Raw genomic sequence first — 57,671 nt, 5'->3', positions numbered from 1 at the left:
TGGCAAGCGGTGAGCGGTTGACCCCGGAACGGTTCCAAATGGTCGGATCGTTCCTGGGAGGTAACACCCGCGTGGATTCGCTCCACTATCTGCTGGAGGATGCGTTCATCGACACCTTGAACGGGGAGCGACTCTCAGAAGTGTTCCTCGAGCAAGTACGAAGCCTTGTCAGCAGGGCTGCCAACCCCCTTTACGCTGTGCTGCATGAATCAATCTATGGCCAGGGCGAGGCAACCAACTGGGCGGCGTGGCGGGTCCTGGAGGATTATCCGGAGTTCGAGCCAGGCGCCGAACAGCCGCTGCTCACCGGGGAAATGGTTTATCCCTGGTATTTCGAACAGGACCCCTCCCTTGCACCCCTGCGCGACGTAGCGGAAATCCTTGCCGCCCGCAAAGACTGGAAGCCGCTGTACGACACCGCCGCCTTGGCCGCGAACCCGGTTCCCGTGGCTGCGGCAGTGTACAAGGATGACATCTACGTGGACCACGATTTGTCACTTGAAACCGCTGCGGCCGTTCGCGGGCTCCAGGCATGGGTTACGTCCGATTTCCACCACGACGGTATCGCGGAAGATGGTGAAGGCATCTTCAAACGGCTTTTGGGCATGGTCCGTGGCGCACGCTGACCGCTTGGCTGAGCTTCAGCGGCTGCTCACGCCCGGGCGGCGCCGAAGAGCCATGGCCAGAGTCAGGGCAAGGACTGCTGCAGCCACTAAGCTGGACGCCACGTTGAGGCCCTGGTAGCCAATCCACGCGAGGAGAAGGCCGGAGGTGGCGCCCCCGATTGCCCCCGCAGCGCCCATCAAGGTGTCCGAGACTCCTTGGACGGTGACCCGCTCATCCTGGCTGACGCTTTCAGCCAGCATTGTCGAACCAGCGATGGTGGCTGCGGACCAACCCAGGCCCAGAAGGATCAATCCTGCAGTGACAAGCGTGGGTTCGTGCTGCCCGAAGCCGGCGATGAACACGGCCACCAGCAGCAGGCCGTGCCCGATGGCAATGGTCTGCAGCCGGCCGGCCTTGTCCGTCAGCCATCCCCACACCGGCGACAAGGCGAACATGCCGGCAATATGAAGCGAAATGGTGACCCCGATAATCACCAGAGCATCCGTACTGTCGGTGGTTCCCCCGTGGTGGCCGGCATGGGATCCGTCCACCAGCTGCTGGAGGTGAAGAGGCGTCATGGACATGACCGCCACCATGACCCCGTGGGCGGCGATAACAGCGGCCAGTGCCAGAAGGGCCTGCGGGGAGGAACGAACGGCCCGTAGGCCGGACCTGACAGTGCCCCTGACGGGGATGCTCCCGGTACCGCCCGAATCGTTGGCGCTTGATGCCAGCCGCCGGGCAAGCAACAAGGGATCCGGCCTGAGCCCCAGGAACAGAAGCAGCGCCGCCAGCAAGAGCCCTGCCGCGGAAAAGACAAAGGGGCCTGCAATGGGCGGCAACCCCAGAGCCTGTCCCACCAAGGCACCTGGCTGGATGAGGTTCGGCCCGGCAACCGCTCCGATGGTGATGGCCCAGACCACTGTGGACAGGGACCTGCCGCGATGTTCGGGTTCGGCGAGGTCTACGGCAGCAAACCGCGCCTGGAGGTTTGCCGCAGTGCCCAGGCCCAGGAAGGCTGCCCCCAGTACCAGGACGGGGAATGACCTGGCCATCACGGCGACTATGAACAGGAGTGCCCCGATCATGGCAGCTACCAAGCCGGTGACCAGCCCCACCCGGCGTCCACGTGCTTCGGCCAGCCGCGCCAGCGGAAGGGCGGCAATGGCGGCCGCCAGGGTTAACACGGTAGTGATGGAACCTGCCCATGCCTCGGAGCCGGACAGATCAACAGCCAGCAGGGAGCCAATGGAAAGCGTCGCTCCATTGCCAACTCCGCTGAGGAGCTGGGACGCACTGAGCAGGAAAACACTACGGCGCTGAACCCGTTGTGGGTCCAGCGCCGTAGTTGGGGAGGTAGTCACCCCATGAGACTACAACTTTCGATGAAGTTACTCTGCTTCGCTCAAGCTCTTTCGTGCGTCTTCCTCAAGCCGGGCATCAATCTTGGCCTGGCGTGCTGCGGGGCTGAGAAGGCTGGCCACTACGGCCACGACGATGGTACCGACGATGACCGCCAGCGACACGTACGTAGGGATCTCCGGAGCCCACTCGATGTGGTGGCCGCCGTTGATGAAGGGAAGTTCGTTGACATGCATGGCGTGCAGGACAAGCTTGACGCCGATGAACGCCAGGATTACCGACAAGGCGTGCTTCAGATAGACCAAGCGGGTCATGAGTCCGCCCAACAGGAAGTAGAGCTGACGAAGGCCCATCAACGCGAAAATGTTGGCTGTGAAAACGATGAATGCACTTTGGGTCAGGCCGAAGATCGCGGGGATGGAGTCCACGGCGAACAAGAGGTCGGTCAGGCCGATGGTCACGAAGACGATCAGCATGGGGGTGAAGACCTTCTTGCCGTTGACAGTGGTCCGCAACTTGCCGCCGTCGAACTTCTCGGACATGGGAAGCACCCTGCGAAGGCGGGCAATCAAGGGGTTCTCGGCCCCTTCTTCCTCATCCTCACCGGAGTCCTTGGCTTGCTTCCAGGCGGTCCACAGAAGGAAAGCGCCGAAGATGTAGAACACCCAGCTGAACTGTTCGATCACCACGGCGCCCAGGGCGATGAAGATACCTCGGAGCACCAAGGCGATGATGATGCCCACCATCAGCACTTCCTGCTGGTACTTACGGGGCACAGCGAACCGGGCCATGATGATGATGAACACGAACAGGTTGTCGATGCTGAGGCTGTATTCAGTCACCCAGCCCGCAATGAACTGGCTTCCGTACTCGGGGCCCGTGAAGTAGAACATGGCTCCGGCGAACACCATGGCCAAGGCCACGTAGAAAGCGACCCACAGGCCGGCTTCCTTCATCGAGGGTTCGTGGGGGCGCTTGACGACCAACAGCAGGTCGACAGCGAGGATAATTCCGAGGACGACAAACGAGCCGACCTCGAACCAGACAGGGAGCTCCATTAAAGGGCCTTTCGCAGGGTACGGGAAAACGGTGTAAGTCTCTCCGGCCGCCTTGGAGCGTTTGATGCTCTGACATGGCGACCCGCTAGGCCCGGCGAGGCAACCATGCCTTGCGTGCTGACGAACCTAGCGCTTGGGATACTCCCCTACGTGGCTTAAACCTTACCCTAGGCGTGACCGGCGGACTGCATCTGGCGTAATTCGCGCTTCAACTCCTTGACTTCGTCACGGATCCTTGCTGCGACCTCGAACTGGAGTTCGGCGGCGGCACCATGCATTTGTTCCGTGAGCTGTTCGATGAGGCCCACCAAATCCTCCGCCGGCGCTGCTGCAAGGCCGTCCTGCCGGACAGTTGCGGCGCCCTTCGCGGACGTCTTACCGCGTTTGCCGCCCTTGGCCAGCCGGTTGTTGTTGAGCAGCTCCTGGGTATCTGCGTCTTCCTTGGCCAACTGGTCGGTGATGTCAGCGATTTTTTTGCGCAAGGGCTGCGGGTCGATGCCGTGCTCAGTGTTGTACTTGACCTGGATGGCGCGGCGCCGGTTGGTCTCATCAATCGCGTGCGCCATGGAGTCTGTGATCCGGTCGGCGTACATGTGGACCTGGCCTGACACGTTACGGGCGGCACGGCCGATGGTCTGGATCAGCGACGTGGAGGAACGCAGGAAGCCTTCCTTATCGGCGTCGAGGATACTCACCAAGGAGACCTCCGGAAGGTCAAGGCCTTCCCGGAGCAGGTTGATGCCCACCAGGACATCGAAGACACCCATGCGCAGTTCCCGGAGCAGCTCCACACGCCTCAAGGTGTCGACGTCCGAGTGCAGGTACTCCACCTTGATGCCGTGTCCCACAAGGTAATCGGTCAGGTCCTCGGCCATCCGCTTGGTCAAGGTGGTCACAAGAACGCGCTCGTTCTTCTCCGTGCGGATTCGGATCTCCCCCAGCAGGTCGTCGATCTGGCCCTTGGTGGGTTTGACCACCACCTCGGGGTCGATGAGGCCCGTGGGTCGGATAATCTGCTGCACATAGCCATCGGCCTTGCCGAGCTCGTACTTTCCGGGAGTGGCCGAGAGGTAGACCGTCTGGCCGATGCGCTCAAGGAATTCGTCCCATTTCAGGGGCCGGTTATCCATGGCAGAGGGCAACCGGAAGCCGAAGTCCACGAGGTTTCGCTTCCGGGACATGTCGCCTTCGTACATGGCGCCGATCTGCGGAATGGTCACGTGCGATTCATCGACCACCAGCAGGAAGTCATCCGGGAAGTAGTCCAGGAGGCAGTGAGGTGCCGTGCCGGGCTCGCGGCCGTCGATGTGCACCGAGTAGTTCTCGATGCCGTTGCAGAACCCCATCTGCTGCATCATTTCAAGGTCATAGGTGGTCCGCATGCGGAGTCGCTGGGCTTCCACCAGCTTGTTCTGGGCTTCGAGGACCTTCAGGCGGTCCGCCAGTTCGTCTTCAATCCGCTTGATGGCCCGCGCCATCCGTTCGGGACCGGCCACGTAGTGCGAGGCCGGGAAGACGTACATCTCTTCCTCCTCCCGGATGACCTCGCCAGTCAGCGGATGGAGCGTCTGGATGTTCTCGATCTCATCGCCGAAGAACTCAATCCTGATGGCGAGTTCCTCGTACATGGGAATGATTTCCACGGTATCGCCACGGACCCGGAAGGTTCCCCGGTGAAAGTCCATGTCGTTGCGGGCGTACTGCATGGAGACAAACTTCCGCAGGAGATGGTCGCGGTTCATTTCCGCTCCCTTCCGGAGTGTCACCATCCCGGCGATGTACTCTTCGGGCGTGCCCAAGCCGTAGATGCAGGAAACGGTTGCCACCACGATGACATCGCGGCGGGTCAGCAATGCGTTGGTGGCAGAGTGGCGCAGCCGTTCGACTTCCTCGTTGATGGACGAGTCCTTCTCGATGAAGGTGTCCGTCTGGGCCACATACGCTTCCGGCTGGTAGTAGTCGTAATACGAAACGAAGTACTCAACCGCGTTGTTCGGCAGGAGCTCCCGGAACTCGTTGGCCAGCTGCGCCGCCAGGGTCTTGTTCTGCACCATCACCAAGGTAGGCCGCTGGACCTGCTCGATGAGCCATGCCGTGGTGGCGCTCTTGCCCGTACCCGTGGCACCAAGGAGGACTACGTCCTTCTCACCGTTGTTGATGCGTTCGGTCAACTCTGCGATGGCGGATGGCTGGTCGCCTGCGGGCTTATACTCACTGACAACTTCAAAGGGTGCGACGACACGGTTGATTTCCTGGGCAAGGCTCATACATCAAATCTACCCCCGACCCCGGACAGCTACTGTCCGCGTTTGCGCTCAGCGGAAGATGAATACGACGGCGGTGCCCAGCCGGTGCGTTTGGCCCACTCCTCCATCTGCGGCCACGCCACGTCAGTGAACCACGGCTCTTTGGCTTCGGCATAGGCTGCACTGTCCTTGTCCCCCGCATGGGCCCCGGCCAAGCCGCGTTTGTGGGCCTCATACTCAGCGCGGGCTGCAGGGTCGGCGCGCAGCCAGTCCCGGAACAACAGGGCGTAATACCAGCCGGGCGATCCAGCCTTCCGAACGTGAAGATTCACAGCCCGGCCGGGATCGGCGTTGGCATGGAACCGCTTTTGCCAGGATTCCGGAGAAGGGTGGGAGGGCTTTGGAGTGTCCCCGCGAACGTGCTGCACTGCTGGGAATCCGGCTGCGCCAAGCAGGGGCGAGACCCGGTCGGCCGTCTCGAGATCGCGCACCGTCAGTTGAAGGTCGATGACATCCTTCGCGGCCAGGCCCGGCACAGAGGTTGAGCCGATATGGTCAACGGCCAGAATCGCATCCGGAGCGGCCAGGGCGACGCGGGCTGCCAGCCGTTCGGCCTGCCGTGCCCATTCCCCATTCGAGGCAACAAGGACGGGGCCATCGGTCCGGGGCGCGCGGACACCACGCTTGATGTTTTCCGCAAAAGGCACCAGACGCCGCTCCCACAGTGCATCAACCGCGGCAAGTAGATCCTCCCGACTGCCGGAATTGTCCAGGATGACGTCGGCTGCAGCTTGGCGCTCCGCCCTGGAGGCCTGCGCGGCCATGCGGGAACGCGCGTCCTCCGGCGTCATGCCTCGAAGCTCCACCATCCGTTGGACACGCAGCTCATCAGGCGCATCCACTACCAGCACCAGGTGGAAGGTGCTGCCTTGTCCGGTTTCCACCAGCAGAGGAATGTCCTGCACCACGATGTCACCCGCACCGGCGCTGTTCATGATGGCGGCCGCGGACTTGCGGACGAGCGGGTGGACGATGGCGTTCAGGATTTCGCGCTGAGCCGGTTCCCGGAACACGATGGAACCCAGCTCCGGCCGGTCGAGCCCGCCGTCGTGATCCAGGATGCCAGGACCGAAGGCTTCAACAACCTGTTCCAGCCCCGGTGTCCCGGGTTCCACTACTTGCCGGGCGATAACATCCGCGTCTATGAGCAGTGCCCCCAGCTCCCGGAGCCTGGATGCCACCAACGATTTGCCTGAGGCGATGCCGCCCGTCAGTCCGATTTTCAGCACCCCTCAACACTAGACTGAAGCGGTGGAAATTGAGGAAGAAAGCCGTGCGACCCGGTACACGACGCTCCGGGCAGGGCCCGACTTCCGCCACGAACTGGAAATCCGGCGGTCGCGTTTCATCACCGTGCTCCGCAGGGTGCCGGATGAGGATTCCGCCCGCGCGTTGGTGGCCGGGCTACGGCGCGAGTTCCACGACGCCCGCCACCACTGCTCGGCGTTCGTCATCGGACCGGACCGGATGATCCAGCGATCGAACGACGACGGCGAACCCTCCGGTACCGCGGGCATACCGATGCTCGAAGCCCTTATCAAACGTGAGTCGGCGCCCGGGGTGACCGACCTCAGCGACGTCGCTGCCGTCGTCGTACGCTATTTCGGCGGAATTCTGCTGGGGGCGGGCGGGCTGGTCCGTGCCTATTCGGAATCGGTCTCGACGGCCCTGGACCTGGCTCCCCTGGTTCAGCGACGGCGTCTGCGGCTCTGCGCCGTAGAGGTCGCCCATGCCGAAGCCGGGCGTTTGGAGAACGAACTCCGGAATGCCGGATATGTCATGGCTGAAACCGCGTATGAAGCACGGCATGCGGTCCTGCGCATAGCGCTGGAGGACTCAGCCACTGAGATCGGCGATGCCCACGCCCGGGTGGCGGCACTGACCGCAGGCAGCTCACTCCTCCGTCCCGAGGGTACCGAATGGATTGACGTTCCGGCTTAAGGATGCGCCAACAGATTGACCGCAAAACAGAAGGACCCCTGCCCGGAGGCAGGGGTCCTTCTTTGGCTATTCAGCACATCCCGTGAGGGCGGCGGAATTAGTTGCCGGTCAGCTTCTCGCGCAGTGCGGCGAGTGCTTCGTCGGACGCCAGGGTGCCAGCGTTGGACTCAGCAGCAGCCGGCTCCGAGGAGTAGCTGGTGGTGCCGGAATCGCTCTCACCGGACGTTGCAGCAGCAGCGTCGTCGGCAGCGTGCTGGGCAACCTGCTTCTTGTGGGCTTCCCAACGGGTCTGGGCGTCAGCGTACTGCTGCTCCCAAGCGGCGCGCTGGGTCTCGTAGCCTTCGAGCCATTCGTTCGACTCGGGGTCGAAGCCCTCAGGGTACTTGTAGTTGCCCTCTTCGTCGTACTCAGCGGCCATGCCGTACAGAGCGGGATCGAACTCGGTGCTGTCAGCGTCCACGCCCTCGTTGGCCTGCTTGAGGGAGAGGGAGATACGACGACGCTCGAGGTCGATGTCGATGACCTTGACGAACAGTTCGTCGCCAACGGAGACAACCTGCTCGGCGAGCTCCACGTGGCGGACAGCCAGCTCGGAGATGTGGACGAGGCCTTCGATGCCGTCTTCGACGCGAACGAACGCACCGAACGGAACCAGCTTGGTGACCTTACCCGGAACAACCTGGCCGAGGGCGTGGGTGCGGGCGAAGGTCTGCCACGGATCTTCCTGCGTAGCCTTGAGCGACAGGGAGACACGCTCGCGGTCCAGATCCACTTCGAGGACCTCGACGGTGACTTCCTGGCCAACCTCGACAACCTCGGACGGGTGGTCGATGTGCTTCCAGGACAGCTCGGAAACGTGAACGAGGCCGTCTACGCCGCCAAGGTCCACGAATGCACCGAAGTTGACGATGGAGGAAACAACGCCCGGACGAACCTGGCCCTTTTCCAGCTTGTTGAGGAACGTGGAGCGAACCTCGGACTGGGTCTGCTCGAGCCATGCACGGCGGGACAGAACAACGTTGTTGCGGTTCTTGTCGAGCTCGATGATCTTGGCTTCGATCTGCTGACCGATGTACGGAGCGAGGTCGCGGACGCGACGCATCTCGACGAGGGATGCGGGCAGGAAGCCGCGCAGGCCGATGTCCAGGATGAGGCCACCCTTGACAACCTCGATGACGGTACCGGTAACGACGCCGTCTTCTTCCTTGACCTTCTCGATGTCGCCCCAGGCACGCTCGTACTGAGCACGCTTCTTGGAGAGGATCAGACGGCCTTCTTTGTCTTCCTTGGTGAGAACCAAAGCTTCGACCTGATCGCCAACGGCGACAACGTCACCGGGATCAACATCGTGCTTGATGGAAAGCTCGCGGGAAGGGATGACACCTTCGGTCTTGTAACCGATGTCGAGCAGAACTTCGTCGCGGTCGACCTTGACGACGGTACCTTCGACGAGGTCTCCGTCGTTGAAGTACTTGATGGTGGCGTCGACAGCTGCGAGGAAGTCCTCAGCGGTACCGATGTCGTTAATGGCGACTACGGGGGTACCGGGCTTCTCGGTGGAGGTGATGGTCATGTAGTAGGGGCTCCGTTGTGGATAGTTAGTCGGTCAGGCAAACCGCTGCCGCCCGGGTCCGGACGGCAGAACACGGCAAAGCGCCGGGTCATCCTGATTTGTGGATTAGTACAAAATGGATGCATGCACGTAGTACACGCCCGTTTATTCTAGTCGTATTGGCAAAGCAGGGTCAAAAGCGGTGTCATGGCTTCAGGACATCCCCGAGCCGCGCGAAGGAAATACCCTTGTCCAGCAACCGCGGCAAGGCGCGCCCATAGCCTTCCGCTGTTGCTCCCGCCGGCTTATTGAAGTGCGAAATGACAATGTCTCCGGGCCCGACCCGGCCCACCTCGGTGGCGACGGTGGCCGCCGGAAAGGTAGCGCCGCCGTCGCCGTTGACAGTAAAGTTGACCGGCAGCATGCCGAGCCTGCGCGTCATGGCCGCCGTGACGTCGTCGTAAAAGGCCGTTCCCGGACGGAAGAACCGCGGGGACTTCCCGAAAGTGTCCTGCATGATTGCCTGGTTGCCCATGAGTTCGTCGTACGCCGCGGACGCTGTGGCCGTTCCGGTGATCCCATAGGCTGACTTGCCGCTGACCGACAACGGAAGGTGTGATGTCCCGTGGTTGGCCAGTTCGAACAGCGGGTCCGCTGCCAGCTCCGCGGAAAGTCCGGGATTGGCCTGGATCCAGCGGCTGTTGACGAAGAGTGTGGCGGGTACGTGGAGCTTGCGCAGGGTCCGCAGCAGTTCATGGTCGCACCCTGAACCCCCCGGCCCGCCGCACGCATCGAACGTCAAGGCCACTTGCTTGGCCGGAGAGTCGTTGACGACTCCGGTGACATGCAGTCCCCATTCCTTGGGCTGCCTGCCTGCAAACTCAGCAAGGATTTTTTGTTTGTCCGGCACCGCCGGGGTCTTCATGGTCGGCTGCGCGAGGGCGGCTGCAGCCTGTTCGCTCGACTTGGCAGAGACGGACGGAGGCGGCGTAGCGGGACCGGTTGGCCGCAATTGCTCCGTTGCCACATCCTTTTCAGGAGCGCCCGGCAAGGACCCGGTCCCGCTGTCTGCACATCCTGCCAGGACAGCAGTTGCCAAACCTGCCATTCCAAGCAGCACTGATCGCCGGCCAGCCAATGGCCGCCGCTTGGAATCCCCCATGGATGTCCTTACTGACGTCGTAACTATGTGGTTGTAGTGAAGTGGTACTGCCTAGAAGTGTGTCAGACAGTGAGCGGAACGTTCCACTGTGAACAACTGCTGGGCCAGGAACGCGGCACCCGGGGTGTTCTCGCGGATGCGGCCGGCGGCTGCCAACGTCACCGGCGATACCGCACCCAGGTAAATGGAGGCGAGGCCTGCGGCGTCCATGCTGAGGTCCGGCGTCTCACCCGAAGCATCCTTGACGACGGGGGCAGCACCGCCGTCGGATTCCAGAAGCCAGGTGCCGCCCGCCAAGCCCAAGGAGTCGGTGACCTCAATAACCAGGCGGCCGGCTGCAGGGAACTTCCGGGCCTCCAAAGCGGCCTGGGTATCCAGGATCCTGAGCCACAGCATGTCACGGACTTCGGATGCCTCAATGCACCTCTGGTCCTCGAGCGCCCATGCCAGCGGATCATCCACGGGGGCCTCGGCCCACGTGACTTCGTCGATGAGGTCGATGCTGCCCAGGAAGCGCCACAAGTCGCGGTAGCCGGCGTTGGTTGCGGCAACGAGGTCCACGATTTCCATGGTGTACGGCTTGTGGTCCCAGCCCTTGAAGCGGTAGGAAACGTAGCCATCCAATGTTCCGGAGGGGTCGTAATGCAAGGCGCAACGCACGGAGGCATCGGGCTTGCCGTCATGGCCGATTGAACCGGATGCCACCAAGCGGTAGTACTCCTGCCTGTCGACCGAACCCGGAGAAAGCCGCTGGACCCGCTCAAAGACCTCTGGCGCAACGTCCAGGAGGACTGAAGGATCGGCGACTTCGACCACGCCTTCAGGCTGTCCCTTGAGCCGGAATCGCGGACCGGTGTCGACTTTGATGCTGCGTTCAAAAGTGGCCACACCAAAGCCGAATCGTCCGTAAATGGAACCTTCGGAGGCCGTGAGCGCCGCCATGGCGAGGCCGTCGTCCTTGGCGCCTTGCAGGTCGGCAGTGATCATGCCGCGGAGGATTCCGTTGCGCCTGTGGGTTCCACGGACGGTTACGGCAGTAATCAGGTTGGACTCCAGCTGGCGCCCGTAGCCGATGTTGAGAGATTTGCGCATGGTGGCATAGGTGGCCACCGGGACATCCGCGCCGAGCGAATGATCGGGAACGTCCGCGTTGACATAGACACCGGTCAGCTCGCGCTTGTCGGTCCGGTAGGCAGCCAGGGTTTTGGCCAGGTATTCGTCGTCCCGCCGCTCCTGGTGGAAGCCGTGCGAGACGGCCTGCACCCAGGTGGTGCAACGGCTGTAGCCTTCGTCAGTCTTGTCGGCGACAACAGGGAATCGTTGGACAGAGTACTTTTCGGAGTTTCTTTCATTGGGATCAGCCACGCCTTCGAGCCTAGCCAGACGCCTGAGGGCGCGCCACCACCACGGCGGCGCGCCCTCAAGCGGTTACTCGAAAGCTAGTGTCCGGCCTCGTACCAGCTTGATCCGACGCCGATCTGGACATCGAGCGGAACTGACAGGTCCGCGGCAGAGCCCATTTGTTCGATGACCAGTTTCTCCACGGCTTCGCGCTCCCCTGGGGCTACTTCCAGGACGAGTTCGTCGTGGACCTGCAGCAGCATGCGGGACTTCAGGCCCTGGCTGGCGAGCTCGGCCGATACCCCCAGCATGGCCCGCTTGATGAGGTCGGCAGCGGAGCCCTGGATCGGCGAGTTCAAGGCGATCCGCTCTGCTGCTTCCCTGGCCTGGCGGTTGGTGCTGGTCAGATCCGGCAGGTAGCGGCGGCGGCCTTCGATGGTGGCGGTGTAGCCGTCGGTCCTGGCCTGGTCCACGACGCCCCTCAGGTAGTCCCGGACACCACCGAAGCGGTCAAAGTAGTCCTTCATGAGCGTCCGGGCCTCATCGACGGAAATCTCCAATTGCTTGGACAGGCCGAAGGAGGTGAGGCCGTAGGCCAGCCCGTACGACATTGCCTTGACCTTGGAGCGCATGGCGCTGGTGACTTCTGCCGGCGCGACGTTGAAGATCCGGGAGCCCACAAAGCGGTGAAGGTCTTCGCCGTCCCGGTACGCCTGGATCAGTGCCTCATCGCCCGAAAGGTGGGCCATGATCCGCATTTCGATCTGCGAATAGTCAGCGGACAGCAAGCACTCGTAACCTTCGCTCACCACGAAAATACCGCGGACCCGGCGCCCCTCTTCGCTGCGGACCGGGATGTTCTGCAGATTCGGGTTGTTGGACGAGATACGGCCGGTGGCGGCGATGTTCTGCGCGTAGGTGGTGTGGATTCGCCCATCGTCAGCGACGGACTTCTTCAGCGTCTCCACCATCTGTGCCAGCTTGGACGACTCTCGGTGCGCCATGAGCTGGACCAGGAACTCGTGGCCGGTCTTTTCAAGCAGAGCCTTGAGGGAGGCAGCGTCCGTGGTGTAGCCGGACTTGATCTTCTTGGTCTTGGGCAGGCCCAGTTCCTCGAAAAGGACTGTCTGCAGCTGCTTGGGCGAACCGAGGTTCACCTCGTGCCCGATAGCCGCAAACGCCTGTTCCTGGGCGGTCTGGATCACCTTGGTGAGGTCCGCCAGCTGTTCATCCATGCGGTCCGTGGAGACGAAGATGCCCGTCAGTTCCATTTGGGCCAGGACGCGCGCCACTGGAAGTTCCAGCGTGGTCAGCAGGGCGTCGGCTTTGCGGTCTGCAAGCTCCTTTTCGAAGTGCTTGCTGAGCGCGTGCACGACGGCGGCATGCTGGACGAGCGCGGCAGCGGCAGCCTGGTCCGTATCACCGGAGAGGTCGAGTTCCAGCTGTCCGGACTGGGAAGCGGCCGTGGCCAGGGAGATTTTGAGATGGACCTGTGCGAGTTCGGCGAGGTCGTAGCTGCGGCGGTCGGGCTGGATGAGGTACCCGGAGATGGAGGTGTCATCCACGACCCCTTCCAGGCCGAGGCCACGGTTGTGCAGGGCCTTGAGTGCCGCCTTGAACTCGTGCAGTACTTTGGCTTCTTCGGGGTCGCGCAGCCAGCGGGCCAACACTCCCTCGGCCTCGGCGTCCAGGCCCGTCAGTTCAATGAAGGCTGCACCGTTGGCGCGGACGACGGCCAAGGCACTGGCGTCCTCGCCCACCCGGCCGGGGACCATCTGCACAGCCAAGGCCGAACGCATGCCGGATCCGGCGGTGAAAAAGGCTTCCAGCCCGGAAGCATCCGTGAGTGAGTCGAACTCGGGGGCATCGATGGTGTCCGGAGCAGCCCCCGTTGTGTCGTCACCATAGAGGTCGAAAAGGCGCGTGCGGAGGGTCCGGAATTCGAGCTCTTCAAAAAGCTCTTCGATGGCCTGCCGGTCAGGACGCGGTTCGTGGAGATCCTCCAAAGTGATGGGCAGCTCCAGGTCCGTGAGCAACTGGTTCAGCCTGCGGTTGCGCTTGACGTTTTCCAGGTTCTCCTTGAGCGCGCCGCCCACCTTGCCTCCAATGGAATCAAGGTTCTCCAGGATGCCTTCCAGGCCGCCATAGAGGTTGATCCACTTGGCCGCAGTCTTGGGGCCAACGCCCGGAACGCCGGGCAGGTTGTCGGCGGATTCGCCGACAAGCGCGGCGAGGTCGGAGTACAACCCGGGCTTAACGAAGTACTTCTCCTCGATGGCGGCCGCGTCCATCTTGGGAATGTTGCTGACACCCTGCTTCGGATAAAGCACAAAAACGTTGTCGTTGATGAGCTGGAAGGCGTCCCGGTCACCGGAAACCAGCAGCACCTCGAAACCGGCAGCATCAGCCTGCGAGGCCAGCGTCGCAAGGACATCGTCAGCCTCGTATCCAGGCATGGCGATGGTCTTGATGCCCCATGCCTCCATCACCCGCGCAATGAGGCCTATCTGGCCGGCGAACTCAGCCGGAGTGGCGTTTCGGCCGCCCTTGTACTCGCTGTACTCCGCCTTGCGGAACGTCGTGTCGTCGGAAACGTCGAAAGCGACAGCCACATGCGTGGGCTTCTGGTCCTTGATCAAGTTGATCAGCATGGACGTAAAACCGTGCACCGCGTTGGTGTACTGACCCCGGGCCGTGGAGAAATTCTCGGCAGGAAGGGCGTAGAAAGCCCTAAACGCCATGGAGTGGCCATCCAGGACCAGCAACCTTGGCCGGCCCTCCCCCGCGGAGACGCTGGAAGCAGTGGCAGAAGGGGCGGGTGCTGTTGCAATGGCAGCAGCTTGGGCCGTTGGAACCTGGTCCGGTTTGGTTGTTTCACTCACAGGTGCCAGCCTAGTTGGCATGATGGACAATTTCACGCCGAACAGCTTTGTCGACCAACTCAATGAGGCCGGGGTGCCCGAAGAATTCCACGATTGGCTTTCCGCGCACGGCGTGGGAACCCTGGTGGTGAAAATGGGTATCCGTTTCACGGAGATGAGTGCGGAACGGATGGTGGCCACCATGCCTGTGGAGGGAAACACCCAGGTAGCAGGCATTCTCCATGGTGGAGCCCACGTTGTGCTGGCGGAGACCCTTGGCTCCTTTGCGGCATCGTTGCACGCCGGAAGGGGACGCCACGCCGTCGGCATTGAAGTGGGCGCAACCCATCACCGTTCAGTGGCAACGGGTACCGTCACCGGCACGTGCACCGCGATCCACCTCGGCGGCACTTTGGCCACGCATGAAATCGTCATCACTGACGAGAAAGGCCGGAGGCTCTCAACAGCCCGCATCACCAACATGATCCGGGACAACCGCCACTGATTCCGCTCGGGCCGGAAACCCGCCATTACCGTGCGGATTGCTGCAGCCGGTAGCGCAATTCCACCGCAGCCCCACCAAGCGTCCTCGACGAGACCAACTCGAGTGGCGCCGTCGGGCCCTTCAACGGCAACAGCGGCTTTCCGGCGCCCAGTATCACAGGCACGATGGTGACAATCATTTCGTCGAGCAGTCCGGCGTTGGCAAATTGGGCCACCAAGTCACCTCCACCGACCAACCAGACGTTCTTGCCGTCGGCGGCCTTGACCAGGTCGGGAGCGAATTCGCTGACCTCGCCGCGGACGAAGGTGATATCCGATCCCGCGGGTGCGGAGTACTCGTGGTGGGTGAATACCCAGCACGGGATGTCCGGATACGGCCAGGTGCCGGGTTCGTGCTCAATGAGCCACCTGTAGGTGTCTCCGCCCATGGCGATGCAACCAACGCCGGCCATGAACGAGCCAATGCCCTCGTTGACTTCGTCGACGCTGTCGAACTGCAGGAGCCAGCCGAGGTCGTCGTCAGGCGAAGCGATGAAGCCGTCGATGGTGGAAGCTACGTAGTACTGGAACGTCGACATGGCCCCAGACTAGTCAGTCCGAAGCAGGGTTCCCATACTCCACGCGGACACTCCCGTTATCCGGCAGGACCACCACCCTGCCGCGGTCCAGCGACCATCCGTCGTTCAGCAGGAAGATCCGTCCGCCGCTGACCACCAGCAAGCGCAGGCCGGTGTAACGGTACAGGGGTGCCGCCTCTGAGCCGGCCGACTCCTCCTTGACGTTAGGCACAGTAACGGCCAACCGTTCCTTGCTGTAAACGACGGCGGTGGGCAGCAGGTGGGAGCGCTCCTGGTAGTCCACCGCGGCGCCCCGCCCCAGCGCCTGAGCGTAGTCGGAGGTTCCCCAGAACAGCAGGAGCGTCACCAGGACAAATACCAGCCACCCTTCGAGGGCGCCGTTGCCGGCGCGCGGGGCCTGCGCTGACAGCCCGGCAGCCCGGCGTCGGACCCGCAGGCCCCAGGCGCCGACAACGAGCCCCGCCGCGATGAGGAACGGCGCATAGAGGACAGTCTGTTCAGGGCGCGCCGTCACCGCAAGCCACATCACGGCGGCATAGGCGAAAGCGAGGAAGAGAATTACCGTGGCGGTCAACTGCACCCGCCTCCGCTGCCCGGGAAATTCGAGGAGGCGTGCCACTGCCCGGTCCAACATCAACCACAACAAAGCGATGACCACCAACCACGCCAGGGGCTGGAACAACGACTGGATACTCCGCAGCATGAAGTCCTGGACCGTGTAGCCGAACAGGCTGACATCCAAGCCCATCGCCTTCGCCTGGGCATCGGTGCGCGCCCATCCGAAATAGACCAGCAATGCCGTGACAACCGTCAACGGCGGACCGACGACCGAGAGCACCTCGAGGGTCCGTTGCCATCGGGTGTTGCTTCGGTCTGGAGTCGCCGTTTCTTCGCTCACGGTGAGGCCGTGGGGGTTGCTTCAACGGACACCGTGGGGGTCCCGGTGGCGGTAGATGGACCTCCTCCGGTTGCCTTAGGGCTCGGGGTAACTCCGGCGTCGTCGTAGAAGAACGTCACTGAACCGGCGATATCCACGGTGTCCGTGACCGATATCCGGACTGACTTCCGCCCTTGGGCGGGCGGCATCCGCAAGTAGAGCGTCCCGTAGTCTTCCCTGTCCCCCACGAATTCGACGTCTGCCGGAACGCCGTCGAACATGACCTCGCCAACGCGGACGTAGTAGCCGTCGAGGCGGACAATGGTGCCGCCGGAACTTGGGCCGGAGGCCCGGGGCGTCCCCGGAACCGGCCTGAGCTGTTCGTCCACTACCGTCAAGCCCAGCAACTGGCGCGGACATGCCTCGCCCAGCCCCGGTTCCACCTTGAAGGCAGCATCAGGGTTACTGCGACGTTGGGCCACCAAAGAGGCCGACATGGCTGCAACCCTGAACTCCAGGCACTGACTCTGTGGAATCCGCGGCATGGCCGAAACCGCGTTGGACGCCCTTTCCCAGTCCCCCCGGCTGCCGCTTAGCACGGCGCGGCAGACAGCGGCACCGGCCACCCAAACGGCCGCGTCCTCCGCCCCTTCGATGCTGCGGTCCAGGGCGTCGCACTGGAATTGCTGCAGAAGGAGGTATCGCTGACCGGAGGTGGGATCGTTGGGCCCGACTGGCCCTATGGGAATCCATCGCACGACGGGCGCGTCTGCCTGCGGCGCTGCGGGACCGGCAGGGCCGGCAGGTTGTGCCGCCGTCGGATCGCCGGCCGTTGGACTGGCCTGTCCGGAGGTTGCGGCCGTTCGCGCCCCGGACCCCGGCTGCGGGGAAAGGCCTTCAGAGGACGGCGGCAAGCAGGCTGAAAGGACCAGCAGCAGGACCGGGACCAGGGCAAGTCCTGCCGGGCGGCTTCGGGATTGGCACTTCATGACAGCCCCATATCTGCCGGATCACGAACACGCAGTCATATTCATGGCTACACTGCCGATTATTCTCCCGAATGGACGAAGCTGCCAGAGTAGTTGCTACCCGCAGTTGCTACTTTCCGAAGTACGGAACAATCAGGTAGATGCCGAACAGGACGGCCACCCCGCAGAAGCCAAAGCAAATGTAGGCCAGGGACCGCATCAGGACCGGGGACTTCTGCTGGGCGTCGCCGGCAATGGCAGTAAGCCGCACGCCCAGGGAGTACAGGACCACGAGCGTCACGGCGGCAAGGAGGGTAACGCCGGCTACCTGCAGCAGTTCCAACCATTTCATCGCTGCACGTCCTTGCTCGGGGTGTTCTTTCTGGACTTCTTCTTCTTGCGGAACCGGACGGCGTGGCCGGCCTCTTCAACCTCGACGGCGTTGTGGTGCCCAACGTGCGATTTCCGGGATACAACGAACATGAAGACGATGGCTGCCGTTCCGGCTACTGCGGCGATCACGACACCCACGACGCCGACCCCAACAAGCAGGGCGGTCAGGGCACCAACGATCGCCGATGCCGGGAGGGTAAACAGCCATCCCAAGGCGATCTTGCCTGCGGTGCCCCAGCGGACGGAGGTGCCTTTGCGGCCCAGGCCGGAACCGATGACGGAGCCGGAGGCAACCTGCGTGGTGGACAGGGCGAAACCCAGGTGCGAGGAAGCAAGGATCGCGGAGGCTGTGCTGGTTTCAGCTGAGAAACCCTGGGCGGGCTTGACCTCGGTCAAACCGGATCCCATGGTGCGGATGATGCGCCAGCCACCGGCGTAGGTTCCGATGGCAATGGCAAAGGCACAGGCGGCGATGACCCAGAACTGCGGTCCGCTGCCAGGTGTCTGGGTGCCCCCGGCGATCAGGACCAGCGTGATGATGCCCATGGTTTTCTGCGCGTCGTTGGTACCGTGCGCGAGGGCCACCAGGCTGGACGTGAAGATCTGGCCCGTGCGGAAGCCGCCTCGCTTTTGCGTGAGCTTGTCGCCGGTTTCGGGATCATGCCGTGAGGTGAGCGCGTAGGCCAGGCGGGTACAGATGTACGCCACCACGCCAGCGATCAGCGGCGCGAAGAGCGCAGGAAGGATGACCTTCTGCAGAACGGTTTCGAAGTTGATGGAGTGGAATCCGATGCCCACAACCGCGGCGCCGATCAGACCGCCGAAAAGCGCATGCGAGGAACTCGACGGCAGGCCCTTGAGCCAGGTGATCATGTTCCAGAGAACGGCACCCATCAGCCCGGCAAAGATAATGTCAGGAGTGATGTGGATGCCGTCGGAGCCTTCGCGGATCAGGCCACCGGAAATGGTCTTGGCCACTTCAGTGGACAGGAATGCGCCCACAAGGTTGAGTACCGCGGCCAAGGCAACGGCCGTCTTGGGCTTGATCGCCCCCGTAGCGATAGGCGTGGCCATCGCATTGGCTGTGTCGTGAAACCCGTTGGTGAAGTCAAAGAATAGGGCCAACGCTATTACCAGCGCGACCATGAAGGTGATATCCACCTGTTGCCCAATCTGCAGAGTCGACGTTCAGCAGTTTCACTTCCCCATACCTGCCATCCACAGCATAGTTCAGCAATTGTTCAACTGACCCTGCTTGCGGGATTCACTCTGGCGGGCTTGAAACCTTAAGAATCCTACGTGTCATCCACTGAGCAGCCAAACGTATGGGATCCCCGGTTCACCCCAGGTACCTGCGCACGGCCGCGAGTTCGCCCCGGCTCAACCCTTTGCGGGGATCCGGTGAGATGCAAAGCACACGATCCTGCTGGTATTCGGCCCACGAGCGGGCATCCGACTCCTGGCTGAGCTGGTCGTCAAGCCAGATAATACGTTCACTCCCGGTCGCTGCCAGGTCCTTCTGCAGGGCTACCAGCTTCCACCATTCCGGCCCCTCATCCCAGCCTTGGCTTGAAAGTACCGGCCAGTCCTGGCCGTTCAGGCCGATAGCGGGGCACAGGAACTCCGGCGCGAGGCGCTCCCACGTCGTCAGCCACACGAACCTGGCGGAGGGATGTTCAGCGAGGTCGTTGAGCTCGGCCACGGCTTCAGGCGCAAAGGCAACCTCCAGGATGCCGGCGTCGGCGATGCTCCATTCGCCGCCCCAGTCCGTGGTTCCCATCGGACTGAAGGGGTTCACCACGCCGTCGACGTCAAGGTAGATGGACACGGGCCTCACGGCGTCCCCCATGGAATCCACAATCGTCCCCTCCCCAATAGATGGAAGCCAGCCTACGGGAACGGGGTTTGTTCGGATGCAGCGAGCCGATAATCATTCTCTTGACGTGCGTCATGGAAGTGATAATCTCGAGTCATGGAAAAGCCCCCAGTCCACTCCGCCCAGAGCGTCCGCGACATCGAGGACACCGTCCGCACCGATTTCAGGCACGCCATGTCCTACGGCGGGTATCTGGACCTTGATCGTTTGCTTAGTTCCCAGCACCCGCTCAGCAAGCCGGAACACCACGACGAATTGCTGTTCATCATCCAGCACCAGACCAGCGAACTCTGGCTGAAGCTGGTGCTGCACGAGTTGTTGGAGGCCAGGCGGCTTTTCGACGCTGACAACCTCGGCAAAGCGCTCAAATGCATCGCCCGCGTGAAGGCAATCCAGCGCACGATGACGGAGCAGTGGTCCGTCCTGGGCACCCTTACGCCGCGCGAGTACGCCCAGTTCCGCGGGTTCCTGGGCAGCTCCTCAGGCTTCCAGTCCTACCAATATCGCGGGGTCGAGTTCCTGCTGGGCAACAAGAACCGCGGGATGCTGCGCGTCTTTGAAAGCGAACCCGAAGCCCACGCCCTGCTGAGCACCCTCCTGGAGGAGCCCACGCTGTACGACGCGTTCCTCGGGGTCCTTTCCCGTGCCGGCTATGACATCCCGGCGGACATCCTGAACCGTGACACGAGCGAGCCGTGGATCTTCCGCAAGGATCTGGTTCCCATCTTCCAGAAGATCTACGAATCGGATGACACTCAGTGGGGACTCTACGAAGCCTGCGAGGACCTTGTGGACATCGAAGACAACTTCCAGGCCTGGCGCTTCCGTCACCTCCGGACCGTCCAACGCACCATCGGCTTCAAGGTCGGTACCGGCGGATCCTCCGGCGTGGACTTCCTCAAACGCGCCCTGGACCTGACGTTCTTCCCCGAGCTCTACGCCGTCCGCACCGAAATCGGCAACTAAGCACACCACCCCCGGGCAGCGCCGCCCAGACCTTCCGCAGGAGAAGCCATGACCACCCCACTGCAGACGTCGGCCGAACTGGACGCCGCTGATCCCCTCGCCGCCCAGCGTGAGGCCTTTTACGCCCCCGACGCCGATCAGCTCACCTCGTACCTGGACGGCAACTCGCTCGGACGCCCCCTGAAGGCAACAGCGGCGAACCTCGCCTCCTTCGTCCACGACGCCTGGGGCAGCCGCCTCATCCGCGGCTGGGACGAACAATGGATGGACGAGCCCACCGCTGTGGGCGACCGCATCGGCGAAGTGACCCTCGGAGCGGCCCCAGGCCAGACCATGGTGGGTGACTCCACCTCCGTAATGCTCTACAAGATGATCCGCGCCGCTGTCGACGCTCAGCCAGGCCGCGACGAGATCATCATCGACCGTGACAACTTTCCTACTGACCGCTTCATCATCGAAGGGATCGCCAAGGAACGCGGGGCAACGATCAAATGGATCGCGGCCAACCCCGCCAGCGGCGTCCGCGCCGCGGACCTCGACGGGCTCCTCGGTGAGCGGACCGCCGTCGTGGTCCTCAGCCATGTCGCCTACCGCTCAGGGTTCCTGGCGGACGCTAAGGGAATCACCGCCACGGTGCACCAAGCCGGTGCCCTCATGCTCTGGGACCTCTGCCACTCTGTGGGCTCCGTACCCATGGAACTGGATGCGTGGGGCGTGGACCTTGCCGTCGGCTGCACCTACAAGTACCTCAACGGCGGACCCGGCTCCCCTGCCTTCGCTTACGTCAACTCCTCGCAGCAGGACCGCCTGCAGCAGCCCATCTGGGGCTGGATGGGCGCCGACAACCCCTTCGGCATGACCGAGGCCTACCGTCCGGCGCAGGGCATCCGCCGCTTCATAACCGGCACACCCCCGGTCCTGGCCATGCAACCCCTCAAGGACATGGTCGAACTTATCGCCACTGTGGGAATGGACGCCATACGGGAGAAGTCCATCAAACTCACGGAGTACGCCATCGCGTTGTCCGAGGAACTCCTGGTCCCGCTCGGAGCAGAGATTGTCAGCCCCCGGGACCCGGCAGAACGCGGTTCTCACATCACCGTGGACCACCCGCTCTTCGCCGACGTCACAGCCAAGCTATGGGAAAAGGGAGTCATCCCCGACTTCCGCCCCCCGCACGGCCTCCGCATCGGCCTCTCCCCGCTCAGCACCAGCTACGCCGAGGTTGAGCTGGGAGTGGCAGCTATCCGCGACGCCCTCGCCGAATTGCGGTGAGCCGGGAATGAGCGCCGTCCTCGATGACATGGACTCCCGTCCAGGGAGCACAACCTCATTGCTGCGCACCGTCATCGGCCTGTACTTGCGCGACGCGGGCGGATGGATGTCCACCAAGGACATTGTGTTGCTCATGGACGCCCTGGGGACATCGGGAACAGTCACGCGGACGGCACTGGGCCGCTTGCGGAAGAAGGACGTGCTCGTGCAGGAGAACCGGGAGGGCGTTCCAGGCTTCACCCTGACAGAAGGTGCGGCCACCATGCTTGCCCGGGGCGATCGGCGGATCTACAACCCGCGGACCATGTCGCCCACGGATCCCTGGTGCCTGATTTCGTTTTCGATCCCTGAGACCGAACGTGAGAAACGTCATCAACTGCGGCGCAGATTGCACTGGATCGGCTGCGGGACAGTGGCCGCCGGCCTGTGGATCTGCCCGGATTCCCTCCGGGTGGAAGTGGAGGAAATACTGTCGGACCTGGGGCTGCGCAACGTAACCACAGTCTTCGTGGCCGGTACACCCATGGTGGGCGGCAGCCTCCGGGAAGCGGCGTCCAAATGGTGGGACTTGGAAGCAGTTGCTGAACTCCATAGGGATTTCATCCGTGAACACGCAGCAGCGGTCATTGATGCCGCACCGGAAGTCGAATCCGGCGCCTCCGCCTTCGCTGCCTACGTCCGGTGCATCGACCGGTGGCGCATCATTCCCTACCTCGACCCCGGGTTGCCGCAGGCATTCCTGCCCGCCGACTGGCCCGGGGCCGAAGGTGCCGAGTTGTTCAAACGGATCCTCGCAGCTTATGCGGAACCCAGCTCGGAGTTCGTCCGGCGTTCCCTCCAGGACACCGTGACGGTCACGGCTTCCTGACAGCAGTTCCCCGCCAGTAGGGCTCCCCCAGCTCTCCTATGGGAGTCCTGGCCGTTTCCCGGGAGAAGAAGGCGGAAACTCCGGCGATGGCCATGCACAGTACCGCGAAACCCGCTACGGGAAGCCAGCCGTCGTGGCCCTTGCCCAGGAGCAGTCCTGCGATGAGGGGAGCAAACCCAGCCACCACCAAACCCAACTGGTTCCCCAAAGCCATGCCCGAATACCGGACCGGTGCCGCGAACAGTTCGGCAAAGTAGGCAGGCCAGATCCCGTTGAAGCAGGAGTAAAGCAACGTCATGTTGATGAACGCTGCGGCGAAGACCAGGAAGATGTTGCCCGTGGACAAAGCCGCGAAGTAGGCGAAAATCGTCACCGAGCAGCCGATGGCCGCAGTCAGTAGCAGCGGCCTGCGTCCCAACCTGTCGGAGAGTTTCGCAGTCAGGGGCATCACGAACATGGACAGGCCAATGGCTACCGCATTCACAGTGAGGATGGGTGCCTTGTCGAACCCTGCCGCACCGGTGGCGTAGGACAAACCGAAGACCGTGAAGATCGTCTGCATCACTGACATGATGGACATGCCGATCACCCTCACCACATCCGCAGATTGGAAACGCAGGACTTCCCGCAACGGCAAAGGAGCCACAGCCTTGCGGTCCTTTGCTTCTTCAAAGATCGGAGTCTCATCCAGGTGCGTACGCACCCAGTAGGCGATGCCCAGCACCACAATGGACAACCAGAAAGGGATGCGCCAACCCCAACTCATCAGCGCCTCAGTGGGCAGAGCGGACACAGGAATAAAGACAATCGTCGCGAGCACCATGCCGGAGGCATAGCCGGTCATGACGAAGCTGGTAAAGAAGCCACGTCGCCCTTCCGGTGAATGCTCCAGGGTCAAGGTGGACGCGCCTGCCGATTCTGCCCCTGCGGAGAAACCCTGTGCCAGGCGGCCAATGACCAGGAGAACCGGAGCCCAGACGCCGATCTGGCTGTAACCCGGCAGGAACCCGATGCCAAGGGACGACAGTCCCATCACGGCCAGGGTGATGAGCAGGATCCTCTTCCGGCCCAGCTTGTCACCGAAATGTCCCATGACCAGGCCGCCGACCGGCCGTGCCACGTAGGCCACGCCAAACGTGGCGAAAGCCCCGATCAGGCCAACTGCGGGATCATCGGAAGGGAAGAACAGCGGGCCGAAGACCAGTGCAGCGGCTGAGCCGTAGATGAAAAAGTCGTAGTACTCGAGGGTGCTTCCCAGAAACGAGGCCAAAGCGGCTTTTCCGCGGGTTTTGCGCAGCGTCGTTGGCTGCGTGGCAGTTGTATGCATGGCTGTTCTCCTTTGAACGGCGTCCAGGCGTTGATTCAGAGGTGGAAATCGACGGCGATGATGTGTTCGCTGTTGGGAAACGAATACTTCTTGAGGGGCTCGTGCAGCGGGTGTGTGTTGTAGACCTCGATGTCTTCCGCCGCGGCGAAGTCGGCAACGATCGCGTAGTCGAAGGAGCGTTCCTGCTGCAAGATGTCAGCGCCGTGGGTCAGTTTCAGGAGGCCGGGAATGTTGCCGTCCATGGCATCCAGTCCCGCCATCCACGCGGCTTTGTCGGCTGTGGGAAAATCCGGCTTGAACTTGAACAGCACTGCATGGCGGATCATGCTTCCACCCCTGTCATGACGCTTTCACCCGCGTATTCGGCCGGTTGGCCCGCAATGGTCCGGCCCGCCAGGTACCCCATGGTCATGATGGGCCCCAGGGTGGCACCGGCACCCGGGTACCCAGCGGCGTAGGCATTTTCGGTGGTGTTACCGGCAGCGAAAAGGCCCGGAATGGGTTGTCCGTCGACGTCCAGGACGCGTGCCCGTCCGTCCGTGGCTATGCCTCCATTGCTCCCAAAGGCACCATTGACCACTTCCATCGCGTAAAACGGGCCGGTCACCAGCGGGCCGAGCGATGGGTTGGGCCAAGGGCAGTCGTCGTCGCCCCAGTACTTGTCGTAGGCGCTTTCACCCCGGCCGAAGTCCGGGTCCTCGCCTTTGACGGCGAATTCGTTGAAGCGGCTGACCGTAGCCCTCAGTTCCCCGGCAGGAACACCGATCTTTGCGGCCAGTCCCTCCAGCGTGGGTGCTTCCACGAGGTATTCGGGCGTGGGCTGGCCGGCCCGGTGTGCAAGGACGCCGTAGCGCTCCAAGTAGGCGTGGTCGAAGACCACATGTGCCGGTGTATTCAAGGTCTGGTTGTTGGGCGAATCCCAGGACTGAAGGCAGCGCGCAAGGTCGTTGTAGTTCTGTGACTCGTTGGCGAAGCGGCGTCCGTGCCGGTTGACCATGAGCGAGCCGGGCCCTTGCCGTTCGAACCTCAGCAGTGTGCCCACGGGTGCCCCGTCCCGGGTGTCTCCCGTTATTGACATGGGGGCCCACCAGGCTTCGCGGGTTCCGCGGGTCTGTGCCCCGATGCGTTGTGCCATCCTGAGCCCGTCGCCTGTGTTGGAGGGCGGTGAGCACATAATGTAGAGGCGCGAGGCCAGCAACGAATCGGCCAGGGCCTTGTCCCATTCGAATCCGCCGGTAGCCAGTACGACACCATCGTTGGCAAGGAACGTTTCTCCCGATTCGAGTTCGACGCCCGCGACCCGGCCGCCGTCGAGCAGCAATCGTTGACCACGGGCGCCAACCACCAGCGCAGCGCCGTCCCGGACCAGGCTTGCGAGCAGCATGCCAATCAAGGCGTGCCCCTTGGCCACGAGCCCTTGGTCCTGGCGCCGGTTGAGTTGAGCCCACGGAAATTTGGTGAAGGCGCCCCAGTTCTCATACTCCTGCATAGTGAACGGTGCCCTGCCATCGGAGCGGACGTGGCGGGCGAGGTCGCCGAGTGCCTCCCGGATATTGAATAGTTCAGGTTCAACAGTGCGCCCGCCTTCAACGGAACCGGGTAGGTCCTGGCGGTAGTCCGGAAAGTTATCCAGGAAGATGAAGCGCAGCCCGCATTCTTCCTCGGCAAAACGGAGCATGGTGTCTCCAAAATCAAGGGCAGCGTCCAGGAGCTCTTCGCGGCTGCGTCCACGCGCCACGGCCCGGATGTACCGGGCGGCCGCTTCCTTGGAGTCGTCCAGGCCCGCTTGGCGGGCATGGTGGTTGTCAGCCACCCAGAGCATGCCGCCCGAGACGGCAGTGGTTCCGCCGAGAAGTTCGGTCTTTTCGAGCACGACGACGGACTTGCCCGCCCGTGCGGCGGTGGCCGCTGCTGTCAGTGCCCCTGCGCCAGAGCCGACGACGACGACGTCGTAGGTACCGGCCTGTGTGCCGTTGAGAAATTTCACGAAGAATGCCTTTCAGAGGGGAATTGTGGTTCAGTTGCGGATGCTTGGGCTCAGACAGCGGTGTAGCCGCCGTCGATCACCAGCTCGGATCCCGTGGTGAAGCGGGACTCATCGCAGGCAAGGTAAAGAACGCCGTAGGCGATTTCGTCCGGTTCCCCCTGCCTGGGGAGGGGGCTGTTGCCGACCAATTGCCGGTAGTAGGCCTCTGCCCCGATCGCGGACTGTTCCGCTGAACGGCGGCTCATCCTGGTGTTCATGGAACCGGGGTGTATCGAGTTCACGCGGACACCGTGAATTCCGTAGGTAGCGGCGTCGGACTTGCTGAGGAGCCGGACGGCACCCTTCGTTGCGTGGTAGAGGGGCACGTTGCTTCCACCTGTTAGTCCATGAATGGACGAAAAGTTGATGATGCTCCCGGACTGCTTTTCGATCATCCCCGGAACGATGTATTTGGTCATGAGCCAAACCCCCTTGACGTTGACGTCAAAGATGGCATTGAAGTCATCCATGGAGGCGGTGTGGCTTGCTCCGGCGGCACCGATTATTCCGGCCGCGTTGACCAGGATGTCCGGGGTGCCGAGTTCTTTGCTGAGTCTCCCGATCGCTGATGCGACGCTGGACTCATCGGTGACATCGACGTCGTATTCGGTGATGCCCGGGCGGCCGCCTCCGGACGGTGCCCCGGCGCGGTCCAACGACGCCACCAAGGCTCCATGGTCCGCCAACAGCCGGGCAGTCGCGCTCCCCAGGTCGCCCCTGCCGCCGGTAACCACGGCCACTTTCCCGGCCACGCGCCGGGCCGCATCGGCCGGCTTTCCGCGTCTTTCTGAATCCATGATCAAACTCCTCCTGCCGCGGCATTGCGGCGTTCAAACATCACTGCGGCGCAGGGCAGCACGGAAGAGAGCCTCAAGGGGCTGATCGTGAACTTGGGCGAAATGCCGTGAGGGTCTGAGTCCTCTTGGATGGCTCCGGACGGTGGTCCTGTCCGCAGTGCCCTGCTGTGTCCTCCACTTTGCCAGCGGCCCTGTGAGTAGAGCCACAGCGTTACCGATGAACGGGAATCAGATGCTTCCGTTGCTTTGGCGAAGAGCGCCCTTGAGTTCGCCGCGCCAACCGAGGGCACGCGAAATACCCCTTGCTGCCGTCATTAAAACGGGCACACGGACGGCGGCGTTTTCTTCATTCCTGGGCACCACCACACTCAAGGCCGCCACGACGGCGTTGGTGCGGTCGAAGACAGGCACGGCGATCCCACTCGACTCCGGCACGATGATCCCAGGCATGGACGCGAATCCCCGCTGGCGGATCGCTGCCAGGTGGCGGCGCAGTTCGGCTGGATCGGTCAGCGTGGCGTCAGTGAACTTTTCAAGCGTCCGGGAGAGGAAGAGCTCCTGATAGGCGGCTGAGGAATACGCCAGCAGGACAAGCCCGGAGGATGTGCCGTGCACGGGCAGACGTCCGGCCACCTTGGTGATGTCCACCATCGAATCCCTGAAACCAATCCGCTCGATGTAAAGGACTTCATCGGACTCCAAAATTCCCAGCGTTGTTGAATGCCGGACCACAGACTGCACGTCTTCCATGAAGGGCAGCGCGGCCTCACGCAGGCCAACCATCCGGGAGCTTCTGGACACAAGCTCCCACAACCTCGTGCCAATGCGGACCTCGGCATTGGCTTCCCGTTCAAGAAGGCCCTCGGCAAGCATCTCGTCCACCAAGCGGTAGGTGGTGGTTACGGGCAGCCCCGAGCGGCGGGCCAGCGTGGCGACGCTCATGGTCCGATGGGAGTCGTCGAACGCGCCGACAAGCCGGACAACCCGACGGATGACGGACTCGCCGGAAGTCGGGTTGGCCACGCTATTCCCCTGATTTCACGCGCGAGACAAACCTGAACCGGTCACCGCGGAAGGTACTGTGAGTCCACTCAACGGGCGCCCCTTTCCCGTCGCGCGCCAGCCTGTTGACCACCAGAAGAGGGGCCCCCATTTCAATCCCCAATATCCGGGCGTCACCCGGGCCGGCCAACGCAGTTTCCACCGTATCCTCGACCTCGGCAATGCTTATCCCGTAAGTGTCCCGGAGAGCGGCATACAGCGAACCCGCCTTGGCAAGGCTGGCCTTGAACCGTGGAAGCCTTCCCGGAAGCCATGCGACCTCATGGGCCAGTGGTGCACCATCGATCAGCCTGATGCGTTCCAGTCTGGTTACCAAGCCACCCTCCGCGAGCCCGAGGTGCGCAGCGACCTCCTGGCTGGCCTTGGTGACATCCAGGGCCACCAGCGTCGAACCAGGTTTCAGTCCCTGCATCCGGGCGTCGTCGGAAAATGAGGTCAACTGCCGCACATGGGTCACCTTGGGGGGTGCGACAAAAGTGCCATGCCCCTGGATCCTCCCCAGCTTCCCCTCGGCAACAAGCTCACTGATGGCCAGGCGCACCGTGGTGCGGGACGTTGCATACGTCTGCGCAAGAGCCCTCTCGGTGGGAATGAGGGTACCGGGCTTCAACCCCGTGATGCGGGCAAGGATTTCGGTCTTGACCATGTAGTACTTGGGTGTTGCCGGAGCTGTATCAGCGGACATACGGACAAACTACCTGTAGACAAGGGGATTGGTCTATGCCAATCTAGGCGGAGTGCCAAACTTGGCGTGAGACGAAGGGATGTCACTTGGAGGAAATGCAGCAGTCCGGGAGCAACAGCGCCACAAACGCTGCCCCGGTTGTCCTCGGGCTCCACATCGGCGGTTCGAAAACCCACGCGGTTCTCGCCGACGACACCCGCTTCTCCGGGGCGGACAATGATGCCCGCATGGAGATCACCGAAGCACGTGCAAACCTGTCTTCCGTGGGGCACCAGGGCGCGGACGCAGTGCTGCGGCGGATTGCGGCACGTGTGGGCGGTAGTGTCGCAGCAGTCTGTGCGGGAGCGGCCGGCGCCGACACCCCTGCGAGCCGGGCCGTTCTGTCGGCCCTCCTCTCGGAACATTTTCCCGGTGCCAAAATCGAGGTGGTCCATGACACACGCATCATCCTCGCCGCGGCCGGTCTCGAAGCAGGCGTGGTCCTGGTGGCCGGAACCGGCTCTGTGGCCTGGGGCAGGAACCGTGAGGGACGGGAAGCCCGCAGTGGAGGATACGGCTATCTCCTCGGCGACGAGGGTGGTGGATACTCGGTAGTCCGGGACGCCGTTCGCGAGGCCTTACGGGAGTACTACGCAGGACTTGAACCGGGCCCGCTGGTCCAATCGTTGATGGCAGCCACGGCCAGTGTGGACGCCCTGCAGCTCATGGACTTCTTCTATGCAAAGCCGGAACCCGACCATTGGGCTGGACTGGCCCCGCTCGTCCTTGAGATGGCGCAGGACGGCGACCCTGCGGCGTTGCGGATCCAGGCCGAGGCAGCCCACTCCCTGGCGTCCTTGGCCAGGCAAGTACTGGGCGAACTCGGATTGGATCTTCCCTTGGTGATGGCCGGCGCTTTGCTGGTCAACCAGGACCAACTCGCTGCGGCTGTAGCGCGCAAAGTGTCCTTGGAGGATCCGTCGTTGGTCCGGATACTCCCCCAAGCCCCCGTTTTCGGCGCAGTCAAACTTGCACGGCAACTGATCCAGCAGTAACGAACCACGAGTGATCCCGACGGCCAACGGGAGTAATCTGGACTCATGCCTTTGATGTGCGGTGGCCGGTAGCAATGACCCGGGCCAGGCGGCGGTGGCTGCCGGCGCTCCTGATAAGCCTTGCCATGGGCATGGCCGTGCTGTTTGGTGCAGTCCAAGCGGGCGCAAGCGGCTCCCTGCCACCCAAAACCGCAGACGAGATCCTGGCCATGATCGCGCGCACCCAGGTCCGGGAGCTGTCCGGAACACTGGAACAAACTGCCGAACTGGGACTTCCCGAAGTTCCAGCGGCCGGCCCCGGGGTTGCGCCCGGAACCGCCTCCGCTTTGGAGTTCCTGACAGGCTCGCACACTGCGAGGGTCTACATTGATGATCCTTCCAAAGCACGCGTACAGATCCTGGACCGGATGGCCGAGCGCGATCTTGTACTGAACGGCGAGGACGCGTGGTTCTATGACTCCTCGGACAACAGTGCTACGCATGTGAGCATCCCCCGTCCACCGGTGGGAGCACCCACCGAGTCCCGGGTACCAGAATCACCGCGCCCCACCTTCCCCACTCCCGAGGCTTTAGCGTCGCGCTTCCTGACAGCCATTGACGCCAGCACTGAAGTAAGCGTCGGGAATTCGTCCTCGGTGGCCGGGCGCAGCGCCTACAAACTCCTCCTGAAACCCCGCACGGCTGGCACCTTGGTGGACGCTGTGGCGATTGATGTGGATGCCGAAACCGGCTTCCCCCTCGGTGTCGAACTGAGGGCCAAAGGGCAGGCCGAGCCCGCCTATTCACTGGAGTACACGCAGCTGGACCTGACTGTCCCGGACGCCTCGCTGTTTGAATTCGTACCGCCGCAGGGCGCATCGGTCAGCGAAAAGACGATCCCCGCAGCACCCATTCCTTCCATGACACTGCCTGCGCCCTCCGGACCAACGACCCAGCCGCAACCGACCCATACACATCCGACCCAGCCACATCATGGTGCAACGGTTACAGGCGCCGGCTGGGACGCCGTGATCTCCCTCCCGGCGGGAACCGCTCCGGCCGGGCTCACCGCCAGCCCGCAACTCACGCAAGCGCTCCAAGCTGTTCCGGGCGGCCGCGCACTGACGACATCGGTGATCAGCGTGCTGATTCTCGACGACGGCCGCGTCTATGCGGGCATGGTGCCGTTGGAGCGGCTTCAGGCAGTCGCCCAACAGTTAAACGTCCCCGCCCCGTGACCGACCCAGCGACCAGCCCGCTGACCGGCCCTGCCGTCCTGGCAAGCCATCCAGGCACCGGCGACAATCTTGCCATCGAAACACGTGGACTGGTGAAGCGCTTCGGCCGCCGCGCCGCCGTCGACGGCATTGATCTGGCCGTTCCCCAGGGGGCGGTCTACGGCTTCCTGGGGCCTAACGGCTCGGGAAAGACCACCACCATCCGGTTGTTGCTTGGCCTCGCCACGGCGAACAGCGGCGACATCAGCGTTTTGGGCAAGGAGATGCCACAATCCTTGACCTCCGTGTTGCCGCACGTGGGCGCCTTGGTTGAGGGCCCCGGTTTCTATCCGTTCCTCACCGGCGAGGCAAACCTGATGCGCCTGGACTCGGCCGACCGCCACGCACCCTCAGCCACCAGGCGGCAACGTGCCCACGAGGCCCTGGACCGTGTGGGGCTCGGCCATGCTGCCGGAAAGAAGGTCCGCGCCTACTCATTAGGCATGAAACAGCGCCTCGGCCTGGCCAACGCGATGCTGCGTCCCCGTGAACTGCTTGTCCTCGATGAACCGACCAACGGACTTGACCCCCAAGGGACGCGCGAAGTGCGCGCCCTGGTTCGTTCTCTTGCCGCAGGTGGCACGACGGTCTTTGTCTCGAGCCACCTGTTGGCCGAGGTCGAGCAGATGTGCACGCACGCGGGCATTATGAGCGCGGGAAAACTGGTGGCCCAAGGGCCACTGGATGAGCTGCGCTCCTCCGGGGAGTCGCACGTCCTGATCCACACACCCGACGTCGGCGTGGCCGTAGGCGTCCTGTCCCGCCTTGGTGTGGTCCCAAGTGATGCGACAGGCAGGGGCGACGACACGCTGATAGGCACCGGACTCAACGGCATGGCCCCGGAGACGATTGTGGCCGCGCTGGTTGCAGGAGGCGTGCGCGTCCGCGGATTCACTGTTGGGCACGCAAGCCTGGAAGAACGGTTCGTGTCCCTTACTGGAGAGGGGTTTGACGTTGCCGGCTGAAACCGCTGCTGGTATTCCATCTGCCACCGAGCGGTCCGGGGCAGGGTGGGCACTCCTTGCCTCTGAACTGTCGGTACTCTTCCGCAGGCTCCGCACATGGGCCATGCTGGTCGCGTTGGCCGTCGTGCCCATGCTGATTGCAGTCGCGGTGAGGTTGTCGTCGAGGCCCGCAACTCCTGGCCGCGGCCCGCTGTTCCTGGACAGAATCACCCAAAACGGGCTCTTCGTGGCGGTCACGGCGCTGGTGGTATGCGTGCCATTGTTCCTTCCCCTCACCATAGGTGTGGTGGCAGGAGACACGATCGCAGGGGAAGCGAACCTCGGAACCTTGCGGTACCTGCTGTTGGCACCTGCGGGGCGCATTCGCCTGCTGTTGGTCAAGTACGCGGGAACGGTCGCCTTCTGTTGTGCCGCGACGGCAACTGTGGCAGCGTCAGGCACCCTGGCCGGCGTCGTCCTCTTTCCCGTGGGGCCGGTCACCCTGCTGTCCGGCGACACCGTCAGCGTGGGCGATTCCGTACTGCGGTCGCTGCTGATCGCTGCCTACATCACGGTGTCCCTGATGGGGTTGGGGGCGATCGGCCTTTTGATCTCGACCTTCACCGATGCGCCTGTTGGTGCCATGGCAGCCACGATTGTCCTGTCCGTCGTGTCGCAGGTCCTCGACAACCTGCCACAGCTGGAGTGGCTGCATCCGTGGCTTTTCAGCCACCACTGGCTGGACTTCGCTGATCTGCTCAGGCAGCCCATCGCCTGGACATCGTTTGGTGCGAACGCGCTGCTGCAGTCCGGCTACATAGTGGTGTGCGGCGCCTTGGCGTATGCGAAATTCTCCAACAAGGACGTGTTGTCGTAGCTTTGTCGTAGGCTCTTTGCATGGCCAGATTCTTTGATGTGCACCCGGAAGACCCTCAACCACGCGCCATCGGCCAAGTGGTCAATATGCTGCGGGACGGCGGCTTGATCGCCTACCCTACCGACTCCTGCTATGCCTTGGGCGCCCAGATCGGAAACAGGGAAGCGCTGGACCGGATACGCACCATCCGGCATCTGGACGGCAAACACCACTTCACTCTGGTCTGCAAGGACTTCGCCCAGATGGGCCAGTTCGTCATGCTGGACAACGACATCTTCAGGAGCATCAAAGCTGTAACCCCCGGCAGCTACACGTTCATCCTTCCGGCCACCCGGGAGGTTCCGAAGCGGCTTCTGCACCCCAAGAAGAAAACAGTCGGCGTCCGCATCCCGGACCACAAGGTGGTGCAGGCACTTCTCGCCGAATTGGGAGAGCCTCTGCTGTCCAGCACGCTCCTGCTGCCGGATGAGGAAGAACCGTTGACCCAGGGCTGGGAAATCAAGGAGCGTTTGGACAACCAGGTGGACGGCGTGATCGATGCCGGAGACACAGGTTCGGAACCAACCACGGTGATCGACTTTTCGAGCGGGGTGGCCGAGGTGGTACGGCGCGGTACGGGCGATCCTTCCCGCTTCGAATAACGGTCAAGGCCGACGGCGGTGGCGTGCTATTCCGGCTTTCGCGCCCGGCTCGGCTGTACCCGCATGGGTTCACCGGGCATTTTGGGAAACTCCGGCGGGAAAGGCATCTCGCCCTGGCCGTTCTCGACATCGCGTTCCCACCATGTGAGCAGGACGTCAATGTCACCTGGATGATCGTGCATGGCCGCCCAAGGATCCCCCACCTTTTTCAACCGGTCGGGAACAGTGGTGATGGTGTACTTACCGGGGTCCGCATTCTCCAGTTCCTCCCAGGTCAAAGGGCAGGACACCTGCGCTGTCGGTACAGCCCGCGGGCTGTAGGCGCCAGCGATGGTCCGGTCCCGGTTGGCTTGGTTGAAATCCACGAAGATCCGCTTTCCGCGTTCCTCCTTCCACCACGCCGTGGTGACCTTGTCGGGCATGCGGCGCTCAAGTTCGCGTCCGGCAGCGATCACGGCGTGGCGGACCTCGAGGAACTCGTGCTTGGGATGGATGGGGGCGTAAACATGCAGACAGCGGTTACCCGATGTCTTGATGAACGCCGTCAGCCCGGCCTCCTGCAGGACAGAGCGAAGCTCAATCGCAGCCGGGATGGCGTCGTCGAAATCCGTCCCGGGCTGGGGATCCAAATCGATCCGTAGCTGGTCCGGGTTATCGGGATCGTTGGCACGGGAAGCCCAGGGGTGGAATACCACTGTGTTCATCTGGGCTGCCCACACCGCTGCCGCAGGTTCGTCGATGACCAGTTGGGGGTGTGACCGCGCACTCGGGTAGGTAACAGTGACGGCGCGAACGTACTCAGGGGCGCCCTTGGGAGGGTTCTTGGAGAAAAACATCTCTCCATCGATGTTTCCTGAGTACCGTTGAAGGCTCACAGGCCTGTTGCCGTTGGCGGCGACAAACGGCTCGCCGACATCGATCAGGTAGTTGGCGAGATCGAGCTTGGTAAGCCCCGCACCCGGCCACATGACCCGGCCCGGACTGGAAATCCTGACCTCACGTGGGCCGTTGGGACCGGGCACGGTTACAGTGGTTGCTTCACTCGCCATGGGCACAAGCTACCCCGTAAAGGTACGCCGCGTCAGCACCTTGTGCCTGATGCCCGAGGGCGTGTTTCGTGATGGGCTCTTCTCCTGCCGCTCCGGTAGGTAATGATGTTCATATGCCCACCGTCGAGACATCCCTGACCGTCGCCGTCGCTGATACCCGTGTTTCCGCCCTCCATGTCCAGCCTGAGGACAGTTTTGCCACCTTGGTGGTGGCCCATGGCGCCGGGGCCGGGATGGAACATCCCTTCCTGCAGGGCTTCGCCTCGGCCATGGCGCAGGAGGGTGTGGCTACCCTCCGTTTCAACTTTCCCTACCGCGAAGCCGGGCGTCGCTTCCCGGACCGTCCGCCACTTGCCATCGCAACGTGGCGGGCCGTGATGGAGGCAGCTGCAGAGTTGTCGGACGGCAAACCGTTATGGGCCGCAGGCAAATCGTTCGGCGGGCGCATGGCGTCCATGGCGGTGGCCGAAGGCATGCCCGCGCAGGGACTCGTCTACCTTGGTTATCCGCTACATGCCCCCGGGAAACCAGAGAAGCTCCGGGATGAACACCTTTACGGAATAACCGTGCCGATGCTGTTCCTGCAGGGCACGCGGGACACCTTCGCCACTCCTGAAATCCTGGAAGGCGTGGTGTCCAGGATCGGCCCGACGGCGAGGCTCCAGTGGTGCGAGGGCGGTGACCATTCATTTGCGGTCAAGGGCCTCAAACGGACCGCCGCTGAAACAGGTGCTTCGCTGGCACCCGAGGTAGCTGCGTTCTTGAAAACGGGTGCCTGATCTACTTGGGCACTGGCACGTGGCGAAGGTACGATCTCCGGAAATGTCCTGTGCCGGCCGTGAGGGCGCGGAGTTCGATGGCGTAACGCAGCAGTTCCTGGTCCGGCACTTCCGCAAGGATCTCGGTACCCTCGTTGTCGGTGGCATTGGTGCCGTTCACCCGCCCTCGTCGCCCGGAGAGGTCGCTCATGACAGCTCCGACGTAATCGTCGGGCACGCTGATCACCACGGAGGAGACAGGTTCAAGGAGTTGGATTTTCGCGGCGGCGGCAGCCTCCCGCAGCGCCAAGGCGCCTGCTGTCTGGAACGCGGCATCGGAGGAATCCACGCTGTGGGTCTTGCCACCCACCAGCGTTACCTTGATGTCCACCACCGGGAATCCTGCAGACACCCCCTTGAGCATTTGGGCCCGGACCCCCTTTTCCACGGACGTGACAAACGTTCCCGGAATGACCCCGCCAACGATCTTGTCCGTGAACGCAAACCCCTCGCCGCGTGCCAGCGGTTCCACCTCGATGTCGCAGATGGCGAACTGGCCATGGCCGCCTGATTGCTTGACGTGGCGGCCGTGTCCGGTTGCCTTGCTGGCGAACGTCTCCCGCAGGGGAGTAATGATATCCACGGTCTGCAGCTTCACGCCTTGGTTTCGCAAGCGGTCCATGATCACCTCGGCGTGCGCTTCGCCCATGCACCACAAGATGAGCTGATGGGTGTCCGGGTTGCGCTCAAGCCTGAGTGTTGGATCGGCGGCCGCTACCTTTCCAATGCTCTTCGCCAACGCGTCTTCGTCGCTTCGTGATGCGCCCTCCACGGCGATCGGCATCAAGGGTTCGGGCATGTTCCAGGTCTCGATCAGGAGCGGGGCTTCGCGGTCCGAGACGGTATCGCCTGTTTCGGCACTTGCCAGTTTGCTGATGGCACAGATGTCACCCGCGATGCACTCCGGGGCGGCTTTGAGGCTGGATCCCACCGGGGAGTACAGGTGTGTGATGCGCTCATCCGCGTCGTGGTCCTCATGTCCCCTGTCCGCCAGTCCCCTGCCGCCGATGTGAATGGACGAATCCTCGCGCAGCGTTCCCGAAAAGACCCGAAGCAGGCACACCCGGCCGAGGAAAGGGTCCACGGTGGTCCGCACGACTTCGGCGGCGAGACGGCCCGCGGGATCGCAGTGCAACGTCTTCAGCGATGAACCGTCGAGCGTCATGGCTGCAGGTGGCGTCCGTTCAAGGGGCGATGGCATGGCGTCGGTGAGCAGGGCCATCAGTTCCGGCAACCCAAGGCCCGTTTCGGCCGAGGTGGGCAACACGGGAAAGAAACTGCCGCGTGACACGGCGGTTTCAAGGTCGTTGATGAGGTCGGGCACCGGCAGTTCTTCACCGCCCAGGTACCTGTCCATGAGGGTTTCGTCTTCGCTTTCGGCAATGATTCCTTCCAGCAGGGCATCCCTTACTGATTCCACATCGGCCGTGGGGGTCAACTCCTCCGCGGCGCCGTGAAGGACACCGATGAGGCCGGCGTTACCCACTGCCGGAACGTACAGCGGGAGGACAGATTCTCCGAAGGCTTCCCGGCAGCGCTCGACGGCGGCGCTGAAGTCTGCGCGGGGATGGTCCAGTTTGCTGATCACTACTGCGCGGGGCAACCGGATCTTTTCGCATTCGCTCCACAGCGCGACGGTGGTGCCGTCGATTCCCTCCACGGCGGACACAACAAAAAGGGCCGCGTCGGCGGCCCGCAAACCAGCCCGCAACTCGCCTGTGAAGTCGGTGTAGCCGGGGGTGTCGATCAGATTGACCTTGATGTCGCCAATGAGGATCGGTGCGACGGACAGGGTTACCGAGCGTTGTTGATGGATGGCTGAAGGATCAGCATCGCTGACAGTCGTGCCTTCGCTGATGGAGCCCATCCTGGTAATGGCTCCCGTTGCCGCGAGCAGCGCTTCGACCAGCATCGATTTGCCGGAGCCCGAATGCCCGACCAGTGCCACGTTGCGTATCCTGGCGGGGTCTCCGTGTGCAGAAACCACGCCGTTCCCACTGCGCCTGGTTTCATTCGCGGTGGGGCTTGTAGCTTTTCCCGCATCGCGCGTGCCCTTTGCAGACATGGCATCTCCTGAGGTTCTCCCGCCACGGAGCCCGAACGCTCATGGTTCGCATCCAGAGCTCCGAATCTTTAAGAGGATTGGACACCCTGAGGCGACCACAGGGCAAGTGCCTGCAGCCACTGAACCAAAGCCCGCGGCGTCGCACGTCCCCCGCTGTCCCTGATGCCGGGCTAAACGGTGAGTAGCCCCCACAGCAACCACGCTGACGCCGCCACGCAGCCGGCAATGACGACCGTGAACCCGGAGACCCACACAAACCCGGGCACGCCAGTGGTCCGGCCCAGAATGAAAGCGTCTGACGAAGCGAGGCGTTCACGGCGTTTTGTGTGGACGCCGGCCAGCTTGAAGAGGTCACGCACCCCTCCTACGGTCAGGGCTACGCCCAGGGCCAACACGACGTAGTTGACTACGTCGGGAGTGGCGAAAAGGAGCAAAACCTGGGCAATCCCTGCGCTGGCCAGAGCCACCAGTATCCCCGTGAGGTTGCGCAGGAAGACCAGGGAAACCAACAGGATCAAGGCCCCGACCGACATGGCAGCGCCGGACCGCCCGGCGCTGACCGCCGCAATCAGGCACAGTCCCACGACGGCCGGGGCAGGATAACCCCAGAAACCGGACCACGCCGCACCGAAGGCGCTCCTGCCACTGCTGACCAGGCGGCCGGAGTGATCGAGCCCGATCCGGAGTCCATGGACGAATCTTCCCGTCATGAGGGCTGCGTAGGCATGGCCCAGTTCGTGGACGAAGGTGACGTACAGGCCGAACCATCGCCACGTCGCGCGCGGGATGCTGAGGACCACAGCACAGGCGAGGATGCCAACGAGGACAGGCATGGGTACGGCAGTGGTGTGGGTCTGGGTGAAACCACGGACCACCGCCTCCCACCACATTTGCAGAAAGTTCACTGAACCGCGGTCCGCAGCCGGGACTGCAAGCCCGCGATGAGGATTTCCAAACCGAATTCGAAGGCCGCTTCGCCCCGCTCATCGGCAGGTCCCGCGTTGGCCAAGGCGCCGCTGAGGGCCGGGAAGCCCTGCTGTGGAGGTGCCCAGACAACGTCCGGGGCTGCCAGATCCAAGGCAAAACCCAGTGCGAAGCTGTCGATGGTGGAGATCGCGGACAATACGTCGCGGCCGCGGAAACCGGCGGCTTCCAGGGCCAGTGCCAGGTCCTCGTAGAGCCCAAGGACCTGGTGGTCCTGCACCGTCTGCAGTACCAGCAGCGGAGCGAGCCTGGGGTGCCGGGCAAAGGCATCCCGGTAGCTACGGACAATCGCGCGAAGGGCGGCCTCCCAATCCTGCCGGGCGTCGAGTTCGTAAGTGCTTTCGGAGATGATGCGGCCCCGCATGAGTTCAAGGATCTCTTCGCGTCCAGTGACGTGGTTGTAGATGGAGGACTGGCTGACGCCGATCCGTTTGGCCAGTTTGGGCAGGCTGAAGTCCCCGGCCTCGTCCACCAACTCCAGGGCGGCGGTGACGAGTGCGTCGATGGATATCAGCGGGACCAGCGGGCGTGCCATACGGGGTACTCCATTCAAGGTTGTTGTTACGACTCTAGCCAGAAGTTGCCCGATGGGTATTGTGCTGCGGATCACAAGACCTTACGATAAACGAAAGGCTTTCGCTTAAGTCTCCCTCCCCCAGTTTTCCCCTTCACCCCATAGGATCCCCATGTCTGATCTGGAAACCCGACCGCCAGCAGCCGATGCTGGAAACGGGCTCAAACGGAACGCCATCGGCACCGGCGGCATCGCCTTCCTGGTGATCTCCGCAGCGGCCCCACTTACCGTCATGGCCGGCGTGGCCCCCGTAGCCATTGGAATCGGGGGCATCGGCGCCCCCATGGGCTACGTCGTCGCCGGCGCGGTGCTGTTGGTATTCGCCGTCGCTTTCATGGCAATGACCAAGCACGTCAAAGCCGCCGGCGGCTTCTACACCTACATCACCTTGGCCATGGGCAAGACGGTGGGACTTGCCTCGGCAATCCTCGCGATCGTGTCCTACAACTGTCTGCAAATCGGGGTCTACGGGCTGTTCGCGGTCCAGACCCAAGCCATGCTTCGAACGCTTTTCGGCCTGGAAGTCCCTTGGCCGCTGGTAGCCCTGGCCGCGATAGCGGCTGTTTGGTTCCTCGGCTACCGCGGAATTGACGTCGGCGCCAAGGTGCTGGGCGTCTTGCTCATCGCTGAGACCGCGATCCTCGCCATCATGGGTGTTGGCATCCTGGCCCGCGGAGGTGCCGAAGGTATCAGTTTCGCTTCCTTCTCCCCCGAAAACGCCTTCACTCCCGGAGTCCTGGCCATTCTCGCTATCTGCTTCGCGGCGTTCATGGGCTTCGAATCAACGGTCCTGTACCGGCGTGAAGCACGTAATCCGGACAAGTCCGTCCCCAGGGCGACCTACATCGCCGTGGGATTCATGTCCGTGTTCTACGCCTTCATTGTGTGGACGGTCATCCAGGCATTCGGCAACGGGAACGTCGTGGCTGCTGCCGGTGAACTCGCCGACGGGATGTTCTTCGCCACCATTAACCAGTACGTAGGCCCCTGGGCCGAGGTCGTCATGTATGTGCTGATCGTGACAAGCGTTTATGCCTCCCAGCTGGCCTTCCACAACGCCATCAACCGCTATGTCTACATGCTGGCCAAGGACGGGATCCTTCCCGCCTTCCTGGGCAGGACACACCCGAAATACAAGTCACCGCACCGTGCGGGACAGATCCAGACCGTGCTGGCCGCCGTCGTCATCCTGATCTGTGCCGTGGCCAATGCCGACCCCTACAAGCACCTGCTCATTTGGGTCAACACGCCAGGCATCGTGGGGATCGTGGCGTTGCAGGGGCTTGTTTCGGTGGCCGCGTTCATCTACCTGCGCCGGAACCCCGCCGCAGTGACCAACCGAGTGCTCATTCCAGTGAGCATTGCATCGGCCTTCCTGCTCTTCGGGGTCGTGGCGCTGATCGCCGTCAACATCGAACTGTTGACCTTTGCCGATGCCGTCACCAACGCCATTCTCCTGTCTGTCACACCCATCGTTTTCCTCGCAGGCCTGCTGATCGCCCGCCGCCTGCGCACTGCCCGCCCCGACGTCTTCGCCCGGATTGGAAGCTTTGAAACCCATGACTCCTGACCTCATCGTCCTCGCCGATACCATCCACACCCTGGACGAGCACCCACAGCGTGGGCCCGTCCAAGCAGTCGCGGTCAGCGACGGCACCGTGACCGCCGTCGGAAGCCGCGCTGACGCCCACGACTGGCGACAGGCGGGCACAAACGTGGTGGACTTCGGCAGCGCGACACTCACGCCGGGCCTGGTTGACTGCCACATCCATCCGGTATTCGGCCTGGACCTCACCGTCGGCGTGGACCTTTCCGGTGCGTCGACGCTTGATGAAGTCCGGGCGCTCCTCCGCGCCCAGGCAGCACACGACGACGAGTGGTTGCGTGGCTGGGGCCTAAATCCGAACGCGTTCGGCACGGCGCCCTTGCACCGCAGCATGCTGGACGACGTCAGCGGCGGCAAACCGGCACTGATCCGGTTGTTCGACGGGCACTCGGCCGTGGCCAACAGCCGCGCCCTGGAGGTGGCCGGCGTCCGTGGCAGGTACGCGTTCGAGCAAGCCTCGGAAGTGGTCTGCGACGCCGAAGGAGTTCCTACCGGCCTCTTGCTCGAAGCCGCCGCCATGGAGCTCGTGCAGCGCCACATCCCCCAGGAGTCCTTTGCCCGGCGCAAGACGAGACTGGCCGCGTTGCTCCGGGATTTTGCGAGGTCGGGACTCACCGGCGGCCACATCATGGACCACAGTGCAGAATCCGCAGCGCTCTTCCACGCACTCGAGGCCGACGGTGAGCTGCCGCTCCGGCTGCGCTCTGCGCCGTGGTGCATGCCGGGCACCGGAGAGGACGACTGGAAGGAACTCGCCCGTACCTTGGGCAAGGGTGGGCGCCGCTGGTCCGTTGAAGCCATCAAGCTGTTCGTAGATGGAACGGTGGACAACGGAACGGCCTGGCTCTACGAACCCGATCTGTACGGCGAATCCACGGCGCCCTTCTGGCCGCGGCCAGAAGAATACTCAGCCGCCGTCCGCTACTTCGCGACCCGCGGAATCCCGACGGCGACCCACGCGATCGGTGACGCCGGAGTGCAACACGTGCTGGAGGCGATGGAGTCCCTCCGCGATGTTGTGCCGCCGGATGTCCTCCGCCGGACCGTCCACAGGATCGAGCACCTCGAAACCGTTCCGGACGAACTCGTGGCGCGCTTCAAGGATGCGGGGGTGGTGGCGAGCATGCAACCGACCCATTGCACTCACTACTCCCTGGCCGACCATAGCGACAACTGGTCCACCAGGCTCGGTCCCGAGAGGGCCGACAGGGCGTGGCGCTGCCGGGATCTTCGCGAAGCCGGTGTCGCCCTGGGGATTGGCTCCGATTGGCCAATCGCTCCTTTCCCGCCGTTGCCCATCATGGCGGACGCACGCCTGCGGCGCCGTTCGGGCCACCCGGAGCAGGACCCCATCGCTCCCGCCCAGGCACTTACGGCGCTTCAAGCGCTTGAGGGCTACACCTCGCACGCAGCAAAAGCCGCAGGGCTATGGGATGTTTCGGGGTCCATTTCCAAGGGCAAGCGGGCGGACTTCACCGTCCTTGAACTGGACCCTCTTAGCGCAGCGCCGGACGAGCTGGCCGCAAGCCGCGTCCTGGGAACGTTCGTGGACGGGGAAATCCAGTTCATGCTGGACCGTTCGGCCTAGCAGGCCGCCCTACATCCGGTTCTTGGTCCTGGCGGTAGCCGGTGCGGTCCACGGGTCTTCGGGCCAGGGATGCTTGGGATAACGTCCCCGCATCTCTGCCCGGACCTGTGCGTAGGGGCCGGACCAGAAAGACGAGAGATCATCCGTGACGGCCAGGGGACGCCCTGCCGGGGACAGCAGGTGAAAGAGCACGGGCACCCTGCCGTCCACCAGCCGGGGCGTGCTGTCCCAGCCGAAGCACTCCTGCAACTTGACCGCTACAACGGGACGACCGCCGTCGTCATCCACGTCCGGATAGTCAAGGCGCACCAGCGAACCGCTGGGCACCGCAAGTCGTTCGGGAACAAGAACGTCCAAACGGCCGGCATCCGGCCATGGAAGGAGGCGGCGCAGCGGATCGGCAAGATTCACGGCACTGGCAGCAGTGCCAGTGGCCATCGCCTCCAACTCGGGGGCCAACCATTCTTCCATCCTGGCCAACAGGCCTGATTCCGTGACATCGGGCCAAGGATCACCGAGCTCACGGTGGAGCAGGGCCAAACGCCGCCGGAACGCATCGGCGTTGCTGGACCAATGCAGCATGGATAATCCGTTCTTGCCCAGGGACTCTGCTACTGCCCTTCGTCCGGACGCGACGCTGGGACGTACCGGCGTTGAGGACAGCACAATCGCCCCAAGCCTCCGTTCCAGGCGGGCGGTCACGCGACCTTGGTCAAAGGTGGCGTACTCCTTCCCGGTCAAGAGGTGGGGGGCCGCGGCCTCGGCCAGTTCCGCCGAAAGCGGCGCGGCCGAGCGAATAACCGCACCTGTCCCGGCAGCGTCGCGGCCCTGCGCGCGTGAGACCTCAGCAACCGCCAGCCAATCGTGCCCTGACAACGGACTCCCGGCCGGCAGTCCCGCCCGCGTACCCGAGGTCAGCAGATAGCTGTCCGGGCCACTCCCCGTAACGCGTTTGGCCATACGGTCCGGGAACGCCAGCGCCACCACGAAGCCGGGCGCCTCAGCCGCCGTGATGTGGCGGGCATTTGGTAAGGGCACGACGGCGGCCGCCTCCTGCCGCGCGACGCTCTCCATCCGCTTCACGTCTTCGGCGAAACGCCGCGCTGCGGGATCTGATCCGGAACGCAGGTAGCCCAGTAACTTGGTCAAGTCCGCCCCTGGAGCACGCTGATCGCCGGCCACCATGGCCACCGTCTCGGCTGCGACGCGTCGGCCCACAACTGCTGATCCGTCCAGCAGGGCCCGGGCCAGACGCGGATCGGCGGGTACGCGCGAAAGAGTTTTGCCCAGGGCGGTGGCTGTTCCGTCTTCCGTCACGGCGCCCAGTTCCCTGAGCACTTCCATAGCGTCGTCCATGGCGGCAGAGGGCGGGGTATCCGGCAACGCCAGCCCCTTGCCGCGGGGCGCGCCCCAGCACGAGAGCACCAACGCCGCTCCAGTCAGGTCAGTGGCCAGGATCTCCGGGGTTTGATGGGCAGGGGCGGAAGCAAAGTCCCGTTGGTCGTAGCAGCGGACCACGGTACCCGGGCCCTGCCGCGCCGCGCGCCCCGCACGCTGATCCGCCGATGCACGTGAGCAGGAGACGGTAACGAGACCGGACATGCCGCGGCCGGCATCCCTGCGCGGTTCACGGGACAGCCCTGAGTCGACGACCAACCGGACTCCCGGAACGGTGAGTGACGACTCAGCCAGAGACGTGGACACGATGATCCTTGCTGCGCCTCCCGGCTCCCGCCCGGATACTGCGCGGTCTTGGGCGTCAGGACCTACTTGGCCGTGCAACTCAAGAACCTCAACGTTCCCCGACACCTCCGCCCGTAGGCGGGAAGCGACGTCGGACACCTCACGGACGCCCGGGAGGAACACCAAGGCATCCACGTCGGGGTTCCCGGCCACGGCGGCTGCGTGGGCCTCCACCGTGGTGCGGGCAACGTGATCGAGGAAGGCACGGGCCACTCCCCGTTCGTCCAAACGGTGTTCCCGGAACGGACGCCACTGCACGTCCAAAGGGTGCATTGCGGAAGGGCAGTCGATAACGGGAGCCGGCCCGCCGCCGTCGTCCCCGGTTCCCAACAACGCGGCGAACCGCCGGGCATCAAGGGTTGCCGACATGGCGACCAGTGTGAGGTCCTCGCGGAGTTCGCGGACCTCGGCGAGCATCCCCACCAGAAGATCAGACTCGAGGCCCCGCTCATGGACCTCGTCCAGGACCACCGCCTGGACGCCCTCCAAACCGGGGTCGTTGAGGAGTCGCCGGATGAGTATCCCGGGAGTAACGAACTCCACCATCGTGTCCGGACCCGTCCTGGACTCGCCGCGGACGGTGTAGCCCACCTTGCTGCCCAACCGGGTTCCGTCCAAGGAAGCGAGCCGCCGTGCGGCGGAACGTGCTGCGACCCTCCGGGGTTGGGTCACGACGACGCGTGGCTGCCCGGAATGCCACTGACCAATGAGGTTCGCCAGCAGCGGCGGCACCAGCGTGGTCTTTCCCGTACCTGGCGGCGCCTGCACAACCGCAGTGCCGCCGTCGCCCTGCTGCGACAGGGCCGCTGCAAGGTCCTGGATGGAGTCGGCGAAGACCAGCCCCCTGCCAATGGTGTCCAGTCTGAAAGTCACCAAACCATTGTCGCTGTTTTTTGGCAGCGTCCCGGCAGCCGAAAGGCCGCGCCCTTTTGGAGGGCGCGGCCTTTCGAGACGTTCGGTCTAGCCGATGGTGGAGGCGTCGATGACGAAGCGGTAGCGGACGTCCGAGGCGAGAACTCGTTCGTAAGCGTCATTGATCTTGCTGGCAGGAATGACCTCGATCTCCGCACCAAGGCCGTGCTCGGCACAGAAGTTCAACATCTCCTGCGTTTCGCGGATGCCACCGATCATGGAGCCGGCGAAACGACGGCGACCGCCGATCAAGGCAAAGGCGTTCACCGGGAGCGGTTCAGCGGGCGCGCCGACGTTGACGAGCGTTCCGTCGAGCGTCAACAACTGGAGGTAGGCGCTGATGTCGATTGAAGCGCTGACCGTGTTGATGATCAGGTCGAACGTACCGGCAAGCTGTTCGAAGGTGGCGGGGTCACTGGTCGCGTAATAGTGGTCTGCGCCCAACTGCAGGCCATCTTCCATCTTCTTCAGGGACTGCGACAGAACCGTCACCTCGGCGCCCATGGCGTGGGCAATCTTGACGCCCATGTGTCCGAGACCGCCCAGCCCGACAATCGCTACCTTCTTGCCCGGACCCGCGCCCCAGTGATGCAGCGGGGAAAAGGTGGTGATACCGGCGCAAAGCAACGGAGCAGCAACATCGAGGTCCAGCCCTTCCGGAATGGTCACCACGAAGTCTTCATTCACCACGACGTTGCTGGAGTAGCCACCCTGGGTGATGGTGCCGTCGCGGTCCACCGCGCCATAGGTGCCCACGTTGCCCTTCAGGCAATACTGTTCCTCGCCGGCCAGGCAGTTCTTGCATTCCTTGCAGGAGTTGACCATGCAGCCGACGCCGACGCGGTCGCCCACCTTGTGCTTGGTCACCTCGGCGCCAACCTCGGTAACGATGCCGGCGATTTCGTGGCCCGGCACCAAGGGGTACTGCTGGGGACCCCAGTCACCGCGAACGGTGTGGATGTCCGAGTGGCAGATACCCGCGAACTTGATATCAATATGGACGTCGTTCGGGCCAACTTCGCGGCGTTCAATGGTGGTCAGGGTCAGGTCGCCCGTGGCCGAGGGTGAGGCAAATGCGGAAGCGGTAGGCATGTTTCTCCAACGTGTCTGTCTTTAGTGGATGTTTCCATCTAACACGCTTTGGCTGAGTGTAAGCAGTCACTGCTGTTACGGGTACTGGCAGAAACCCTCTCGGCATGATGAGAATGTTGCCGTTGGAGGCTCTGTCAGCAGGAGCTGGATGGGTGGATTTTCGGCTTCCAAGACCGGCGGATTCAAGGACTTTTCCACATAGCCCTTGAGGGGGCTAATCGCCGGCGTCGGGCCATGACAGGCTCGTTGCATGGACACAAACGGGCAGGTTCTCAGTCGGCCGGGCGAACCGTCCGACGTATCCTTCCGTTCAGGGAATCCGCAAACCGGGCAATCGGGCTCCAGCGATTTGTCCCCGAGCGATCACAAGAGTAAGAGGCTTCCTGTCAGCTGCGGACCCACGTCCGGCTCTGGAGGTGCTCCCTCAGAACACGCACGGTTGCTTGACGATGCTTCCGAGGCGTTGGCCGAGCTGGGTAGTTCGGTCGCTGCCGATGCCCGGTTGTTTGGCTTTGGGGAGGCTGCTGATTTTGCGGGCCGCGTAGAGGATCTGTCTCGGCAGCTGGAGTACCTCCAGGTCGTCGCGGCGCAGGCTGTGGAGCGGACCCGGACCGAGGCGCAGCGTGCGGTGCCGGCACCGCAGCCCGGACAGTCCCCGGCGTCCGGCGCCCAGGAATGGCGGACGGGGTGGACAGAACCAGCCGGTGAGTCAGAAGGTGGCGGTGGCGGTGACTCCGTCCCGGCTGCTGCTGCTGATGGTGGTGGTGCTGGTGGTGGTGGCAGTGTTTTGGATGATGGGTACCGGAACGCAGCGGAGTTCCTCCGAGCCCGGTTGCGGATCGGGATCGGCGAAGCACGGCGCAGGCTCGCCCTCGCGAACGAGATCCTGCCCGGAGCCGGAATAACCGGCCAGGAAATCCCGGCCCGTCGACAAAGACTCGCCGACGCCCTCCACACCGGACAGGTCCCATCCCGGTCCGCGACGATCATCAGCACCGCCCTGGACAAAGCCCAACACTTCACCGACCCGGACACCCTCACCGGCATGGAACACGCCCTCACCACCACCGCCACACAATCCGACCCCGACTTCGTCACCAAAATGGCCAACCGCTGGATCGACCACATCGACCACAACGGCCCCGAACCCACCGAAGAAGCCCTCCGCCACGTCCAAGGCGCGTTCCTCCGACGCCAACGCCGCCACGGACTCCACCACCTGGAAATCTTCGCCACCACCGAACAATACGAAACCCTCACCACCGCCATGAACGCCACCACCAACCCACGACTCACCAACACCACCGGCCCTGACCAAGGCGCGGTTCAAAGCACGGTTCAGGGCACCGCCCTAGGCGCTGACCACGGCACGGCTACCGCGTCGGCAACAGCTGCAGGTGTTCCGAACGGTGCGGGCCCCGGGCTGGACCGGCGCTCCCGCGCCCAGAAACTCCTCGACGGCCTCATCGGAGCCTGCGCCGTAGCCATGACCACCGGGAAACTGCCCAGCAACGGCGGACTCCGACCCCAACTCACCGTCACCATCGACCACCACGACCTCTTCCAACACCTCACCCACACCACCACGAGCGCCACAAAAGAAACCAACACCCCGAAGCAGCCCAACGCGACACATCAGCCGCGCCCCCGGAACACTGTCAGTACCGGCACCGCGACCTTCACCGGCCCGATCCACCCCAACACCATCCGCAAAATCGCCTGCGACGCCGACATCCTGCCCGTCCTGCTCGGCACCGACTCCCAAATACTCGACATCGGCCGCACCACCCGGATCTTCCCACCCCACATCCGCAAAGCCATCACCGCCCGCGACGGCGGCTGCGCGTTCCCCGACTGCACCCTCCCCGCACCCTGGTGCGAAGCCCACCACATCACCTACTGGTCACAAGGCGGCACCACAGGAACAAACAACGCCACCCTGCTCTGCTCCCACCACCACCACCTCATCCACAAAGAACACTGGCGCATCACCATCCAAAACGGCGTCCCCTGGTTCATCCCCCACCCCACATCGACCCCCACCAAACACCCCGACGCAACCACCACCACACACCACCCAAAACATGACACCGGGCGGGAAAACCAGCATGCTGCCCATCACACGACGTGACTATGCCGTGCATTAGACCTGGCTGGGACGTCCCTGCCTCTAGACCCGGCTGGAATTTCATTCTCCTGAGAATCCGGGACTGCGTCGGCCGGCAACACGGAATGATTCATCAATCACGTGACTTCGGTCAGCTCTTACCGAGTTGCGCGATCTTTCGCTCCAGGGCAGTCCGTTCGGCTGCGTTCGTGCAGCGGTCGAGGGCCAGTTTCAGTGATTCTTCGGCGTCTGCGTAGCACCCAAGCCGTGCCAGCAACTCTCCCTTCACTGTTGGCAGAAGGTGAGATCCTTCCAACTCGCCCCTGGCTGCGAGCGAATCCACGAGCTTCAGGCCGGCAGCCGGCCCTGCGGCCATGGCCACGGCCACCGCGCGATTGAGTTCAACGACAGGCGACCCGGTGAGCCGCCCCAGCGCTTCATACAGGACGACAATGCGTTGCCAATCTGTCTCGTCCGCAGTGCGGGCGATGGCATGGCATTCGGCGATCGATGCCTGCAACCCGTACGTACCAAGACCCCGTCCAGTGCTCACCGCAGTCGCGAGTGCCGCCCTGCCGCGTCGTATCGCTGACTGGTCCCAGCGCCGTCGATCCTGGTCGGCAAGGAGTACCGGGTTCCCGGCCGCGTCGATCCTCGCCGGGAATCGGGCGGCCGTTAGTTCCATCAGCGCGAGTAGCCCGAATACTTCGGGTTCAGGCGCCAGCCGGACAAGGACCCGGGCCAGCCGCTGTGCTTCGCCAGCGAGTTCCGTCCGCATCCACGAGTCCCCCGCAGAAGCGAAGGACCCCTCAGTGAAGATGAGGTAGATGACGTGAAGCACGGATCCAAGCCGTTCGGGGATCTCGTCGCGCTCCGGCACGGCAAACGGTATATGGGCGGCCGCGAGGGTCTTCTTGGCGCGGGTGATGCGGGCCTGGACGGTAGGTAGCGGAACCAGGAACGCCTTGGCGATTTCATCGGACCCCATGCCACCAACCACCCTCAGTGTCAGGGCGATTCGCGCTTCCTTCGAGAGGACCGGATGGCAGGAGATGAACATCAAGGCCAGGACGTCGTCATCTATCGCATCCGTGGTGAACAGCGCGTCCGCTCCTGCCGCCTCTTCAGTCAGCTCGCGGGCCAACAGCGCGTACTTTTCGTCCTGGGCGGAACGTCGGCGGAAGGTGTCAATGGCCCGGCGTCGTCCGGCAGTCAGCAGCCAGCCCGCAGGTTCCAACGGAATACCCTTGACGGACCACGACACGATCGCTTCTGCGAGGGCTTCCTGGGCAAGGTCCTCGGCCAGCGGGAAATCGCCCGTATAGCGGGCAAGGGCGCCGACGATGCGGGCAGATTCGCTCCGCCACACTGCCTCGACGGCGGCCCTTGCCTCGTTGCTGCTCACGCGCGATGCCGCTTCCAGAGAAAAACAGGTCGGAGTTTCAGAGTTGGCCGGTCTGCTCGCGCCATGCACGTTCCTTTTGAATCCATTCGTTGTCCTGGGGGAACTCGTCGATGCTGGTTACGCGGCGGATTTCGGTTTTGGTGCCTGCTGTCATGGGCGCCCTCTTGGCCCATTCGACGGCCTCCTGCTTCGAGGCGACATCAAGGATGTAGAAGCCACCGAAGAGCTCCTTTGTTTCACCGTAAGGACCATCAGTGACTACGGGCGTTTCGCCGGTGAAATCAACCACTACGGTCTCCTTCGGATCCTCCAGACCTTCGGCGGCCAGCAATACTCCCGCCCGGATCAGTTCGTCATTGAATTTACCCATGGCTTCGAGGATGTCGTTGAAGTCGATGTTCTCGAACTTGGCGTAGGAATCGTCGTCTGCCCGCATGATCAACATGTACTTTGCCATTTGGCTCAATCTCCTATGTTGTGGAAGGTCGCCCTTCGACCTTCTCACCCATAGGTCGAACGGTGCGAGGTCAAATCGACAAGGGTTCTAAAAAAACTTCCAGCGGCACGAAAAAGGATCCCCCGGACAACTCCAGGGGACCCTTTTAGTGCCACAAAAAGGGCTTGTCACGGCGTACTAGCGCCCGCCACCTCCGATAACGCCTGCCTCAACGGCCTTGGTTACGGCGTCGGCTTCGGCCTGCGTCAGCTTTCCGTCCGTCACGGCCTTGTCGAGCCGGGTTTTCAGTGCGGCAGCACGCTGGGCCTGCCCCTCAGAACGGATCTCTTCCAACGCCGTGGTGACCTTGGCTTCGTCAACGCCGAGCGCCGAAGCGAGGGACTTCGCCAACGCGGCATCGCGGGCCGAGGGATCCGGCTTAGTGCCCTCTGTTCCCTCGGCAGGCGGGGTGGTGGGCTTGTTCGCTTCGCGGAAGGCCTTCAGCGCGTCGGAGACTTTAGTCTCGTCCACACCCAGCTTGGTTGCCAGTTCGGACGCAATCTTGCCGCCGTCCCGTCCGTGTCCATGCCCGCCGGGCCTTCCACCCTGGTCCGATGGAGTGGTCGCATCAGCGGAAGATGTAGCACTCGGCGTCGGCGTGGTCGCTGCTGTGGCGATGCTGGTCACACCCAATCCGGCACCCAACGCAAGCGCTCCGGCTGCGACCCCCAGGGTTATTCTCTTGGTTTTCGACATATGCCTCTCCTCAATCCCTTGCTACGGGTGTTGTCTGAGGGACGGTCCAATGTGCCGTCCTCCTAACACGATGAGGGGCCAACCCCAGACCATCCTGTCCCGTACCTATGACGAAGCTGTGAATGCATGTTGGTTCGGTTATCGGGCGGTAACGTCAGCGGACCCGGTCCAGCGCATCGAGGAGTCTTTTGACGGAGCCACCCAGGTTCCAGTCGTTGGCCAGCTGCTCCAGCTCGGAGCGGGCAGCGCCCGCTACAGGTGAAAGTTCCGCGCCCGCTTCCTCCAAGGACGGCAGCTGCAGGTCGCGGACAACATTGACGACGGCGGGCGCAACCTTGAGGTAGTCCGCGGCACCTGACAGTTTGGCTCGGACGGAAGCCGACAAACCGCCGTCGGGATCCTCTGCCGCCTCCAGCAGCCCCTGCAGGGTGCCGTGCTCGCCGAGCAAACCAGCTGCGGTTTTTTCGCCGATGCCGGCCACTCCGGGAAGCCCGTCGGAAGCGTCGCCGCGGAGGGTGGCAAAGTCTGCGTACTGCTGCGGCAGAACCTTGTATTTGCCGACAACTACTACCTCGGTGACCAATTCCAGGTTCTTCATCCCGCGCGCTGTGTAGATTACCCGTACACCGCGCTGGTCATCGACGAGTTGGAAGAGGTCGCGATCGCCGGTCACGACGTCAGTGGGGAACGCTGCCTGGCTGGCGTAGGTACCCACCACGTCATCAGCCTCATGCTCATCGGCGCCCACCACGGCTATCCCGGCGAGCTCCAGTACTTTGCGGATCATGGGGATCTGCGCTTCGAGCGGATCCGGGACGACCTCGACGTCGGGGCCGTTCGGAACGATTTCCGCGACACGGTGGGACTTGTAGCTGGGAATCAGGTCAACACGCCATTGAGGACGCCAGTCGTTGTCCCAACAGGCCACCACGTGTGTGGCCTCGTAGTCCGTAACGAGGCGGGCGATCATGTCCATCAGGCCGCGCACGGCGTTGACCGGAGTCCCGTCCGAACGCCGGATGGAATCAGGCACACCGTAGAAGGCGCGGAAGTACAGGGAGGCTGTGTCCAGGAGCATCAGTCGAGGCATACCTGATCCTGACATGCCCCGGGCAAAAACCACAGGAACCCGTCTCCTTCCAGCGCTCTCCGTCAGATGACTTGAAGAGCACTGTGACCCGCATTACGATATAACGAGCGATAATAGAACAGCATGTTCTATTATCGAACACCAAGTCATTCCACCAGCCCACAAAGAAGTGAGGAAAGCCCGTGCAGTTCCACCACCACGGTTATGTATCAGGTGACCCGCGGGTCGAGCCGGCCGCCGGCGTCGGAATCAACCGGCCGTCAGCACTTCCGGATGAAGTCGATGTCCTCATCGTGGGCACCGGTCCCGCCGGGATGTTGACGGCGGCCCAGTTGGCCCAGTTCCCCGGAGTCACTACGCGCATCATCGAACGCCGCCCTGGCAGGCTCGCCATTGGCCAGGCCGACGGCATCCAGGCCCGGAGTGTTGAGACCTTCCAGGCCTTCGGGTTTGCAGAGCGGATCACAGCCGAGGCATACCGCATCACCGAGATGGCCTTTTGGAAGCCGGACCCGGCCGATCACTCTCGCATCGTCAGGGCAGCCAGGGCGGTGGATGATCCCGCCGGGATCAGCGAGTTCCCGCACTTGATCGTCAACCAGGCCCGTGTCCTGGACTATTTTGCGGAGTTCATGGCGAACTCCCCCACGCGCATGGTCCCTGACTTTGGCTACGAGTTCCGCAGCCTGAAGGTAACCGGCGACGGGGACTACCCGGTTGAGGTGACCCTCGGCCACACCGCCGGTGCCGATGAGGGCCAGGAGTGGGTTATCCGCGCCAAGTACGTAGTTGGTGCCGACGGCGCCCGCAGCAAGGTCCGCGAATCGATTGGCTGCCATCTGGCCGGTGATCAAGCGAACCATGCCTGGGGCGTCATGGACGTCTTGGCGGTCACCGATTTCCCGGACATCCGGACGAAATGCGCTATCCAGTCCGGCAACGGCGGCAGTATCCTGCTGATTCCCCGTGAGGGCGGGCACCTGTTCCGCATGTACGTGGACCTCGGCGAGGTCGCAGCGGATGACCACGGGGCGGTGCGGAAGACCACCATCGAACAGATCATCCAGAAGGCCAACGACATCCTCCACCCGTACACCTTGGATGTTCGCAACGTCGCGTGGCACAGCGTTTACGAGGTCGGCCACCGCCTGACAGACAGGTTCGACGACGTCCTGCCGGAGGAGCGCGGAACGCGTACCCCACGGGTGTTCATCACCGGCGACGCCTGTCACACCCACAGCGCCAAGGCCGGCCAGGGAATGAACGTCTCCATGCAGGACGGCTTCAACATAGGCTGGAAGCTCGGTCACGTCCTCGAAGGCCGCAGCCCCGAAAGCCTGCTGGACACGTATTCCGCGGAGCGCCAGGTGGTCGCGAAGAACCTAATCGACTTCGACAAGCAATGGTCCACCCTCATGGCCAAGAAGCCCGAAGAGTTTGAAGACCCCACGGAGCTGGAGAACTTCTACACCAGCACCGCAGAGTTCCCCGCAGGTTTCATGACCCAATACGCTCCCTCCCTGGTCGTATCGGAGCCGCGGCACCAGGAACTCGCAACCGGCTTCCCGGTAGGCAAACGCTTCAAGTCCGCCCCTGTCCAGCGGGTCTGCGACACCAACCCCATGCAGCTGGGCCACCACGCAAAGGCGGACGGCCGCTGGCGGATCTACGTCTTTGCCGATGCCGCCCAAGCAGGCGCCGAAGGCCCGGTTGCCGACTTTGCCGAGTGGATCGCGAACGCGCCGGACTCGCCGCTGGCTGCGACGCCGTCGAACCTTGACCGGGACGCTTGGTTCGATGTCAAAGTGATCTACCAGCAGGACCACACCAACGTGGACATCAACGCCGTCCCCGCGGCATTCAAGCCGACCGTGGGACCGTTCAAGCTCACGTACCTTGAGAAGGTCTTCGGCGCAGATCCGGCCAACGACATCTTTGAGCTGCGTGGCCTCAGCCGTGACGGCGTCGTGGTCGTCGTCCGCCCGGACCAGTATGTTGCCAACGTCCTGCCGTTATCGGCGACGGCGGAACTTGCGGCGTTCTTCGCTCCGCTCCTTTCTGCGCGGCGCCCCGGGATTACGAAGGCGGATGCAGGGCTGGTGAGCAACCCGGCCTAGGGTGACGATAAGTGCCAGGGACCCCCACAGGGTCCCTGGCACTTGTCGTTTAACGCCCGCCCATGCCCTCGGGTGGAACTTTTACATGCCTGTAACGCAAACCACTAGCTGCAAACGAAATTGCAGAGTATGTTAATTGCAATCGAGATTGCCAAGTGATCTGCGTTACAAGGAGTTTGAGTAGTGACAAGCAAGCCAGACGAGTCGGGTCCCAGCACTGTGGCGCGCGAGCCTGTGGACCACGCCTGGCTGGGAGACGCACTTCCCGACGTCGCATTATCCAAGTCCCAGGCACGGGTGGTGGAGGTCATTGCACGCAATCCGCAGTTGTCCTCCTACGCTGACATCGCCGAAATTGCGCAGCGCTCAGACGTCAACAACTCCACAGTTGTACGCACCGCCCAGCGTCTGGGCTACCGGGGCTGGCCTGACCTCCAACGCGAACTTCGCTCCCGGTACCTGGTGATGATCTCCACCGAGGACACCCTCCTCGAGCACGGTGAACACCACAGCCCCCTCCACGACGCACTGAACCACGACATCGAAAACCTGCGGCTCACCCTTGACTCGAACACTTCCGAGGACGTGGAAGCCGCCATCGCCGCCCTGGCCTCGGCAAAGTCCATCACCACCATCGGCATCGGCTCTTTCGCCGGACCGGCAAGTGTCATGGCGCACCTCGGTTCCACCATGGGGTACCCCATTACCTTGGAAAACCGTGGCGGCGTACATCTCGCTTCCGCAGCCAACAGCCTCGGCCCCGGCGACGTGCTGGTGGTGGTCAATATGTGGCGGTCGGTCCAGCAGATCATCGTCACTGCCGAAGCCGCCAAGCAGTCCGGAGCCACCGTCGTCGCCATCAGCGATATGCGCCGCGGGCGCCTGGCCGCCGCGGCTGACCACCTGCTGATCGTTGCCTCCGAGGGGATCTCCTTCTTCCAGTCCGTGACGGCGGCCAATTCCATGGTCTACGGCCTTTTGGCCGGCATGGAAGCGGCGCACCCCGAACGGAGTCGATCAGCCATCCGGCGCACCCAGCAACTCTGGAAAGACCTGGACATCTACCTGGACTGACCCGCCCTGCGGCCACCACATTCTTCTTCCCCCCACAATCCCCACCTAGGAGCATTCATGAGCAACACCCGCCGCATCGCCGTCGTCGGCCTCGGATCCATGGGAGGTGCGATGGCGTCCACGCTGCACCGCGCAGGCTGGGACGTCACCGGCTTCGACCCCTCGGACGTTGCCCGGAACGCGGCTGCCGCAACCGGAATTTCCACCATGGCAGAACTCCGGGATCTAGCCGGCATCCCATATGCTGTGCTGTCCCTGCCCTCGGCCCACATTGTCGAGGCAACAGTGCCGGTACTCCTCTCGGGACCCGGGACCATCGCAATCATTGACACCACTACCTCCGAGCCGGGCACGAGTACGTCCATGGCAGCGCTGGCGGAATCCCACGGCGCATGCTTTGTGGACGCGCCGGTCTCCGGTGGACGCGAAGGCGCAGCCACCGGGACTCTGAGCGCGTTCGTTGGAGCAACGGACACAGCTGCCGCGGCTGCACAGCCCGTCCTCGAAGCCCTCACCGGCGGAAAGTATGCCCGCATCGGCGGGCCTGGCAGCGGAAACGTCGTGAAGCTGTTGAACAACATCCTGGCCGCCGCCAATCTGGTGTCAGTGGGCGAGGCGCTCGGCGTTGCAAAGGCCTACGGAATCGATCCCGCAGTGGCCGCCGCGAGCATCAGCAATGCCTCCGGGGGCAGCAAAGTCTCCTCCGCGATGTACCCGAACTGGATCCTGTCCGGCACCCACGACTCCGGCTTCTCCCTCGGCCTGATGGCACGGGACGCATCCCTGGCCGTCGACATCGCCCGGCAGGTCGGCGAACAGCCGGAACTCCTGGCTGCCGCGGCCGATCAGTGGCAGGCCGCCCTGGCATCCCTCGGCCCGGCCGCCGACTTCACCGAAATCGCCAGGACCGTAGCGCCCGCTGTTACCCCCGCCGGCGCCCCCGGCACCACGCACATCGCATAGCGCCCCCAGCAACAGAAGGACATTACCTTGAGCATCACCACAGCCCCCGCGGCTTCCTCTACCGCAACAGCCCGGACCGTCTTGGACTCCGCCTTCCCTTCAGGGCTTGGCGCGTTCGTCGACGGCGAAGTGGTCGCCGGCTCCGGCGCTTCCGTCACCCTGACGTCAGCGGCCACGGGCGAAGCCTTTGCCACCTATGCCGACCCTGGCACCGGGGGCGCCGATGCCATCCTGCAGAGCTCCGTCCGGGGCGCAGCGGCGTGGGGATCGCTGAACGGCTTCGAACGCGCCGCCATCCTTCGCAACGTCAGCAGGATGGTCGAAGCACACACCGAAGAACTGGCGATCCTCGAATCGGCCACCACGGGAAAGCCCATCCGCGACGCCCGCGTTGAAGCGTCCAAGGTAGCTGAAATGTTCGGCTACTACGCAGGCTGGGCCGACAAACTCACCGGCCAGACCATACCCGTGCCCGGCCCGTGGCACACCTACACGGAGCGGGTTCCGTGGGGCGTCGTCGTCGCCATCACGCCATGGAACGCCCCGCTGTTCACGGCCGGTTGGAACTCAGCCGCGCCGCTGGCGGCGGGCAACGCCGTCATCATCAAGCCCAGCGAATTCACCCCGGCTACAACCGTGCGGCTCGCACAGCTGGCCCACGAAGCCGGCCTTCCCGACGGCGTGTTCAACGTAGCCGTGGGACTCGGGCAGACAGTCGGAGCCACTCTCACGTCTGATCGCCGGGTCGGCAAAGTCAGCTTCATCGGTTCGGTTCCCACGGGCCGCCGGGTTGCCGTAGCCGCCGCGGAAGCCGGAATTCCGGCCCTATTGGAGCTTGGCGGCAAGAGTGCCAATATCGTCTTCGCCGACGCCGACCTCGAGCGCGCCGCCGACGGCGCCATCTCCGCCATCTTCTCCGGCGCCGGGCAATCCTGTGTGGCAGGGTCGCGCCTACTGGTCGAACGCAGCGTTCACGCCCGGTTTATTGACATGGTGGCCGAACGTGCTGCCCGGCTTCGGGTCGGGGATCCACTGGACGCCGCCACCGAAGTGGGGCCGATTATCACCGCGCCCCAGTTCGCGACCGTCACTTCGCTGATTGAACAGGGAATGAACGACGGCGGCCGCAGGCTCACGGGCGGAACGTTGCCTGAGTCCTTGGCCGGGTCGTCTCTGGCTGGCGGCCACTGGGTCATGCCGACGCTGTTGGATGGCGTGACACCGGCAAACCGCCTGGAGACCACTGAAGTCTTCGGACCAGTAGTCGGTGCCGACGCCTTTGACACGGAAGCCGAAGCAATCGCCCGTGCCAACAACACCAACTTCGGACTGGCCGGCGCTGTGTGGACCTCGGACGTTTCCCGGGCCCACCACATCGCCCGTGAGGTGAAGGCAGGGACGTTCTGGATCAACTCGTACAAGACCATCCACGTTGCCGTTCCCTTTGGCGGTTTCGGCGATTCCGGCCACGGCCGATCCTCCGGGCCCGGCGTATTGGACGAGTACACGCAGACCAAGGCGGTTTGGGTTCCCACCCGGGCAGCCGGATCCCCCTTCCCGTCCCTGTCCTACTAGCAGGAAGAATCATGGAAATCACCACTACGGCCTCATCACTTCCGCTGCGTCAAGCCTTGGCGGACGGCGTCACGGCCTGGAAACCCCGGGTTCAGGCACTCTCGCAGGAGCTGCATGCCAACCCCGAGATCTCCTTCCAAGAAGTCCAGGCCGCAGAGTCAATAACCTCCCTGCTCGCCGAAGGCGGCTTTGACGTCACCCAAGGAACGTCCGGGCTTCCAACAGCCTTCACCGCCACCGCGGGAACCGGTGAACTCACCGTTGCCCTGTGCGTGGAATACGATGCCCTGCCCTCAGTGGGTCACGCTTGTGGCCACAACCTCATCGCGGGAGCATCGATAGCTGCGGCACTGGCCCTGCTCCCCCATGTGGACGAACTCGGCATCACGTTGAAGGCGATCGGCACGCCGGCCGAGGAACACGGAGGCGGCAAAGTGCTGATGCTGGAGCGGGGCGCCTTCGACGGCGTCGGCCTTGCTTTGATGGTCCACCCGGTCCAGGACGGCGTCACGTACAACCCCGCCGGGACAACGGCTCAAGCAGTGGGCCGTTACGAGGCCGTGTTCACCGGAAA

At 63.4% G+C, this 57,671-nt stretch carries 49 protein-coding genes and 1 pseudogene (2 of these 50 cut by a window edge); 20 read left to right on the top strand and 30 right to left on the bottom strand.

Annotation, left to right across the window (positions count from 1 at the left end):
* A protein-coding gene (locus ACNAOU_RS10705) for an alpha/beta fold hydrolase (protein ID WP_422758681.1) crosses the window boundary here: on the top strand, nt 1-626 show its 3' end. The gene continues 691 nt to the left of window position 1, outside the view; 626 of the gene's 1,317 nt are visible here — the last part of the coding sequence; its start codon lies beyond the left edge, outside the window; it ends in the stop codon at nt 624-626.
* 15 nt (nt 627-641) lie between these two features.
* Here ACNAOU_RS10705 and ACNAOU_RS10700 read toward each other — a convergent pair whose 3' ends face one another.
* The 4 genes from ACNAOU_RS10700 to coaE form a co-directional block, all read right to left on the bottom strand.
* A complete protein-coding gene (locus ACNAOU_RS10700) occupies nt 642-1,970 on the bottom strand; it encodes an MFS transporter (RefSeq protein WP_422758629.1) in 1,329 nt (442 codons plus the stop codon).
* Between the two features lie 27 nt (nt 1,971-1,997).
* On the bottom strand, nt 1,998-3,026 hold the full coding sequence (locus ACNAOU_RS10695; protein ID WP_018777540.1) for a TerC family protein: 1,029 nt from the start codon (nt 3,024-3,026) through the stop codon (nt 1,998-2,000).
* A 167-nt stretch (nt 3,027-3,193) separates the two neighbouring features.
* On the bottom strand, nt 3,194-5,293 hold the full coding sequence (gene uvrB / locus ACNAOU_RS10690) for an excinuclease ABC subunit UvrB (RefSeq protein ID WP_422758628.1): 2,100 nt from the start codon (nt 5,291-5,293) through the stop codon (nt 3,194-3,196).
* Between the two features lie 29 nt (nt 5,294-5,322).
* Entirely contained in the window at nt 5,323-6,561 is a 1,239-nt protein-coding gene (gene coaE / locus ACNAOU_RS10685) for a dephospho-CoA kinase (RefSeq protein ID WP_422758627.1), read from the bottom strand.
* Between the two features lie 22 nt (nt 6,562-6,583).
* Between coaE and ACNAOU_RS10680 the strand changes: the two genes are divergently transcribed.
* On the top strand, nt 6,584-7,273 hold the full coding sequence (locus ACNAOU_RS10680) for an IMPACT family protein (protein ID WP_018777537.1): 690 nt from the start codon (nt 6,584-6,586) through the stop codon (nt 7,271-7,273).
* Between the two features lie 97 nt (nt 7,274-7,370).
* On the opposite strand, the gene rpsA is transcribed toward ACNAOU_RS10680, so the two are convergent.
* From rpsA to polA, 4 genes are all read right to left on the bottom strand, one after another.
* Nucleotides 7,371-8,846, bottom strand: a complete 1,476-nt coding sequence (gene rpsA / locus ACNAOU_RS10675; RefSeq protein ID WP_011774756.1) for a 30S ribosomal protein S1 — start codon at nt 8,844-8,846, stop codon at nt 7,371-7,373.
* A 184-nt stretch (nt 8,847-9,030) separates the two neighbouring features.
* A complete protein-coding gene (locus tag ACNAOU_RS10670) occupies nt 9,031-9,987 on the bottom strand; it encodes a polysaccharide deacetylase family protein (RefSeq protein ID WP_055975671.1) in 957 nt (318 codons plus the stop codon).
* A 51-nt stretch (nt 9,988-10,038) separates the two neighbouring features.
* Nucleotides 10,039-11,352 carry a GNAT family N-acetyltransferase gene (locus ACNAOU_RS10665; protein ID WP_189075599.1) on the bottom strand — a complete coding sequence of 438 codons (1,314 nt, stop codon included), beginning with the start codon at nt 11,350-11,352 and terminating at the stop codon, nt 10,039-10,041.
* A gap of 74 nt (nt 11,353-11,426) precedes the next feature.
* A complete protein-coding gene (gene polA / locus ACNAOU_RS10660; protein WP_422758680.1) occupies nt 11,427-14,069 on the bottom strand; it encodes a DNA polymerase I in 2,643 nt (880 codons plus the stop codon).
* A 160-nt stretch (nt 14,070-14,229) separates the two neighbouring features.
* On the opposite strand from polA, the gene ACNAOU_RS10655 reads away from it, so the two are divergent.
* The gene (locus ACNAOU_RS10655) at nt 14,230-14,694 is read left to right on the top strand and encodes a hotdog fold thioesterase (RefSeq protein ID WP_026267138.1); all 465 of its coding nucleotides are present in this window, start codon (nt 14,230-14,232) and stop codon (nt 14,692-14,694) included.
* Nucleotides 14,695-14,719: 25 nt separating this feature from the next.
* Here ACNAOU_RS10655 and ACNAOU_RS10650 read toward each other — a convergent pair whose 3' ends face one another.
* From ACNAOU_RS10650 to ACNAOU_RS10625, 6 genes are all read right to left on the bottom strand, one after another.
* Nucleotides 14,720-15,271: a dihydrofolate reductase family protein gene (locus tag ACNAOU_RS10650; protein ID WP_064722103.1), complete on the bottom strand. Its 552-nt coding sequence runs from the start codon at nt 15,269-15,271 to the stop codon at nt 14,720-14,722.
* Between the two features lie 13 nt (nt 15,272-15,284).
* A complete protein-coding gene (locus ACNAOU_RS10645; protein ID WP_422758626.1) occupies nt 15,285-16,169 on the bottom strand; it encodes a hypothetical protein in 885 nt (294 codons plus the stop codon).
* Nucleotides 16,166-17,137 (bottom strand): hypothetical protein, encoded by a 972-nt coding sequence (locus tag ACNAOU_RS10640; protein WP_052247177.1) that lies wholly within the window; start codon nt 17,135-17,137, stop codon nt 16,166-16,168. The genes ACNAOU_RS10645 and ACNAOU_RS10640 overlap by 4 nt, the downstream gene beginning before the upstream one ends.
* A 109-nt stretch (nt 17,138-17,246) precedes the next feature.
* Entirely contained in the window at nt 17,247-17,468 is a 222-nt protein-coding gene (locus ACNAOU_RS10635) for a hypothetical protein (protein ID WP_018777530.1), read from the bottom strand.
* Nucleotides 17,465-18,670, bottom strand: a complete 1,206-nt coding sequence (locus ACNAOU_RS10630; RefSeq protein WP_018777529.1) for an inorganic phosphate transporter — start codon at nt 18,668-18,670, stop codon at nt 17,465-17,467. The genes ACNAOU_RS10635 and ACNAOU_RS10630 overlap by 4 nt, the downstream gene beginning before the upstream one ends.
* Nucleotides 18,671-18,848: 178 nt before the next feature.
* Nucleotides 18,849-19,367 (bottom strand): HAD domain-containing protein, encoded by a 519-nt coding sequence (locus tag ACNAOU_RS10625; RefSeq protein WP_039241178.1) that lies wholly within the window; start codon nt 19,365-19,367, stop codon nt 18,849-18,851.
* Nucleotides 19,368-19,481: 114 nt separating this feature from the next.
* Here ACNAOU_RS10625 and kynA point away from each other — a divergent pair, with 114 nt between their 5' ends.
* The 3 genes from kynA to ACNAOU_RS10610 are packed head-to-tail and all read left to right on the top strand — an operon-like array spanning nt 19,482 to nt 22,494.
* Nucleotides 19,482-20,351, top strand: a complete 870-nt coding sequence (kynA, locus tag ACNAOU_RS10620) for a tryptophan 2,3-dioxygenase (protein WP_018777527.1) — start codon at nt 19,482-19,484, stop codon at nt 20,349-20,351.
* A 48-nt stretch (nt 20,352-20,399) separates the two neighbouring features.
* The gene (locus tag ACNAOU_RS10615) at nt 20,400-21,626 is read left to right on the top strand and encodes a kynureninase (protein WP_422758625.1); all 1,227 of its coding nucleotides are present in this window, start codon (nt 20,400-20,402) and stop codon (nt 21,624-21,626) included.
* 7 nt (nt 21,627-21,633) lie between these two features.
* Nucleotides 21,634-22,494 carry a PaaX family transcriptional regulator C-terminal domain-containing protein gene (locus ACNAOU_RS10610; RefSeq protein ID WP_018777525.1) on the top strand — a complete coding sequence of 287 codons (861 nt, stop codon included), beginning with the start codon at nt 21,634-21,636 and terminating at the stop codon, nt 22,492-22,494.
* Here ACNAOU_RS10610 and ACNAOU_RS10605 read toward each other — a convergent pair.
* The 6 genes from ACNAOU_RS10605 to ACNAOU_RS10580 form a co-directional block, all read right to left on the bottom strand.
* Complete coding sequence (locus ACNAOU_RS10605; RefSeq protein WP_422758624.1) at nt 22,481-23,821, bottom strand: MFS transporter; 1,341 nt, start codon at nt 23,819-23,821, stop codon at nt 22,481-22,483. The genes ACNAOU_RS10610 and ACNAOU_RS10605 overlap by 14 nt on opposite strands.
* 35 nt (nt 23,822-23,856) lie before the next feature.
* Nucleotides 23,857-24,147, bottom strand: a complete 291-nt coding sequence (locus ACNAOU_RS10600; protein WP_018777523.1) for a Dabb family protein — start codon at nt 24,145-24,147, stop codon at nt 23,857-23,859.
* Nucleotides 24,144-25,808 carry an FAD-dependent oxidoreductase gene (locus ACNAOU_RS10595; protein ID WP_039241169.1) on the bottom strand — a complete coding sequence of 555 codons (1,665 nt, stop codon included), beginning with the start codon at nt 25,806-25,808 and terminating at the stop codon, nt 24,144-24,146. The genes ACNAOU_RS10600 and ACNAOU_RS10595 overlap by 4 nt, the downstream gene beginning before the upstream one ends.
* Before the next feature lie 50 nt (nt 25,809-25,858).
* Nucleotides 25,859-26,644 (bottom strand): SDR family NAD(P)-dependent oxidoreductase, encoded by a 786-nt coding sequence (locus ACNAOU_RS10590; RefSeq protein WP_055975638.1) that lies wholly within the window; start codon nt 26,642-26,644, stop codon nt 25,859-25,861.
* Between the two features lie 228 nt (nt 26,645-26,872).
* Entirely contained in the window at nt 26,873-27,667 is a 795-nt protein-coding gene (locus ACNAOU_RS10585) for an IclR family transcriptional regulator (protein ID WP_422758623.1), read from the bottom strand.
* Between the two features lies 1 nt (nt 27,668).
* Nucleotides 27,669-28,391 carry a GntR family transcriptional regulator gene (locus ACNAOU_RS10580; RefSeq protein ID WP_018777519.1) on the bottom strand — a complete coding sequence of 241 codons (723 nt, stop codon included), beginning with the start codon at nt 28,389-28,391 and terminating at the stop codon, nt 27,669-27,671.
* Between the two features lie 95 nt (nt 28,392-28,486).
* On the opposite strand from ACNAOU_RS10580, the gene ACNAOU_RS10575 reads away from it, so the two are divergent.
* The 5 genes from ACNAOU_RS10575 to ACNAOU_RS10555 all read left to right on the top strand — a co-directional run bounded on the left by ACNAOU_RS10575 (nt 28,487) and on the right by ACNAOU_RS10555 (nt 33,143).
* On the top strand, nt 28,487-29,425 hold the full coding sequence (locus ACNAOU_RS10575; RefSeq protein WP_422758679.1) for an N-acetylglucosamine kinase: 939 nt from the start codon (nt 28,487-28,489) through the stop codon (nt 29,423-29,425).
* Between the two features lie 74 nt (nt 29,426-29,499).
* Nucleotides 29,500-30,642: a LolA family protein gene (locus ACNAOU_RS10570; protein ID WP_422758622.1), complete on the top strand. Its 1,143-nt coding sequence runs from the start codon at nt 29,500-29,502 to the stop codon at nt 30,640-30,642.
* A gap of 38 nt (nt 30,643-30,680) precedes the next feature.
* Complete coding sequence (locus tag ACNAOU_RS10565) at nt 30,681-31,646, top strand: ABC transporter ATP-binding protein (RefSeq protein ID WP_422758678.1); 966 nt, start codon at nt 30,681-30,683, stop codon at nt 31,644-31,646.
* The gene (locus ACNAOU_RS10560; RefSeq protein WP_422758621.1) at nt 31,630-32,502 is read left to right on the top strand and encodes an ABC transporter permease; all 873 of its coding nucleotides are present in this window, start codon (nt 31,630-31,632) and stop codon (nt 32,500-32,502) included. Before ACNAOU_RS10565 ends, ACNAOU_RS10560 begins: the two co-directional genes overlap by 17 nt.
* Nucleotides 32,503-32,522: 20 nt before the next feature.
* Complete coding sequence (locus ACNAOU_RS10555; protein WP_018777514.1) at nt 32,523-33,143, top strand: L-threonylcarbamoyladenylate synthase; 621 nt, start codon at nt 32,523-32,525, stop codon at nt 33,141-33,143.
* A 26-nt stretch (nt 33,144-33,169) separates the two neighbouring features.
* On the opposite strand, the gene ligD is transcribed toward ACNAOU_RS10555, so the two are convergent.
* Nucleotides 33,170-34,192: a non-homologous end-joining DNA ligase gene (ligD, locus tag ACNAOU_RS10550; protein ID WP_422758620.1), complete on the bottom strand. Its 1,023-nt coding sequence runs from the start codon at nt 34,190-34,192 to the stop codon at nt 33,170-33,172.
* Nucleotides 34,193-34,305: 113 nt separating this feature from the next.
* Here ligD and ACNAOU_RS10545 point away from each other — a divergent pair, with 113 nt between their 5' ends.
* Complete coding sequence (locus ACNAOU_RS10545) at nt 34,306-34,971, top strand: alpha/beta family hydrolase (RefSeq protein ID WP_018777512.1); 666 nt, start codon at nt 34,306-34,308, stop codon at nt 34,969-34,971.
* A gap of 1 nt (nt 34,972) precedes the next feature.
* Here the strand turns inward: ACNAOU_RS10545 and ACNAOU_RS10540 are convergent, their stop codons facing one another.
* The 3 genes from ACNAOU_RS10540 to ACNAOU_RS10530 all read right to left on the bottom strand — a co-directional run bounded on the left by ACNAOU_RS10540 (nt 34,973) and on the right by ACNAOU_RS10530 (nt 38,594).
* Nucleotides 34,973-37,075 (bottom strand): elongation factor G-like protein EF-G2, encoded by a 2,103-nt coding sequence (locus tag ACNAOU_RS10540; RefSeq protein ID WP_422758619.1) that lies wholly within the window; start codon nt 37,073-37,075, stop codon nt 34,973-34,975.
* 170 nt (nt 37,076-37,245) lie between these two features.
* Nucleotides 37,246-37,980, bottom strand: a complete 735-nt coding sequence (locus ACNAOU_RS10535) for a M50 family metallopeptidase (RefSeq protein ID WP_422758618.1) — start codon at nt 37,978-37,980, stop codon at nt 37,246-37,248.
* Nucleotides 37,977-38,594, bottom strand: a complete 618-nt coding sequence (locus ACNAOU_RS10530; RefSeq protein WP_422758617.1) for a TetR/AcrR family transcriptional regulator C-terminal domain-containing protein — start codon at nt 38,592-38,594, stop codon at nt 37,977-37,979. The genes ACNAOU_RS10535 and ACNAOU_RS10530 overlap by 4 nt, the downstream gene beginning before the upstream one ends.
* A gap of 151 nt (nt 38,595-38,745) precedes the next feature.
* Between ACNAOU_RS10530 and ACNAOU_RS10525 the strand changes: the two genes are divergently transcribed.
* Together ACNAOU_RS10525 and ACNAOU_RS10520 are read left to right on the top strand one after the other, a co-directional pair.
* Nucleotides 38,746-40,203, top strand: a complete 1,458-nt coding sequence (locus tag ACNAOU_RS10525) for an APC family permease (RefSeq protein ID WP_055975610.1) — start codon at nt 38,746-38,748, stop codon at nt 40,201-40,203.
* A complete protein-coding gene (locus ACNAOU_RS10520) occupies nt 40,193-41,827 on the top strand; it encodes an amidohydrolase (RefSeq protein WP_422758616.1) in 1,635 nt (544 codons plus the stop codon). Before ACNAOU_RS10525 ends, ACNAOU_RS10520 begins: the two co-directional genes overlap by 11 nt.
* Nucleotides 41,828-41,836: 9 nt before the next feature.
* Here the strand turns inward: ACNAOU_RS10520 and hrpB are convergent, their stop codons facing one another.
* Nucleotides 41,837-44,443, bottom strand: coding sequence for an ATP-dependent helicase HrpB (gene hrpB, locus ACNAOU_RS10515; RefSeq protein WP_422758615.1), 2,607 nt, complete (start codon nt 44,441-44,443; stop codon nt 41,837-41,839).
* An 87-nt stretch (nt 44,444-44,530) separates the two neighbouring features.
* The gene (locus tag ACNAOU_RS10510) at nt 44,531-45,574 is read right to left on the bottom strand and encodes an NAD(P)-dependent alcohol dehydrogenase (RefSeq protein WP_055975599.1); all 1,044 of its coding nucleotides are present in this window, start codon (nt 45,572-45,574) and stop codon (nt 44,531-44,533) included.
* Between the two features lie 250 nt (nt 45,575-45,824).
* Between ACNAOU_RS10510 and ACNAOU_RS10505 the strand changes: the two are divergent.
* Nucleotides 45,825-47,662 (top strand): annotated as a pseudogene (locus tag ACNAOU_RS10505) (DUF222 domain-containing protein).
* Nucleotides 47,663-47,832: 170 nt separating this feature from the next.
* Here the strand turns inward: ACNAOU_RS10505 and ACNAOU_RS10500 are convergent.
* The 4 genes from ACNAOU_RS10500 to ACNAOU_RS10485 form a co-directional block, all read right to left on the bottom strand.
* The gene (locus tag ACNAOU_RS10500) at nt 47,833-49,086 is read right to left on the bottom strand and encodes an RNA polymerase sigma factor (protein WP_079581360.1); all 1,254 of its coding nucleotides are present in this window, start codon (nt 49,084-49,086) and stop codon (nt 47,833-47,835) included.
* Nucleotides 49,087-49,123: 37 nt separating this feature from the next.
* Entirely contained in the window at nt 49,124-49,543 is a 420-nt protein-coding gene (locus tag ACNAOU_RS10495; RefSeq protein ID WP_018779633.1) for a YciI family protein, read from the bottom strand.
* 177 nt (nt 49,544-49,720) lie between these two features.
* On the bottom strand, nt 49,721-50,278 hold the full coding sequence (locus ACNAOU_RS10490) for a Clp protease N-terminal domain-containing protein (protein WP_018779634.1): 558 nt from the start codon (nt 50,276-50,278) through the stop codon (nt 49,721-49,723).
* Nucleotides 50,279-50,432: 154 nt separating this feature from the next.
* Nucleotides 50,433-51,383 carry a 5'-3' exonuclease gene (locus tag ACNAOU_RS10485; RefSeq protein WP_026267433.1) on the bottom strand — a complete coding sequence of 317 codons (951 nt, stop codon included), beginning with the start codon at nt 51,381-51,383 and terminating at the stop codon, nt 50,433-50,435.
* Nucleotides 51,384-51,550: 167 nt separating this feature from the next.
* On the opposite strand from ACNAOU_RS10485, the gene ACNAOU_RS10480 reads away from it, so the two are divergent.
* The 5 genes from ACNAOU_RS10480 to ACNAOU_RS10460 form a co-directional block, all read left to right on the top strand.
* Nucleotides 51,551-53,485, top strand: coding sequence for an FAD-binding monooxygenase (locus ACNAOU_RS10480; protein ID WP_422758614.1), 1,935 nt, complete (start codon nt 51,551-51,553; stop codon nt 53,483-53,485).
* Between the two features lie 183 nt (nt 53,486-53,668).
* The gene (locus tag ACNAOU_RS10475) at nt 53,669-54,559 is read left to right on the top strand and encodes a MurR/RpiR family transcriptional regulator (RefSeq protein WP_018779637.1); all 891 of its coding nucleotides are present in this window, start codon (nt 53,669-53,671) and stop codon (nt 54,557-54,559) included.
* A 57-nt stretch (nt 54,560-54,616) separates the two neighbouring features.
* The gene (locus ACNAOU_RS10470) at nt 54,617-55,522 is read left to right on the top strand and encodes an NAD(P)-dependent oxidoreductase (protein WP_422758613.1); all 906 of its coding nucleotides are present in this window, start codon (nt 54,617-54,619) and stop codon (nt 55,520-55,522) included.
* A gap of 27 nt (nt 55,523-55,549) precedes the next feature.
* On the top strand, nt 55,550-57,097 hold the full coding sequence (locus ACNAOU_RS10465; RefSeq protein WP_422758612.1) for an aldehyde dehydrogenase family protein: 1,548 nt from the start codon (nt 55,550-55,552) through the stop codon (nt 57,095-57,097).
* A gap of 11 nt (nt 57,098-57,108) precedes the next feature.
* Nucleotides 57,109-57,671, top strand: partial view of an amidohydrolase gene (locus tag ACNAOU_RS10460; protein WP_079581217.1) — the 5' end (the start) only. 661 nt of this gene lie beyond the right edge of the window; 563 of the gene's 1,224 nt are visible here — the first part of the coding sequence; its start codon is at nt 57,109-57,111; its stop codon lies beyond the right edge, outside the window.

The organism is Paenarthrobacter sp. C1, assembly GCF_049315185.1.
In the GTDB taxonomy this organism is placed as follows: Bacteria; Actinomycetota; Actinomycetes; order Actinomycetales; family Micrococcaceae; genus Arthrobacter; species Arthrobacter nicotinovorans.
The sequence above is the reverse complement of the archived record's forward strand: the minus strand, read 5'-3'. Positions and strand labels throughout refer to the sequence as shown.

Coding starts and splice junctions, on each gene's coding strand:
- ACNAOU_RS10470 (WP_422758613.1), top strand. CDS start 54,617: ATGAGCAACACCCGCCGCATCGCCGTCGTCGGCCTCGGATCCATGGGA.
- ACNAOU_RS10520 (WP_422758616.1), top strand. CDS start 40,193: ATGACTCCTGACCTCATCGTCCTCGCCGATACCATCCACACCCTGGAC.
- ACNAOU_RS10605 (WP_422758624.1), bottom strand. CDS start 23,821: ATGCATACAACTGCCACGCAGCCAACGACGCTGCGCAAAACCCGCGGA.
- ACNAOU_RS10490 (WP_018779634.1), bottom strand. CDS start 50,278: ATGTCGAAAACCAAGAGAATAACCCTGGGGGTCGCAGCCGGAGCGCTT.
- ACNAOU_RS10540 (WP_422758619.1), bottom strand. CDS start 37,075: ATGTCTGCAAAGGGCACGCGCGATGCGGGAAAAGCTACAAGCCCCACC.
- ACNAOU_RS10695 (WP_018777540.1), bottom strand. CDS start 3,026: ATGGAGCTCCCTGTCTGGTTCGAGGTCGGCTCGTTTGTCGTCCTCGGA.
- ACNAOU_RS10530 (WP_422758617.1), bottom strand. CDS start 38,594: ATGGCACGCCCGCTGGTCCCGCTGATATCCATCGACGCACTCGTCACC.
- ACNAOU_RS10510 (WP_055975599.1), bottom strand. CDS start 45,574: ATGCCTACCGCTTCCGCATTTGCCTCACCCTCGGCCACGGGCGACCTG.
- ACNAOU_RS10570 (WP_422758622.1), top strand. CDS start 29,500: ATGACCCGGGCCAGGCGGCGGTGGCTGCCGGCGCTCCTGATAAGCCTT.
- ACNAOU_RS10485 (WP_026267433.1), bottom strand. CDS start 51,383: ATGTCAGGATCAGGTATGCCTCGACTGATGCTCCTGGACACAGCCTCC.
- ACNAOU_RS10575 (WP_422758679.1), top strand. CDS start 28,487: ATGCAGCAGTCCGGGAGCAACAGCGCCACAAACGCTGCCCCGGTTGTC.
- ACNAOU_RS10525 (WP_055975610.1), top strand. CDS start 38,746: ATGTCTGATCTGGAAACCCGACCGCCAGCAGCCGATGCTGGAAACGGG.
- ACNAOU_RS10495 (WP_018779633.1), bottom strand. CDS start 49,543: ATGGCAAAGTACATGTTGATCATGCGGGCAGACGACGATTCCTACGCC.
- ligD (WP_422758620.1), bottom strand. CDS start 34,192: ATGGCGAGTGAAGCAACCACTGTAACCGTGCCCGGTCCCAACGGCCCA.
- ACNAOU_RS10600 (WP_018777523.1), bottom strand. CDS start 24,147: ATGATCCGCCATGCAGTGCTGTTCAAGTTCAAGCCGGATTTTCCCACA.
- ACNAOU_RS10545 (WP_018777512.1), top strand. CDS start 34,306: ATGCCCACCGTCGAGACATCCCTGACCGTCGCCGTCGCTGATACCCGT.
- ACNAOU_RS10615 (WP_422758625.1), top strand. CDS start 20,400: ATGACCACCCCACTGCAGACGTCGGCCGAACTGGACGCCGCTGATCCC.
- polA (WP_422758680.1), bottom strand. CDS start 14,069: ATGGCGTTTAGGGCTTTCTACGCCCTTCCTGCCGAGAATTTCTCCACG.
- rpsA (WP_011774756.1), bottom strand. CDS start 8,846: ATGACCATCACCTCCACCGAGAAGCCCGGTACCCCCGTAGTCGCCATT.
- ACNAOU_RS10555 (WP_018777514.1), top strand. CDS start 32,523: ATGGCCAGATTCTTTGATGTGCACCCGGAAGACCCTCAACCACGCGCC.
- ACNAOU_RS10670 (WP_055975671.1), bottom strand. CDS start 9,987: ATGGGGGATTCCAAGCGGCGGCCATTGGCTGGCCGGCGATCAGTGCTG.
- ACNAOU_RS10590 (WP_055975638.1), bottom strand. CDS start 26,644: ATGGATTCAGAAAGACGCGGAAAGCCGGCCGATGCGGCCCGGCGCGTG.
- ACNAOU_RS10610 (WP_018777525.1), top strand. CDS start 21,634: ATGAGCGCCGTCCTCGATGACATGGACTCCCGTCCAGGGAGCACAACC.
- ACNAOU_RS10635 (WP_018777530.1), bottom strand. CDS start 17,468: ATGAAATGGTTGGAACTGCTGCAGGTAGCCGGCGTTACCCTCCTTGCC.
- ACNAOU_RS10580 (WP_018777519.1), bottom strand. CDS start 28,391: ATGTCCGCTGATACAGCTCCGGCAACACCCAAGTACTACATGGTCAAG.
- ACNAOU_RS10650 (WP_064722103.1), bottom strand. CDS start 15,271: ATGTCGACGTTCCAGTACTACGTAGCTTCCACCATCGACGGCTTCATC.
- ACNAOU_RS10655 (WP_026267138.1), top strand. CDS start 14,230: ATGATGGACAATTTCACGCCGAACAGCTTTGTCGACCAACTCAATGAG.
- ACNAOU_RS10640 (WP_052247177.1), bottom strand. CDS start 17,137: ATGAAGTGCCAATCCCGAAGCCGCCCGGCAGGACTTGCCCTGGTCCCG.
- kynA (WP_018777527.1), top strand. CDS start 19,482: ATGGAAAAGCCCCCAGTCCACTCCGCCCAGAGCGTCCGCGACATCGAG.
- uvrB (WP_422758628.1), bottom strand. CDS start 5,293: ATGAGCCTTGCCCAGGAAATCAACCGTGTCGTCGCACCCTTTGAAGTT.